At 68.3% G+C, this 53793-nt stretch carries 68 protein-coding genes (1 of these 68 only partly in view); 57 read left to right on the forward strand and 11 right to left on the reverse strand.

Annotation, left to right across the window (positions count from 1 at the left end; genetic code table 11):
- The first annotated feature begins 441 nt into the window (after positions 1-441).
- The 39 genes from rpsJ to FNM00_RS02430 all read left to right on the forward strand — a co-directional run bounded on the left by rpsJ (position 442) and on the right by FNM00_RS02430 (position 26017).
- Positions 442-750: a 30S ribosomal protein S10 gene (gene rpsJ / locus FNM00_RS02240; protein WP_087624403.1), complete on the forward strand. Its 309-nt coding sequence runs from the start codon at positions 442-444 to the stop codon at positions 748-750.
- 17 nt (positions 751-767) lie between these two features.
- Entirely contained in the window at positions 768-1418 is a 651-nt protein-coding gene (gene rplC, locus FNM00_RS02245; RefSeq protein ID WP_143911377.1) for a 50S ribosomal protein L3, read from the forward strand.
- Entirely contained in the window at positions 1415-2344 is a 930-nt protein-coding gene (gene rplD / locus FNM00_RS02250; protein ID WP_425456792.1) for a 50S ribosomal protein L4, sunset domain variant, read from the forward strand. The genes rplC and rplD overlap by 4 nt, the downstream gene beginning before the upstream one ends.
- The gene (rplW, locus tag FNM00_RS02255) at positions 2344-2646 is read left to right on the forward strand and encodes a 50S ribosomal protein L23 (RefSeq protein WP_087624400.1); all 303 of its coding nucleotides are present in this window, start codon (positions 2344-2346) and stop codon (positions 2644-2646) included. Before rplD ends, rplW begins: the two co-directional genes overlap by 1 nt.
- Before the next feature lie 13 nt (positions 2647-2659).
- Positions 2660-3490 carry a 50S ribosomal protein L2 gene (gene rplB / locus FNM00_RS02260; protein ID WP_143911379.1) on the forward strand — a complete coding sequence of 277 codons (831 nt, stop codon included), beginning with the start codon at positions 2660-2662 and terminating at the stop codon, positions 3488-3490.
- A 27-nt stretch (positions 3491-3517) separates the two neighbouring features.
- The gene (gene rpsS, locus FNM00_RS02265) at positions 3518-3799 is read left to right on the forward strand and encodes a 30S ribosomal protein S19 (RefSeq protein WP_143911380.1); all 282 of its coding nucleotides are present in this window, start codon (positions 3518-3520) and stop codon (positions 3797-3799) included.
- A complete protein-coding gene (gene rplV / locus FNM00_RS02270; RefSeq protein ID WP_143911381.1) occupies positions 3796-4215 on the forward strand; it encodes a 50S ribosomal protein L22 in 420 nt (139 codons plus the stop codon). The genes rpsS and rplV overlap by 4 nt, the downstream gene beginning before the upstream one ends.
- A gap of 3 nt (positions 4216-4218) precedes the next feature.
- Positions 4219-5013, forward strand: a complete 795-nt coding sequence (gene rpsC / locus FNM00_RS02275; RefSeq protein WP_143911382.1) for a 30S ribosomal protein S3 — start codon at positions 4219-4221, stop codon at positions 5011-5013.
- Positions 5013-5432, forward strand: coding sequence for a 50S ribosomal protein L16 (gene rplP, locus FNM00_RS02280; RefSeq protein WP_087624395.1), 420 nt, complete (start codon positions 5013-5015; stop codon positions 5430-5432). The genes rpsC and rplP overlap by 1 nt, the downstream gene beginning before the upstream one ends.
- The gene (gene rpmC, locus FNM00_RS02285; RefSeq protein WP_087624394.1) at positions 5432-5653 is read left to right on the forward strand and encodes a 50S ribosomal protein L29; all 222 of its coding nucleotides are present in this window, start codon (positions 5432-5434) and stop codon (positions 5651-5653) included. The genes rplP and rpmC overlap by 1 nt, the downstream gene beginning before the upstream one ends.
- On the forward strand, positions 5650-5937 hold the full coding sequence (gene rpsQ / locus FNM00_RS02290; protein ID WP_143911383.1) for a 30S ribosomal protein S17: 288 nt from the start codon (positions 5650-5652) through the stop codon (positions 5935-5937). The genes rpmC and rpsQ overlap by 4 nt, the downstream gene beginning before the upstream one ends.
- Before the next feature lie 10 nt (positions 5938-5947).
- Positions 5948-6316 (forward strand): 50S ribosomal protein L14, encoded by a 369-nt coding sequence (rplN, locus tag FNM00_RS02295; protein WP_143911384.1) that lies wholly within the window; start codon positions 5948-5950, stop codon positions 6314-6316.
- A gap of 1 nt (position 6317) precedes the next feature.
- Complete coding sequence (rplX, locus tag FNM00_RS02300) at positions 6318-6671, forward strand: 50S ribosomal protein L24 (protein ID WP_143911385.1); 354 nt, start codon at positions 6318-6320, stop codon at positions 6669-6671.
- A gap of 5 nt (positions 6672-6676) precedes the next feature.
- Complete coding sequence (gene rplE, locus FNM00_RS02305) at positions 6677-7240, forward strand: 50S ribosomal protein L5 (RefSeq protein WP_143911386.1); 564 nt, start codon at positions 6677-6679, stop codon at positions 7238-7240.
- A gap of 1 nt (position 7241) precedes the next feature.
- A complete protein-coding gene (locus FNM00_RS02310) occupies positions 7242-7427 on the forward strand; it encodes a type Z 30S ribosomal protein S14 (protein WP_087624390.1) in 186 nt (61 codons plus the stop codon).
- Positions 7428-7519: 92 nt separating this feature from the next.
- On the forward strand, positions 7520-7927 hold the full coding sequence (gene rpsH, locus FNM00_RS02315; protein ID WP_143911387.1) for a 30S ribosomal protein S8: 408 nt from the start codon (positions 7520-7522) through the stop codon (positions 7925-7927).
- A 16-nt stretch (positions 7928-7943) separates the two neighbouring features.
- The gene (gene rplF / locus FNM00_RS02320) at positions 7944-8486 is read left to right on the forward strand and encodes a 50S ribosomal protein L6 (protein ID WP_143911388.1); all 543 of its coding nucleotides are present in this window, start codon (positions 7944-7946) and stop codon (positions 8484-8486) included.
- Positions 8487-8489: 3 nt separating this feature from the next.
- Positions 8490-8873 (forward strand): 50S ribosomal protein L18, encoded by a 384-nt coding sequence (rplR, locus tag FNM00_RS02325; RefSeq protein ID WP_143911389.1) that lies wholly within the window; start codon positions 8490-8492, stop codon positions 8871-8873.
- A gap of 31 nt (positions 8874-8904) precedes the next feature.
- A complete protein-coding gene (rpsE, locus tag FNM00_RS02330) occupies positions 8905-9510 on the forward strand; it encodes a 30S ribosomal protein S5 (RefSeq protein WP_143911390.1) in 606 nt (201 codons plus the stop codon).
- The gene (gene rpmD, locus FNM00_RS02335) at positions 9510-9692 is read left to right on the forward strand and encodes a 50S ribosomal protein L30 (RefSeq protein WP_143911391.1); all 183 of its coding nucleotides are present in this window, start codon (positions 9510-9512) and stop codon (positions 9690-9692) included. Before rpsE ends, rpmD begins: the two co-directional genes overlap by 1 nt.
- Positions 9693-10136, forward strand: coding sequence for a 50S ribosomal protein L15 (gene rplO, locus FNM00_RS02340; protein ID WP_143911392.1), 444 nt, complete (start codon positions 9693-9695; stop codon positions 10134-10136). It abuts the gene before it with no gap.
- A 149-nt stretch (positions 10137-10285) separates the two neighbouring features.
- Entirely contained in the window at positions 10286-11590 is a 1305-nt protein-coding gene (gene secY / locus FNM00_RS02345; RefSeq protein ID WP_143911393.1) for a preprotein translocase subunit SecY, read from the forward strand.
- Complete coding sequence (locus tag FNM00_RS02350) at positions 11590-12156, forward strand: adenylate kinase (RefSeq protein ID WP_143911394.1); 567 nt, start codon at positions 11590-11592, stop codon at positions 12154-12156. The genes secY and FNM00_RS02350 overlap by 1 nt, the downstream gene beginning before the upstream one ends.
- A 41-nt stretch (positions 12157-12197) precedes the next feature.
- The gene (gene map / locus FNM00_RS02355) at positions 12198-13013 is read left to right on the forward strand and encodes a type I methionyl aminopeptidase (RefSeq protein WP_143911395.1); all 816 of its coding nucleotides are present in this window, start codon (positions 12198-12200) and stop codon (positions 13011-13013) included.
- Positions 13014-13090: 77 nt separating this feature from the next.
- Positions 13091-14530 carry an MFS transporter gene (locus tag FNM00_RS02360; protein ID WP_143911396.1) on the forward strand — a complete coding sequence of 480 codons (1440 nt, stop codon included), beginning with the start codon at positions 13091-13093 and terminating at the stop codon, positions 14528-14530.
- Complete coding sequence (locus tag FNM00_RS02365) at positions 14527-15837, forward strand: M20/M25/M40 family metallo-hydrolase (RefSeq protein WP_143911397.1); 1311 nt, start codon at positions 14527-14529, stop codon at positions 15835-15837. Before FNM00_RS02360 ends, FNM00_RS02365 begins: the two co-directional genes overlap by 4 nt.
- A 175-nt stretch (positions 15838-16012) precedes the next feature.
- Positions 16013-16234: a translation initiation factor IF-1 gene (gene infA / locus FNM00_RS02370; RefSeq protein WP_087624380.1), complete on the forward strand. Its 222-nt coding sequence runs from the start codon at positions 16013-16015 to the stop codon at positions 16232-16234.
- 35 nt (positions 16235-16269) lie between these two features.
- Positions 16270-16383, forward strand: a complete 114-nt coding sequence (gene rpmJ / locus FNM00_RS02375; RefSeq protein ID WP_087624379.1) for a 50S ribosomal protein L36 — start codon at positions 16270-16272, stop codon at positions 16381-16383.
- A 165-nt stretch (positions 16384-16548) separates the two neighbouring features.
- Positions 16549-16917, forward strand: a complete 369-nt coding sequence (gene rpsM, locus FNM00_RS02380) for a 30S ribosomal protein S13 (protein WP_143911398.1) — start codon at positions 16549-16551, stop codon at positions 16915-16917.
- Positions 16918-16924: 7 nt separating this feature from the next.
- Entirely contained in the window at positions 16925-17326 is a 402-nt protein-coding gene (rpsK, locus tag FNM00_RS02385; RefSeq protein WP_087624377.1) for a 30S ribosomal protein S11, read from the forward strand.
- A 27-nt stretch (positions 17327-17353) separates the two neighbouring features.
- Positions 17354-17962 (forward strand): 30S ribosomal protein S4, encoded by a 609-nt coding sequence (gene rpsD, locus FNM00_RS02390; protein ID WP_143911399.1) that lies wholly within the window; start codon positions 17354-17356, stop codon positions 17960-17962.
- 61 nt (positions 17963-18023) lie between these two features.
- Entirely contained in the window at positions 18024-19034 is a 1011-nt protein-coding gene (locus FNM00_RS02395; RefSeq protein WP_143911400.1) for a DNA-directed RNA polymerase subunit alpha, read from the forward strand.
- A 42-nt stretch (positions 19035-19076) separates the two neighbouring features.
- The gene (gene rplQ / locus FNM00_RS02400; RefSeq protein ID WP_143911401.1) at positions 19077-19622 is read left to right on the forward strand and encodes a 50S ribosomal protein L17; all 546 of its coding nucleotides are present in this window, start codon (positions 19077-19079) and stop codon (positions 19620-19622) included.
- A 220-nt stretch (positions 19623-19842) separates the two neighbouring features.
- The gene (locus FNM00_RS02405; RefSeq protein ID WP_143911402.1) at positions 19843-22164 is read left to right on the forward strand and encodes an arylsulfatase; all 2322 of its coding nucleotides are present in this window, start codon (positions 19843-19845) and stop codon (positions 22162-22164) included.
- 75 nt (positions 22165-22239) lie between these two features.
- Positions 22240-23751: a long-chain-fatty-acid--CoA ligase gene (locus FNM00_RS02410; protein ID WP_221933541.1), complete on the forward strand. Its 1512-nt coding sequence runs from the start codon at positions 22240-22242 to the stop codon at positions 23749-23751.
- A gap of 3 nt (positions 23752-23754) precedes the next feature.
- Positions 23755-24429: a TetR/AcrR family transcriptional regulator gene (locus tag FNM00_RS02415; RefSeq protein ID WP_143911403.1), complete on the forward strand. Its 675-nt coding sequence runs from the start codon at positions 23755-23757 to the stop codon at positions 24427-24429.
- Positions 24426-25364, forward strand: a complete 939-nt coding sequence (locus tag FNM00_RS02420; RefSeq protein ID WP_143911404.1) for a formylglycine-generating enzyme family protein — start codon at positions 24426-24428, stop codon at positions 25362-25364. Before FNM00_RS02415 ends, FNM00_RS02420 begins: the two co-directional genes overlap by 4 nt.
- 22 nt (positions 25365-25386) lie before the next feature.
- Positions 25387-25647: a type II toxin-antitoxin system Phd/YefM family antitoxin gene (locus FNM00_RS02425; RefSeq protein ID WP_143911405.1), complete on the forward strand. Its 261-nt coding sequence runs from the start codon at positions 25387-25389 to the stop codon at positions 25645-25647.
- Positions 25634-26017, forward strand: coding sequence for a type II toxin-antitoxin system VapC family toxin (locus FNM00_RS02430; protein WP_185972934.1), 384 nt, complete (start codon positions 25634-25636; stop codon positions 26015-26017). The genes FNM00_RS02425 and FNM00_RS02430 overlap by 14 nt, the downstream gene beginning before the upstream one ends.
- Positions 26018-26064: 47 nt before the next feature.
- On the opposite strand, the gene FNM00_RS02435 is transcribed toward FNM00_RS02430, so the two are convergent.
- Entirely contained in the window at positions 26065-26586 is a 522-nt protein-coding gene (locus tag FNM00_RS02435) for a GNAT family N-acetyltransferase (protein WP_246065031.1), read from the reverse strand.
- Between the two features lie 116 nt (positions 26587-26702).
- Here FNM00_RS02435 and FNM00_RS02440 point away from each other — a divergent pair, with 116 nt between their 5' ends.
- Together FNM00_RS02440 and FNM00_RS02445 are read left to right on the forward strand one after the other, a co-directional pair.
- On the forward strand, positions 26703-26903 hold the full coding sequence (locus FNM00_RS02440; RefSeq protein WP_143911407.1) for a hypothetical protein: 201 nt from the start codon (positions 26703-26705) through the stop codon (positions 26901-26903).
- A gap of 2 nt (positions 26904-26905) precedes the next feature.
- Entirely contained in the window at positions 26906-28339 is a 1434-nt protein-coding gene (locus tag FNM00_RS02445; protein ID WP_221933542.1) for a sodium:solute symporter family protein, read from the forward strand.
- 381 nt (positions 28340-28720) lie between these two features.
- Here FNM00_RS02445 and FNM00_RS02450 read toward each other — a convergent pair whose 3' ends face one another.
- Both FNM00_RS02450 and FNM00_RS02455 read right to left on the reverse strand, forming a co-directional pair.
- Positions 28721-30376 carry an AMP-binding protein gene (locus FNM00_RS02450; RefSeq protein ID WP_143911409.1) on the reverse strand — a complete coding sequence of 552 codons (1656 nt, stop codon included), beginning with the start codon at positions 30374-30376 and terminating at the stop codon, positions 28721-28723.
- Between the two features lie 14 nt (positions 30377-30390).
- Entirely contained in the window at positions 30391-33564 is a 3174-nt protein-coding gene (locus FNM00_RS02455; RefSeq protein ID WP_143911410.1) for an acetyl-CoA carboxylase family protein, read from the reverse strand.
- 80 nt (positions 33565-33644) lie between these two features.
- Here FNM00_RS02455 and FNM00_RS02460 point away from each other — a divergent pair, with 80 nt between their 5' ends.
- Entirely contained in the window at positions 33645-34262 is a 618-nt protein-coding gene (locus tag FNM00_RS02460; RefSeq protein ID WP_143911411.1) for a TetR/AcrR family transcriptional regulator, read from the forward strand.
- 3 nt (positions 34263-34265) lie between these two features.
- Here the strand turns inward: FNM00_RS02460 and FNM00_RS02465 are convergent, their stop codons facing one another.
- Complete coding sequence (locus FNM00_RS02465) at positions 34266-34739, reverse strand: MaoC family dehydratase (RefSeq protein ID WP_143911412.1); 474 nt, start codon at positions 34737-34739, stop codon at positions 34266-34268.
- Positions 34740-34860: 121 nt separating this feature from the next.
- On the opposite strand from FNM00_RS02465, the gene FNM00_RS02470 reads away from it, so the two are divergent.
- From FNM00_RS02470 to FNM00_RS02485, 4 genes are all read left to right on the forward strand, one after another.
- The gene (locus FNM00_RS02470; protein ID WP_143911413.1) at positions 34861-36039 is read left to right on the forward strand and encodes an acyl-CoA dehydrogenase family protein; all 1179 of its coding nucleotides are present in this window, start codon (positions 34861-34863) and stop codon (positions 36037-36039) included.
- Positions 36040-36055: 16 nt separating this feature from the next.
- Entirely contained in the window at positions 36056-37126 is a 1071-nt protein-coding gene (locus FNM00_RS02475) for an acyl-CoA dehydrogenase family protein (protein WP_143911414.1), read from the forward strand.
- A gap of 16 nt (positions 37127-37142) precedes the next feature.
- Positions 37143-37913 carry an SDR family oxidoreductase gene (locus FNM00_RS02480; protein WP_143911415.1) on the forward strand — a complete coding sequence of 257 codons (771 nt, stop codon included), beginning with the start codon at positions 37143-37145 and terminating at the stop codon, positions 37911-37913.
- Positions 37914-37987: 74 nt separating this feature from the next.
- Positions 37988-38599: a TetR/AcrR family transcriptional regulator gene (locus FNM00_RS02485; protein ID WP_143911416.1), complete on the forward strand. Its 612-nt coding sequence runs from the start codon at positions 37988-37990 to the stop codon at positions 38597-38599.
- 66 nt (positions 38600-38665) lie between these two features.
- Here the strand turns inward: FNM00_RS02485 and FNM00_RS02490 are convergent, their stop codons facing one another.
- The 6 genes from FNM00_RS02490 to truA all read right to left on the reverse strand — a co-directional run bounded on the left by FNM00_RS02490 (position 38666) and on the right by truA (position 43218).
- Entirely contained in the window at positions 38666-39898 is a 1233-nt protein-coding gene (locus FNM00_RS02490) for an acyl-CoA dehydrogenase family protein (RefSeq protein WP_143911417.1), read from the reverse strand.
- A gap of 41 nt (positions 39899-39939) precedes the next feature.
- Positions 39940-40764 (reverse strand): enoyl-CoA hydratase-related protein, encoded by an 825-nt coding sequence (locus FNM00_RS02495; protein ID WP_143911418.1) that lies wholly within the window; start codon positions 40762-40764, stop codon positions 39940-39942.
- Between the two features lie 93 nt (positions 40765-40857).
- A complete protein-coding gene (locus FNM00_RS02500; protein WP_143911419.1) occupies positions 40858-41445 on the reverse strand; it encodes a class I SAM-dependent methyltransferase in 588 nt (195 codons plus the stop codon).
- Between the two features lie 143 nt (positions 41446-41588).
- On the reverse strand, positions 41589-41951 hold the full coding sequence (locus FNM00_RS02505) for an MmcQ/YjbR family DNA-binding protein (RefSeq protein ID WP_143911420.1): 363 nt from the start codon (positions 41949-41951) through the stop codon (positions 41589-41591).
- A 3-nt stretch (positions 41952-41954) separates the two neighbouring features.
- Positions 41955-42416 carry an NUDIX hydrolase gene (locus FNM00_RS02510; RefSeq protein WP_143911421.1) on the reverse strand — a complete coding sequence of 154 codons (462 nt, stop codon included), beginning with the start codon at positions 42414-42416 and terminating at the stop codon, positions 41955-41957.
- Positions 42417-42423: 7 nt separating this feature from the next.
- Positions 42424-43218, reverse strand: a complete 795-nt coding sequence (truA, locus tag FNM00_RS02515) for a tRNA pseudouridine(38-40) synthase TruA (protein WP_143911499.1) — start codon at positions 43216-43218, stop codon at positions 42424-42426.
- Between the two features lie 290 nt (positions 43219-43508).
- Here truA and FNM00_RS02520 point away from each other — a divergent pair, with 290 nt between their 5' ends.
- From FNM00_RS02520 to FNM00_RS02555, 8 genes are all read left to right on the forward strand, one after another.
- Positions 43509-44504 carry an ABC transporter substrate-binding protein gene (locus FNM00_RS02520; protein ID WP_185972935.1) on the forward strand — a complete coding sequence of 332 codons (996 nt, stop codon included), beginning with the start codon at positions 43509-43511 and terminating at the stop codon, positions 44502-44504.
- Positions 44501-45349 (forward strand): ABC transporter permease, encoded by an 849-nt coding sequence (locus FNM00_RS02525; protein WP_185972936.1) that lies wholly within the window; start codon positions 44501-44503, stop codon positions 45347-45349. The genes FNM00_RS02520 and FNM00_RS02525 overlap by 4 nt, the downstream gene beginning before the upstream one ends.
- Positions 45350-45374: 25 nt before the next feature.
- Entirely contained in the window at positions 45375-46163 is a 789-nt protein-coding gene (locus FNM00_RS02530; RefSeq protein WP_143911424.1) for an ABC transporter ATP-binding protein, read from the forward strand.
- Positions 46160-46942 (forward strand): SDR family NAD(P)-dependent oxidoreductase, encoded by a 783-nt coding sequence (locus FNM00_RS02535; protein ID WP_143911425.1) that lies wholly within the window; start codon positions 46160-46162, stop codon positions 46940-46942. The genes FNM00_RS02530 and FNM00_RS02535 overlap by 4 nt, the downstream gene beginning before the upstream one ends.
- A gap of 39 nt (positions 46943-46981) precedes the next feature.
- Positions 46982-47860, forward strand: a complete 879-nt coding sequence (locus FNM00_RS02540; RefSeq protein WP_143911426.1) for an MBL fold metallo-hydrolase — start codon at positions 46982-46984, stop codon at positions 47858-47860.
- Positions 47857-48825 carry a cyclase family protein gene (locus FNM00_RS02545; protein WP_246065032.1) on the forward strand — a complete coding sequence of 323 codons (969 nt, stop codon included), beginning with the start codon at positions 47857-47859 and terminating at the stop codon, positions 48823-48825. Before FNM00_RS02540 ends, FNM00_RS02545 begins: the two co-directional genes overlap by 4 nt.
- Positions 48826-48831: 6 nt before the next feature.
- The gene (locus FNM00_RS02550) at positions 48832-50340 is read left to right on the forward strand and encodes an AMP-binding protein (RefSeq protein WP_143911427.1); all 1509 of its coding nucleotides are present in this window, start codon (positions 48832-48834) and stop codon (positions 50338-50340) included.
- Between the two features lie 63 nt (positions 50341-50403).
- On the forward strand, positions 50404-51108 hold the full coding sequence (locus tag FNM00_RS02555; RefSeq protein WP_221933544.1) for a TetR/AcrR family transcriptional regulator: 705 nt from the start codon (positions 50404-50406) through the stop codon (positions 51106-51108).
- A 72-nt stretch (positions 51109-51180) separates the two neighbouring features.
- Here the strand turns inward: FNM00_RS02555 and FNM00_RS02560 are convergent, their stop codons facing one another.
- Positions 51181-52476, reverse strand: coding sequence for a citrate synthase (locus tag FNM00_RS02560; protein ID WP_143911428.1), 1296 nt, complete (start codon positions 52474-52476; stop codon positions 51181-51183).
- Positions 52477-52700: 224 nt separating this feature from the next.
- Between FNM00_RS02560 and rplM the strand changes: the two genes are divergently transcribed.
- The 3 genes in view from rplM to glmM are tightly spaced (at most 20 nt apart) and all read left to right on the forward strand, a layout consistent with a single transcriptional unit that may run on beyond the window.
- Entirely contained in the window at positions 52701-53144 is a 444-nt protein-coding gene (gene rplM / locus FNM00_RS02565) for a 50S ribosomal protein L13 (RefSeq protein ID WP_143911429.1), read from the forward strand.
- 20 nt (positions 53145-53164) lie between these two features.
- A complete protein-coding gene (gene rpsI / locus FNM00_RS02570; RefSeq protein ID WP_143911430.1) occupies positions 53165-53662 on the forward strand; it encodes a 30S ribosomal protein S9 in 498 nt (165 codons plus the stop codon).
- Between the two features lie 7 nt (positions 53663-53669).
- On the forward strand, positions 53670-53793 hold the beginning of the coding sequence (gene glmM, locus FNM00_RS02575; protein ID WP_143911431.1) for a phosphoglucosamine mutase. It continues 1223 nt past the right edge of the window; the window shows 124 of its 1347 coding nt (coding positions 1-124); its start codon is at positions 53670-53672; its stop codon lies beyond the right edge, outside the window.

Here is a 53793-nt window from a genome sequence, read left to right on the forward strand (position 1 = left end):
CGCGGGTGTTGGGGGGGGGCCCCCCCCCCCCCGCCCTCCGCTTTCTTGGCCCCCCCCCCCCCGCCCGGGAGGCTGAGAGGTGCGTAACTCACCGCTCCGGGGGGAGGACGTGAGCGAGCCCACCTCGACCCCGATTTGTCTCCCTCATGGCGCCTATGTCAAGATAGACAAGTTGCCTCGGCATGGTCGTGGTGACGTATGCGCTCAGGGATCTCACACCTGGCGACGGCGCATACGTCGGATCCGCGCTCGTGCTCGTCCGGCCAGCCGAACCCTCCGGGGGGCGGAGCCGGTCCAACCACCTAACTCGAGAAGTGTGTGAATCTGCGCGCGGTAGCGCTGCGACACGCCCGACCTCGGGGGACGGAGAAGGAGCGCAACGGTTACTCCTCCCACCCGGGGGCGAGTGAAGCGAAGACGAACGTAAAGGACGAGCAGAGCATGGCGGGACAGAAAATCCGTATCCGGCTCAAGGCCTACGACCACGAGGTCATCGACTCCTCGGCGAAGAAGATCGTCGACACTGTGACCCGCACCGGCGCGAAGGTGGCCGGCCCCGTGCCGCTGCCGACGGAGAAGAACGTGTTCTGCGTGATCCGTTCGCCCCACAAGTACAAGGACAGCCGCGAGCACTTCGAGATGCGCACCCACAAGCGGCTCATCGACATCATCGACCCGACGCCGAAGACCGTCGACTCGCTCATGCGGCTCGACCTCCCGGCCGGTGTCGACATCGAGATCAAGCTCTGAGGAAGGACACGCACGCCATGAGCAGCACCATCAACGCGCGCGGTCTCCTCGGCCGCAAGCTCGGCATGACCCAGGTCTGGGACGCCGACGGCCGCGTCGTGCCCGTCACCGTCCTGGCGGCCGGCACCAATGTCGTCACCCAGATCCGCACCCGTGAGGCGGACGGCTACAGCGCCGTCCAGCTCGGCTTCGGCGAGATCGACGGACGCAAGGTCAACAAGCCGCAGTCCGGTCACTTCGCCAAGGCCGGTGTGACCCCCCGCCGTCACGTGGTCGAGATCCGCACCGAGGCCGTCGCCGACTACACCCTCGGCCAGGAGATCTCGCCGGAGATCTTCGCCACGGGCGACAAGGTCGACGTCACCGCCACCAGCAAGGGCAAGGGCTTCGCCGGCGTCATGAAGCGTCACGGCTTCGCCGGCGTCTCCGCCTCGCACGGCGCCCACCGCAACCACCGCAAGCCCGGCTCGATCGGCGGCTGCGCCACCCCAGGCCGCGTCTTCAAGGGTCTGCGGATGGCCGGCCACATGGGCACCGACACGGTGACCACCCAGAATCTCACCGTCCACTCGGTCGACGTCGAGAAGGGAGTCGTCCTCGTCAAGGGCGCCGTCCCCGGCCCCAAGGGCGCCCTCGTCGTCATCCGCAACGCCGCGAAGGGAGCCTGACCATGGCACAGACGATCGACGTCGACGCTCCCGTCGACATCTTCGACGTGCAGGTGAACATCCCGCTCATCCACCAGGTGGTCACCGCGCAGCTCGCTGCGGCGCGCCAGGGCACGCACGACACCAAGACGCGTGGCGAGGTCGCCGGCGGCGGCAAGAAGCCGTACCGCCAGAAGGGCACCGGCCGCGCCCGCCAGGGCTCGATCCGCGCGCCCCAGTTCGCCGGCGGTGGCATCGTGCACGGCCCGACGCCGCGCAACTACCAGCAGCGCACCAACAAGAAGATGAAGGCCGCCGCTCTGCGCGGGGCCCTCTCCGATCGTGCGCGCGCCGGCCGCGTGCACGTCGTGGAGTCGCTCATCACCGGTGACAAGCCCTCGACCAAGACGGCCCTGGCCACGCTGCGCGCGCTCACCGCTCGCCCCCGTGTGCTCGTGGTCGTCGAGCGCGAGGACCAGCTGACCGCCAAGAGCCTGCGCAACGCCGAGGCGATCGCCTTGCTGTCCTTCGACCAGCTCAACACGTACGACGTGCTGCTGTCCGATGACGTGGTGTTCACCCAGGCCGCCTACCAGGCCTTCGTCGAGGCCCGCTCCGCCGAGGGTGTCGCCACCCTCAAGCTGAGCGAGCTGGCCCAGGCCGCCCCCGCGGCCCCGGCGCCGCAGAAGGCCGCGAAGCCCGTTGCCGACGCGCCGGCAGGGGACGCCCCCGCGGGCGCGACCAAGACCCAGCCGTACGGCCCGGGCTCGAAGGCCCCCCTCGCGAGCGGCAACGCTCCGAAGGGTCACGAGATCAAGGGCGATGCCGCCAAGGCGTACTTCGTGCCGGGTGGCGCGGGCTACGACGCTGCCGAGCCGGAGGTCTGGTTCGACACCGCCGAGTCCGCCGAGGCCGCCGGGTTCGCCCCGGCTCAGGAGGAGAACTGATGAGCAGCCTGCACTCGCACGCGCGCGACATCATCATCGCGCCGATCGTCAGCGAGAAGACCTACATGCTGATCGACGACAACAAGTACACGTTCGATGTCCACCCCGACGCCAACAAGACGCAGATCAAGATCGCCATCGAGGAGATCTTCGACGTCAAGGTCGTCTCGGTGAACACGATCAACCGCAAGGGCAAGGCCCGCCGCACGCGTAACGGCATCGGCAAGCGCAAGGACACCAAGCGCGCGATCGTCAGCGTGGCACCCGGCCAGAGCATCGACATCTTCTCGAGCCCGAGCTGAGACGAGGACCATCATGGCTATTCGCAAGTACAAGCCGACTACGCCGGGCCGTCGTGGCTCCAGCGTCGCGGACTTCGCTGAGATCACCCGCACGACGCCAGAGAAGTCGCTGCTCGAGCCGCTGCCCAAAAAGGGCGGCCGCAACAACCAGGGGCGCATCACCACGCGTCACCAGGGTGGCGGTCACAAGCGCGCTTACCGCATCATCGACTTCCGTCGTTACGACAAGGACGGCGTGCCGGCCAAGGTCGCGCACATCGAGTACGACCCCAACCGCACGGCGCGGATCGCGCTCCTGCACTACGCCGACGGCGAGAAGCGCTACATCATCGCTCCCGACGGTCTGCGTCAGGGCATGAGCGTCGAGGCCGGTGTCGGGGCCGACATCAAGCCCGGCAACAACCTGCCGTTGCGCAACATCCCCGTCGGCACCGTGGTGCACGCCGTGGAGCTGCGCCCCGGTGGCGGCGCCAAGATGGGCCGCTCGGCGGGTGCACGCGTGCAGCTCGTCGCGCGTGAGGGCAATCGGGCGCAGCTGCGCCTGCCCTCGGGCGAGATGCGCTACGTGGACGTCCGCTGCCGCGCCAGCATCGGCGAGGTCGGCAACTCCGAGCAGTCCAACATCAACTGGGGCAAGGCCGGCCGCAAGCGCTGGAAGGGCGTCCGCCCGACCGTCCGCGGCGTCGTCATGAACCCGGTGGACCACCCGCACGGCGGTGGTGAGGGCAAGACCTCCGGTGGCCGTCACCCGGTCAGCCCGTGGGGCAAGCCCGAGGGCCGTACGCGCAAGCGCAAGGCCAGTGACCAGATGATCGTCCGCCGCCGCAAGACCGGCAAGCGCTGAGCCCGGCGTAGGAACTGAGGAAGAGACATGCCCCGTAGTTTGAAGAAGGGTCCCTTCGTCGACGGCCACCTCGAGAAGAAGGTGGACGCGCAGAACGAGGCCGGTACCCACAATGTGATCAAGACGTGGTCGCGTCGCTCGATGATCCTGCCGTCCTTCATCGGACACACGATCGCCGTGCACGACGGCCGTAAGCATGTGCCGGTGTTCGTCACCGACTCGATGGTGGGTCACAAGCTGGGCGAGTTCGCCCCGACCCGCACGTTCCGTGGCCATGAGAAGGACGACCGAAAGGCGAAGAGGCGATGAGTGCAGCTACTCGCGAGAACATCAGCGCTCGCCGTGAGCGTCTGCTGGGCGACGAGCCCGGCGCGTTCGCCGTGGCCCGTTTCGTGCGCGTCACGCCCCTCAAGGCTCGCCGTGTCGCGGACCTGATCCGCGGCGCCCGTGTCGAGGACGCGCTCGCCACGCTCCAGTTCGCGCCGCAGGCCGTGGCCCAGAACTTCTACAAGCTGGTCGAGTCCGCGGTCGCGAACGCCGAGACCACCGAGGGCCTCGACACCGACGATCTGATCGTCAGCGTCGTGACCGTCGACGAGGGTCCGACCATGAAGCGCTGGCGTCCGCGCGCCAAGGGTGCGGCCAACCGCATCCTCAAGCGCACGAGCCACCTGACCGTGGTCGTGCAGCCCGAAGACTCCATTTCGAAGAAGGGTGGGAACTGAGCTATGGGCCAGAAGATCAACCCGCACGGTTTCCGCCTCGGCGTCTCGACCGACCACAAGAGCCGCTGGTACGCCGACAAGCTGTACAGCAGCTACGTCGGCGAGGATGTCAAGATCCGCAAGATGCTCACCAAGGGCATGGACCGGGCCGGCATCAGCAAGGTCGAGATCGAGCGCACCCGCGACCGCGTCCGTGTGGACATCCACACGGCACGTCCGGGCATCGTCATCGGCCGCCGTGGAGCCGAGGCCGACCGCATCCGCGGTGACCTCGAGAAGCTCACCGGCAAGCAGGTGCAGCTGAACATCCTCGAGGTCAAGCAGCCCGAGATGGACGCCCAGCTCGTCGCGCAGGGCGTGGCCGAGCAGCTGAGCGGTCGCGTGCAGTTCCGTCGCGCGATGCGCAAGGCGATGCAGACCACGATGCGCTCGGGTGCCAAGGGCATCCGGATCCAGTGCTCGGGTCGTCTCGGCGGCGCGGAGATGAGCCGCTCGGAGTTCTACCGCGAGGGCCGCGTCCCGCTGCACACGCTGCGCGCCGATGTCGACTACGGCTTCTACGAGGCCAAGACGACCTTCGGCCGTATCGGTGTGAAGGTCTGGATCTACAAGGGCGAGGTCGCCGGCACGCGCGCTGAGCGCGAGGCCGAGGCCGCGAAGCGCGCTGCCGCCCCCGGCAGCCGCCGTCCAGGCCGCGGCAACCGCCGCCCCGCCCGTCAGGACGCCGCTGCTCCGCAGCAGGCGCCCGCTGAGAACGCCGCCTCGGCCGAGGCGGCTCCCCAGGGAGGGACGAACTGATGTTGATGCCCCGCAGGGTCAAGCACCGCAAGCAGCACACGCCCAAGCGGCGTGGCATGGCCAAGGGCGGCACGGAGCTCGCGTTCGGCGACTACGGCATCCAGGCGATCGAGGGACACTTCGTCACCAACCGTCAGATCGAGTCGGCCCGTATCGCGATGACCCGTCACATCAAGCGTGGCGGCAAGGTCTGGATCAACATCTTCCCGGACCGTCCGATCACCAAGAAGCCCGCTGAGACCCGCATGGGCTCGGGCAAGGGCTCGCCGGAGTGGTGGGTCGCCAATGTCAAGCCCGGACGCGTCATGTTCGAGCTGTCGGGCGTCAGCGAGGACGTCGCCCGTGAGGCGATGCGCCGCGCCATCCACAAGCTGCCGATGAAGGCCCGCTTCATCACCCGTGAGACAGGAGACCTGTGATGTCGACAACGACAGCCGCAGAGCTGCGCGGTCTCAGCGCCGACGACCTGGCGAGCAAGCTGAAGGAGGCCAAGGAGGAGCTGTTCAACCTGCGCTTCCAGAACGCCACCGGCCAGCTCGACAACACCGCGCGACTGAAGTCCGTTCGTCGCGAGATCGCCCGCATCTACACGGTCATCCGTGAGCGCGAGCTCGGCATCATCGAAGAGGTTGAAGCATGAGCGATGAGAACAAGAAGGAAACGACCGTGAGCGAGCGTTCGACCCGCAAGGTCCGCGAGGGCCTCGTGGTGAGCGACAAGATGGACAAGACCGTCGTGGTCAGCATCGAGGACCGCATCAAGCACCCGCTGTACGGCAAGGTCATGCGTCGCAACACCAAGCTCAAGGCGCACGACGAGGCCAATGCGGCCGGCGTCGGCGATCGCGTGCTCCTGGCGGAGACGCGACCGCTGTCGGCGACCAAGCGCTGGCGCGTCGTGGAGATCCTCGAGAAGGCGAAGTAGGAGACAAGCGATGATTCAGCAGGAGTCGCGACTCAAGGTCGCCGACAACACCGGTGCCAAGGAGATCTTGTGCATCCGCGTGCTCGGCGGCTCGGGCCGGCGGTACGCCGGCATCGGCGACACGATCGTCGCCACGGTCAAGGACGCCATCCCCGGCGGCAACGTCAAGAAGGGCGATGTCGTCAAGGCGGTCGTCGTGCGCACCGTCAAGGAGCGCCGTCGTCCCGATGGTTCCTACATCAAGTTCGACGAGAACGCCGCGGTGATTCTCAAGAACGACGGCGATCCGCGTGGCACGCGCATCTTCGGCCCGGTGGGCCGCGAGCTGCGTGACAAGAAGTTCATGCGCATCATCTCGCTCGCTCCGGAGGTGCTCTGAGATGGCAAGCATTCGCAAGGGTGACCAGGTTCGCGTCATCGCCGGCAAGGACAAGGGCGTCGAGGGCAAGGTCCTCGAGGTCCTGACCGACCGCGATCGTGTGATCGTCGAGGGCGTCAACCGGGTCAAGAAGCACCGCCGCGCGACGCAGGCCGGTGGCGAGGCGGGGATCATCACCGCCGAGGCCCCGGTCCACGTCTCGAATGTGGCCCTGGTCGTCGAGGTCGACGGCGAGAAGACCACCACGCGCGTGGGCTTCCGCCGCGACACCGTGACCAAGACCCGGCCCGATGGGTCGGAGTACGAGGCGGAGCGCAGCGTGCGCATCGCCACCAAGACCGGAAAGGAGATCTGAGTTCAGTGAGCACTGACACCGTCACGGCGCCGCGCCTCAAGGCGAAGTACCGCGAGGAGATCATTCCGGCGCTGCAGGAGCAGTTCGGGTACGCCAACCGCATGCAGATCCCGGGCCTGACCAAGATCGTCGTCAACATGGGCGTCGGTGAGGCGGCCCGCGACGGCAAGCTGATCGAGGGCGCGATCCGCGACCTGACCGCTATCACCGGTCAGAAGCCGCAGGTCACGCAGGCTCGCAAGTCGATCGCGCAGTTCAAGCTGCGCGAGGGCATGCCGATCGGCGCGCACGTCACGCTGCGCGGTGACCGGATGTGGGAGTTTCTCGACCGCCTGCTGACGCTCGCGCTGCCCCGCATCCGCGACTTCCGCGGTCTGTCGGCCAAGCAGTTCGACGGTCGCGGCAACTACACGTTCGGTCTGACCGAGCAGGTCATGTTCCACGAGATCGATCAGGACAAGATCGACCGTTCGCGGGGCATGGACATCACGGTCGTCACCACGGCGACCACCGACGATGAGGGACGCTCCCTCCTCAAGCTGCTCGGCTTCCCGTACAAGGAGAACTGACATGGCGAAGACTGGCCTGAAGGTCAAGCAGGCACGCAAGCCCAAGTTCGCGGTCCGCGGATACACCCGCTGCCAGCGCTGCGGTCGTCCGCAGTCGGTCTACCGCAAGTTCGGCCTGTGCCGGATCTGCTTGCGGGAGATGGCCCACCGCGGCGAGCTGCCCGGCGTGACCAAGAGCTCCTGGTAACAACCAACCCACGATTCATTCGACGTACCCATCGCCGAAGGTCCTCATCGCGAGTCGATGAGGAAACCACGGCAGAACGGACCCAAGACATCATGACGATGACCGATCCGATCGCGGACATGCTGACGCGTGTGCGCAACGGAAACCAGGCGTTCCACGACTCGGTGACGATGCCGCACTCCAAGCTGAAGGCTGGCGTCGCCCAGATCCTCAAGCAGGAGGGCTACATCACGGACTTCGAGATCGCCGAGCCCGGCGAGGGCGAGGTCAGCAAGCAGCTGACGATCACCCTCAAGTACGGCCCGCACCGCGAGCGCTCGATCGCCGGCATCCGCCGCATCAGCAAGCCCGGCCTGCGGGTCTACGCCAAGTCCACCAACCTGCCCAAGGTCCTCGGCGGACTCGGCGTGGCGATCATCTCGACCAGCCACGGCCTGCTGACGGACCGTCAGGCCACGATCAAGGGCGTCGGCGGCGAAGTCCTCGCCTACGTCTGGTGACGGGAGGAGAACGAATATGTCACGTATCGGCAAGCTTCCCGTTCCGGTGCCTTCGGGCGTCGACGTCACCATCGACGGCCAGACCGTCACGGTGAAGGGCCCCAAGGGTCAGCTCTCGCACACCGTCGCCGAGCCGATCACCGTCTCGCGAGCCGATGACGGCTCGCTCGCGGTGGATCGTCCCGACGAGGAGCGCAAGAGCCGGGCTCTGCACGGCCTCTCCCGCACGCTCGTCAACAACATGGTCATCGGCGTGACCCAGGGCTATGAGAAGAAGCTCGAGATCGTCGGCGTCGGTTACCGCGTGCTCTCCAAGGGCCCGTCGGAGATCGAGCTGAACCTCGGCTTCAGCCACCCGGTGCCGTTCACGGCGCCGGAGGGCATCACCTTCACGGTCGAGTCGCCGACCAAGCTCACGGTGACCGGTATCGACAAGCAGGTCGTCGGCGAGGTCGCGGCGAACATTCGCAAGATCCGCAAGCCCGAGCCGTACAAGGGCAAGGGTGTTCGTTACGCCGGCGAGCACGTCCGCCGCAAGGTCGGAAAGGCTGGTAAGTAAGCCATGGCAATCTCGATCAAGCACAACAAGCACCTCCGGGGTCGTCAGGCCTCGCGGGCTCGTCGTCAGCTCCGTGGCCGCAAGAAGCTGCACGGATCGGCCGAGCGTCCTCGCCTGGTCGTCACCCGTTCGAGCAAGCACCTGGTCGTCCAGGTCGTCAACGATCTCGAGGGCCACACCCTCGCGTCGGCGTCGACCATGGAGGCGGACCTGCGCGGCCTCGAGGGCGACAAGACCGCCAAGGCCCGTCGCGTCGGCGAGATCGTCGCGGACCGCGCCAAGGCCGCGGGCATCGACGCGGTCGTGTTCGACCGCGCCGGCAACAAGTACGCCGGCCGCATCGCGGCGCTCGCCGACGGTGCCCGCGAGGGCGGTCTGGAGTTCTGATGATCATCACCACCAACATGAGGAGTTCGGCATGAGCACGCGCCGTCAGGGCAGCGGACGCGGTCGCGGCGACCGCGGGGCCGACAAGTCCAACTACATCGAGAAGGTCGTCACGATCAACCGTGTCGCCAAGGTCGTCAAGGGTGGTCGGCGCTTCAGCTTCACCGCCCTCGTGATCGTCGGTGACGGTGACGGCATGGTCGGCATCGGCTACGGCAAGGCCAAGGAAGTTCCCACGGCGATCGCCAAGGGGGTCGAGGAGGCGAAGAAGAGCTTCTTCCGCGTCCCCCGCATCCAGGGCACGATCCCGCACCCGGTGACCGGCGAGAAGGCGGCCGGCGTGGTCTTCCTGCGCCCGGCTTCGCCCGGTACCGGCGTCATCGCCGGTGGACCGGTGCGCGCCGTGCTGGAGGCCGCCGGCGTCCAGGACATCCTGTCCAAGTCGCTCGGATCCTCCAATGCGATCAACATCGTCCACGCGACGGTTGAGGCGCTCAAGACCCTCGAGTCCCCCGAGGCGGTCGCCGCCCGCCGTGGCCTCGATGTCGAGCAGGTCGCACCGGCCGCCTTGCTGAAGGCCGAGAAGGGCGAGGACACCAGCGCGTCCGCCGAGGCTGCCGCCGAGGTGGGTGCGTGATGGCCAAGCTCGAAGTCACCCAGGTCCGTTCGGCCATCGGCCGGCAGCAGAACCAGCGCGCCACCCTGCGCTCGCTGGGCCTGCGCAAGATCGGCGACACCTCGACCGTCGAGGATCGCCCCGAGATCCGCGGCATGGTCGAGACCATCCCGCACCTGATCACCGTCAAGGAGGTGGACTGAATGGCGCCGCTGAAGCTGCACCATCTGCGTCCCGCCCCGGGAGCCAAGACCGCCAAGACCCGCGTGGGTCGCGGCGAGGCGTCCAAGGGCAAGACCGCCGGCCGCGGTACCAAGGGCACCAAGGCGCGCTACCAGGTCTCGGCAGCCTTCGAGGGCGGCCAGACCCCGCTCCACATGCGCCTGCCCAAGCTGAAGGGCTTCAAGAACCCCTTCCGTGAGGAGTACCAGGTCGTCAACGCCGGTCGCATCGGCGAGCTGTTCCCCGAGGGCGGCGCCGTCGACGTCGAAGCTCTCGTCGCCAAGGGCGCGGTCCGCAAGGGCCAGCGCGTCAAGGTGCTCGGCGGCGGCGATCTCTCGGTCGCCGTGCAGGTCACGGCGGACAAGTTCTCCGCTTCGGCCAAGAGCAAGATCGAGGGCGCGGGCGGTTCGATCACCGAACGGTGATCGGATGATCGTCTGAATAACGGCGGGATGTGCCATCGGCATGTCCCGCCGTTCTCGTCCCCTGTTAGAGTCAGCGTCTGTGCCCTGATCTACACATCAGGGCACTGCCATCACACGAGTCAGCACCTCGGTGCACGAGGAGGAATCCGGTGCTCAGCGCCTTCGTCAACGCGTTCAAGACACCCGATCTGCGGCGCAAGCTCCTCTTCGTGCTGTTCATCATCGTGCTGTTCCGCTTCGGCTCGATGCTGCCGGCGCCGGGCATCAACGTGCCCAATGTGCAGCAGTGTGTCGACCTCGCGGCCCAGAGCGAGCAGAGCAGCCTGTTCGCCCTCATCAACGTCTTCTCCGGTGGCGCGCTGCTGCAGTTGACGATCTTCGCGCTCGGCATCATGCCGTACATCACCGCGAGCATCATCCTGCAGCTGCTGGTCGTCGTCATCCCGCGGCTGGAGGCCCTCAAGAAGGAGGGGCAGGCCGGGCAGACCAAGATCACCCAGTACACCCGTTACCTCACGGTCGGGCTGGCGATCCTGCAGGCGACCGGCATCGTGGCACTCGCCCGCAGCGGTCAGCTCTTCGGCGGCATCCAGTGCGGTGACCTGCTGTACCGCCCGGACAATGTCGCGGCCTTCCTCCTCATCGTCACGGTGATGGTGGCCGGCACGACCGTCATCATGTGGTTCGGCGAGCTGATCACCGATCGCGGTGTCGGCAACGGCATGTCGATCCTCATCTTCTGCCAGGTCATCGCCACCTTCCCCGGTGCCATGTGGCAGATCCGGCTCCAGAACGGCTGGACCACCTTCACGCTCGTCACGCTGGTCGGTCTCGTCATCGTCGCGGCGGTCATCTTCGTCGAGCAGGCGCAGCGCCGCATTCCCGTCCAGTACGCCAAGCGGATGGTCGGACGACGGATGTTCGGCGGATCCTCGACCTATATCCCGATCAAGGTCAACCAGGCCGGCATCATCCCGGTCATCTTCGCCTCGAGCCTGCTGTACATCCCCGCGCTCGTGGCCAACTTCAACCCAGGCGAGTCGTGGTCGACCTGGATCCAGGACCATTTCGTACGCGGCGACCACCCGTACTACATGATCACGTTCTTCCTGTTGATCGTGTTCTTCACGTACTTCTACGTCTCGATCACATTCAACCCGAACGAGGTCGCGGACAACATGCGCAAGTACGGCGGCTTCATCCCCGGCATCCGTGCGGGCCGGCCGACCGAGGACTACCTCGCCTACGTGCTCAGCCGGATCACCGCACCGGGTGCGACCTATCTCGGGCTCATCGCGCTCATCCCGATGGTCGCGATCGCCCTGCTCGGTGCGAGTCAGAACTTCCCGTTCGGTGGTACCTCGATCCTCATCATCGTCGGCGTCGGTCTCTCGACGGTCCAGCAGATCGAGAGCCAGCTTCAGCAGCGCAACTACGAAGGGTTCTTGAAGTAATGCGTCTTGTCATCATGGGTCCGCCGGGGGCGGGCAAAGGCACGCAGGCCGAGGCGCTGGCGCGCCGTATCGAGGGTGCTCACATCTCGACCGGTGACATCTTCCGCGACAATGTCTCGCGGCAGACCGAGCTCGGCCGGACGGCGCAGCGCTACATGGACGCGGGGGAGTACGTCCCCGACTCGGTCACCAATGCGATGGTGCGCGATCGTCTGGCGCAGCCGGATGCCCGTGACGCCTTCCTACTCGACGGCTACCCGCGTACGCCGGATCAGGTGGCCGAGCTGGACTCGATCCTGTCGGACCTCGGGACACAGCTCGACGCGGCGCTGGCGCTGACCGTCGACCCCGAGGAGCTCATCGCGCGGTTGTTGAAGCGCGCAGAGACGAGCGGGCGCAGCGATGACACCGAGGACGTCATCCGGCACCGCCAGGAGGTGTACGCGGCCGAGACCGCTCCGCTGCTGAACGTCTACCGCGAACGAGGTCTCCTCGTCGAGGTCGACGGCATGGGCAGCGTGGACGAGGTCGCGGCCCGGATCGACGCCGCCCTCCCGAAAGCCTGACCGCGCGGCCTCAGCGGTACTCAACGAGGGCGGGAGCTGAGATGTTCGGGCGGGGACGGATCGAGACCAAGAGCGATGCTGAGCTGGTGCTCATGCGGCAGGCCGGGCTCGTCGTGGCGCGCACGCTGCAGTCACTGCGCGATGCCGCCGCGCCCGGCGTGACCACGGGCGAGCTGAACGATTTCGCCCACGAACGCATCCGCGAACAGGGTGCGACCTCGAACTTCCTCGGGTACCACGGCTTCACCGGCGTCATCTGCACGTCCGTGAACGAGGAGATCGTCCATGGCATCCCCGGTGACCGTGTCCTGCGCGATGGCGACGTGCTGTCCATCGACTGCGGGGCGATCGTCGACGGCTGGCATGGCGACGCGGCGATCACGGTGGAGGTCGGCACCGTCTCCGATGCGGCCGCCGAACTGTCCCGCGTGACCGAAGCGGCGCTGTGGGCCGGTATCGCGGCGATGGCCACTGGCGAGCGGGTCGGCGACATCTCCCACGCCATCGAGTCGAGCGTCGACGCGGCCGGCGACTACGGCATCACCGAGCCGTTCACCGGACACGGGATCGGCCGGGAGATGCACATGGACCCCGACGTGCCCAATAGCGGACGTGCCGGCAGGGGGCCTCGGCTGACCGAGGGCGTGACCCTCGCCATCGAGCCGATGGTGACGCTGGGCTCGGCACAGGCGCGCATCCTGGAGGACGGCTGGACCGCCGTGACCCCTGACAGCGCCCTGGCCGCGCATTGGGAGCACACGGTGGCGCGCACCGGCTGCGGCGTGTGGGTGCTGACCGCCGAGGACGGCGGCGCGGCGCGGCTCGGCGAGCTCGGCGTGCCCTTCGGCGCGCTCTGACCCCGGCGTCGATCAGCGATGATCGACAGGCTCCGGGCCGCGAGTGGCCGTATGCTGACCTCGGCTGAGGAGGTCTCATGGCGCGAGGCGTACGCCGCCGCGCGGCGGTCGGAGCGGGACTCGTCGGCGCACTCGTCTTCGTCGAGTTCGTGAGCGGCGTGCTGCAGGGGTATTACACGCCGCTCCAGACCGACATCGCCCGGCATCTGGGGGTCGGCGATGCCGACCTCAACTGGCTGGAGGCCGCCCAGCTGCTCGTCTCGGCGCTCGCGGTGCCCGCCCTGTCCAAGCTCGGCGATCTGTGGGGCCACCAACGCGTGCTGCTGTGGTCCTCGGTCGTCGTCGCGGTGGCGAACTGGGGGATCGCCTTCTCCTCGGATTTCGTGGTCTATCTGATCTTCTGGGCGATCCAGGGGGTCTTCACCGTCTGGCTGCCCCTCGAGGTCGCCCTGATCTTCCTGCGTAGCCGTGGCCTGGCCGACCGGTCGTCGGCCACGCGCCGGGCCACGGGTGTGATCGTCGCGGCCCTGCAGGCCGGTGCGATCGCCGGTGCGCTCGGCGCGGGTCTCGCCGCGGCGTTCCTCGAGCCGCTGTGGGCCCAGCTCGCGGTGCCGGCCGCGCTGAGTGTCCTCGTCGTCGCGGTGATCCACTGGGGTGTCGAGGCCGAGCACGAGCGAAGGGGCGGTGTCCTCGACGGGCCGGGGCTGCTGTTGGTCAGCGCCGCGCTGCTGTGCGTCGTGGGCGGCCTGTCGTTGGTCCGTATGGTCGGTATCGCCTCCTGGTGGCCCTGGGTCGTGCTCGCCGCCGGGCTCGTGCTGCTCGTCCCGTTCATCCGCTTCGAGCTGCGGGCGCCCGATCCGCTCATCGATGTTCGCGTCATGACCAAGCCGGCGATGTGGCCGGTCCAGGCCACGGCGATGCTGTTCGGTGTCTCGATCCTCGGAGCGCAGATCCCGCTGACCACCTTCGCGCGGACCGATCCCGCAGAGCACGGATTCGGCCTCGGGCTCACCGCGTCGCAGCTGTCGCCCATCGTCGGCGGCTATGTGCTGTCGATGCTGATCGGAGCGCTGCTGTTCGCCCGCGTCACGGCGGTGCTGACGCCGCGTCTGTGCCTCATCGTGGCGGCGGTCGTCGTGGCGATCGGCTACGGCGGCCTCGTGCCGTTCCACGACTCGGTCCTGCAGCTGCTGGCCTGCATGGTCGTCGCGGGCCTCGGCTCCGGCGCGCTCGTCGCCGCGCTGCCGGCGACTGCCGCGTCGGCCGCCCCGGAGAACCGCACCGGCGTGGCGACCGGGCTCACCAACTCGGCCAAGACCATCGGCGGCTCGGTCGCGTCCTGTGTCTTCGGGGTGGCTCTCGCCGCGGGCGCGACCGGGACGGCGGCGTCATTGCGCGGCTACTACACGGTCTGGCTGATCTGCGCAGGTACCGCTGTGATGGCCGCGGTCCTGCTCACCTTCGTGCCGAGACTCGCCTTCGCCGATCCGGCGCGCTTCGAGGAGGTCGCACCATGACATCGCCCGCTGAACGACTGGCCCGCCTGATCGCCTGCCGTACGGTCTCAGCACCCGTCGAACGCGAGGAGGCGGCCTTCGAAGAGTTCCGTGCCGTGCTGGCGGAGCTCTATCCGTTGATCCACGAGCGCCTCGAACGCACCGAGCTCGAGGGCGGCGGGCTGCTGTTCCGGTGGCCGGGTGCGGCCGATGAGCGCCCGGTCGTGCTCATGGCGCACTACGATGTGGTCCCCGCGCCGGCCGAACAGTGGTCCCGTGATCCATTCGCGGGGATCATCGACGGTGGTCGAGTCATCGGTCGTGGAGCACTCGACGACAAGGGGCCGCTCGTCTCGATCGCCGAGGCGGTCGAGACGCTGCTGTCCGAGGGGTTCACGCCGGAGCAGGACGTCTACCTGTCCTTCGGGGCCGACGAGGAGGCGTTCGGCACCGGAGCGGCCCGGGCGGTCGACCACCTCGAGCGTACGGGTGTGCGGCCCTGGCTGGTGTCTGACGAGGGCGGCGCCGTCGTGGAGGACGCATTCCCCGGCGTTCAGGGTCGCCTGGCGATGATCGGGATCGTCGAGAAGGGCACGGTCGATGTCGAACTGCTCGCCCGAGGGGGTGGGGGCCACGCGTCGACTCCGGCCCCGAGAGGCGCGACCGCTCGGCTGGCGCGGGCGATCGTGCGACTGGAACGCCACCCGATGCCACCACGGCTCACCGAGCCCGTCCGGCTGATGCTGCGGACGATGTCCCAGCGGATGCGCGGGCCGCAGGCCGGCCTGTTCGCCCGTGTCGACCGCTTCGCCCGCCCGCTGGCCGAGCTGCTGGCGCGCGTCGGGCCCGAGACGGCCGCGATGGTGCGCACCACCACGGCGGTCACCCGGCTCTCGGGAAGCCCGGCGCGCAACGTGCTCGCCACCGAGGCCCGCGCCACGGTGAACGTCCGACTGCTCGTGGGGGACACGAAGGCCGCTCTGGTCGAGCGACTCGAGAAACTGTTCCGCGGTCTCGACATCGAGATCGCCGGTGTGGACGGCGAGGACCCGCCACCGGTCTCCAGGACCGACAACGATGCCTGGCGCGCCATGGTCGAGGCGCTGGCGGCGACGATGCCCGATGTCCTGGCCGTGCCCTATGCCCAGACCGGGGGTACCGACAGTCGCCATTTCACCCGCATCTGCGACTCGGTCTACCGCTTCGCGCCGCTCACGATGAGCCGTGAGCAGCGCGATTCGATCCACGCCCCGAACGAGTTCGTCGAGATCGAAGCGCTCGACCACGGCATCGCCTTCTTCCGAGCCCTCCTCACGGGGTTGCGCTGACCCCCGGAGCGCGCAGCGGCGCGCCATCTCGGCGGATCGACCCGATTTGAGTCCAGCATGGCGGCCTGCGTATGATAGGGAGTCGGCCTCGTCAGCCGCGTCCCTTCCTGCCCTCAGGCCGGTGGGGCACGTGTGTGCCGGGGTCTGGTCGACGTAGTCAACCGAAGAAGAGGTCATGGCGAAAAAAGAAGGCGTCATCGAGATGGAGGGCGCGGTCATCGAAGCCCTGCCGAACGCGATGTTCCGCGTGGAGCTGGCCAATGGCCACAAGGTCCTCGCGCACATCTCGGGCAAGATGCGTCAGCACTACATCCGTATCCTCCCCGAGGATCGGGTCGTGGTGGAGCTGTCGCCCTATGATCTCAGCCGCGGGCGCATCGTCTACCGCTACAAGTAAACCCGTCACGTTCGTACCGAAGAGAGAGTTTCTCGATGAAGGTCAACCCGAGCGTGAAGAAGATCTGTGACAGCTGCAAGGTGATCCGTCGCCACGGCCGCGTCATGGTGATCTGCTCTAACCCGCGCCATAAGCAGCGCCAGGGCTGATCGCGGCTTCTTCACCGTGAATCACATCGTCTGACGGCTCGTCCGCTCCGCGCGGACGCCACCCCCGGCGCGAAGGCCGGGGCCCGGCTCGAGGGAGGACCCCTCGTAAGGCGGCCGGGATGCCACGGACGTCCATACCTTCGCTGAATGAAAGGAAATGCCACCATGGCACGCCTCATCGGAGTGGATCTCCCGCGCGAGAAGCGCATCGAGATCGCACTCACCTACATCTTCGGCGTCGGCCGCACGCGCGCCGCCGAGACCCTTGCCGCCACCGGCATCGACCCGAGCACCCGTGTGCACGAGCTCGACGACGACCAGCTCGTCGCCCTGCGTGACCACATCGAGGGCAACTACCAGGTCGAGGGTGACCTCCGCCGCGAGATCACCGCCGACATCCGTCGCAAGATGGAGATCGGCAGCTACCAGGGTCGCCGTCACCGGGCCCACCTGCCGGTCCGTGGCCAGCGCACCAAGACCAATGCCCGTACGCGCAAGGGCCCCAAGCGCACCGTCGCCGGAAAGAAGAAGTGATCTGACGATGCCTCCCAAGAGCAATGCAGGCGCCAAGAAGGTGCGCCGCAAGGAGAAGAAGAACGTCGCGCAGGGCCAGGCCCACATCAAGAGCACGTTCAACAACACGCACGTGACGATCACCGACCCGAGCGGTCAGGTGATCTCCTGGGCCTCCGGCGGAACCGTCGGGTTCAAGGGCTCGCGCAAGTCGACGCCCTACGCCGCCGGCATGGCCGCCGAGGCCGCGGGCCGTCAGGCGATGGAGCACGGCATGAAGAAGATCGACGTCTTCGTCAAAGGCCCCGGTTCGGGCCGTGAGACGGCGATCCGGTCGCTCAGTGGCGTCGGCCTGGAGGTCGGCACCATCTCCGATGTGACCCCCACGCCGCACAACGGCTGCCGCCCGCCCAAGCACCGTCGTCTCTGACGCCTCGATTTTCTAGGAGTTTCACCCATGGCCCGTTACACCGGACCTCTCACCAAGAAGTCGCGCCGTCTCGGCGTCGACCTCGTCGGTGGGGACAAGGCCTTCGAGCGCCGTCCGTACGCGCCCGGCCAGCACGGCCGCGCCCGCGTCAAGGAGTCGGAGTACCGCACCCAGCTGCAGGAGAAGCAGAAGGCGCGTTACACCTACGGCGTGCTGGAGAGGCAGTTCCGTAAGTACTACGAGAATGCGCACCGCAAGCCCGGCAAGACCGGTGACAACCTGCTCGCGCTGCTCGAATGCCGTCTCGACAACGTCGTCTACCGCGCCGGCCTGGCGCGCACGCGTCGTCACGCTCGCCAGCTGGTGACCCACGGTCACTTCCTGGTCAACGGCGTCAAGACCAATATCCCGTCCTTCCAGGTCTCGCCGCACGACATCATCGACGTGCGTCCCAAGAGCCTGGAGATGACGCCGTTCATCGTGACGCGCGAGACCCACGACCAGGACACCGTCCCGGGCTGGCTCGATGTCTCGCCGGAGCGGGGCCGGATCCTGGTGCACCAGAAGCCGGTGCGCGAGCAGATCGTCGTCCCGATCCAGGAGCAGTTGATCGTCGAGTTCTACTCGAAGATCTGATTCACCCCTTCCCTCGACCCGAGCCGTCAAATAGTGGGCGGTTCGGAAAGGAACAGTCACCATGCTGATCGCCCAGCGCCCCGTCCTGACCGAAGAGTCCGAAGGCGACTACCGTTCGCGGTTCGTCATCGAGCCCCTCGAGCCCGGATTCGGCTACACCCTCGGCAACTCGCTGCGTCGCACGCTGCTGAGTTCCATCCCGGGTGCGGCCGTCACCTCGATCAAGATCGACGGTGTCCTGCACGAGTTCTCGACCATCCCCGGCGTCACCGAGGATGTCACCGAGATCATCCTCAACCTGAAGAACCTCGTCGTCTCCTCCGAGAACGACGAGCCGGTGGTCATGTACCTGCGCGCCGAGGGCGCCGGAGACGTCACCGCCGCGGCCATCACGCCGCCGGCGGGTGTCGAGGTGCACAACCCCGACCTGCATGTCGCGACCCTCAACGACAAGGGCCGGCTCGAGATCGAGCTGGTCGTCGAGCGGGGCCGTGGCTACGTGTCGGCGGCGCAGAACAAGACCGGCGAGGAAGAGATCGGCCGCATGCCGGTCGACTCCATCTACAGCCCGGTCCTGAAGGTCACCTACAAGGTCGAGGCCACCCGAGTCGAGCAGCGCACCGACTTCGACAAGCTGATCATCGACGTCGAGACCAAGCAGTCCATCCTGCCGCGTGACGCCATCGCGTCGGCCGGATCGACCCTGGTCGAGCTCTTCGGCCTGGCCCGTGAGCTCAACGTCGAAGCGGAGGGCATCGACATCGGCCCGTCGCCGGTCGACGAGGCGATGGCCGCTGATCTGGCCCTGCCGATCGAGGACCTGGACTTCACGGTTCGCTCGTACAACTGCCTCAAGCGCGAGGGCATCCACACCGTGGGTGAGCTCGTCGGGCGCAGCGAGCAGGATCTGCTGGACATCCGCAACTTCGGCTCCAAGTCGATCGACGAGGTCAAGGCCAAGCTGGCCGAGATGGGCCTGTCCCTCAAGGACAGCCCCGCCGGCTTCGACCCCAGCGCGGTCATCGACACCTACGACGACGATGCGAGCTTCGCCGAGGACGAGCAGTACTGATCTGCTCGCCGCGCGCTGATTCTTTGAAACGGAGAACTGACAATGCCCACCCCCACCAAGGGAGCCCGTCTCGGCGGTAGCCCCTCGCACCAGCGTCTGATCCTCGCCAACCTGGCGCAATCGCTGTTCGAGCACGGCAAGATCACCACGACGGAGGCCAAGGCTCGCCGCCTGCGTCCGTACGCCGAGCAGCTCATCACCAAGGCCAAGACCGATTCGCTGGCGAACCGTCGCCAGGTGCTCAAGGTCATCCGCGACAAGGGTGTCGTGCACACCCTCTTCACGGAGATCGGTCCCGACATGGCCAACCGTCCCGGGGGTTACACCCGGATCACGAAGATCGGTCCGCGCAAGGGCGACAACGCCCCCATGGCCGTGATCGAGATCGTCGAGGGCGGCTTCACGCCGACCCCGAAGGCCGAGAAGTCCACCCCCAAGGCCGAGGCCGCCCCGGTGGCCGCCGAGGAGGCTCCTGTCGAGGAGACCGCCGAGGTCGAGGAGGCGCCGGTGTCCGGTGAGGCCGAAGAGGCCGCTGCGGACGAGGCCCCGGTCGAGGACGCTGAGGAGTCCGCTGACGACAAGGCCTGAGGCCGTCTGACGAAGGCCCGGAACCCGTGAGGGTTCCGGGCCTTCGTCGTGTCCCGGTCTTGTCGTCGCTCGCGGGGTCTCGAAGGCCGACTTGAATCCGAATTCGAGTTACATTATGGTGTGATCCCATGCCGACCTCATGCCAAGAAGGGTCCGTGTCCGAGGACATCCACGACAGTGCCGAGGTCCCCTCGAGCATCGTCGAGAACGGATGTGACGGATGAGCTACGAGACCTATCCGGCAGGGAGCTCTTATCCGGGCGCGGTGGAGCCCACGGTGCAGGAATCACGACCGGCCTGGCCCGCGCCTCGCACCGCACCTGACGGCGCCCCGAATGTCGTCACCATCGTGCTCGACGATCTCGGCTACGCCCAGATCGGTTGTTTCGGCGGCCTCGGAGGGCGCATCGAGACACCGCACCTGGATCGTCTCGCCGCCGAGGGACTGCGCTTCCGCAACTTCCACGTGACACCGCTGTGCTCACCCACCCGCGCCGCGCTGCTGACCGGGCGCAATGCCCACGCGGTGGGGGTGGGATCGATCATGGAGTACGCCACCGGCTTCCCCGGCTACAACACGATGATCCCCGATGAGACGGCCATGACGCCGGCGATCCTGCGTGAGCACGGATATTCGACGATGGCGCTCGGAAAGTGGCACCTCACCCCCGATGCCGAGAACGGCCCGTGGGGGCCTTTCGATCGCTGGCCGCTGGCCAAGGGCTTCGATCGCTTCTACGGCTTCCTGCCCGGAGAGACCTCGCAATGGGCCCCGGAACTGTGGCGCGATCACCACCGGGTCGAAGTCCCCGCCGGTCCCGAGGACGGCTATCACCTCAGCGCGGATCTCGTGGACACGGCGTGCTCGTGGATCGACGAGCAGAACGCAGTCACCCCTGACAAGCCCTACTACCTCTATCTGGCCTTCGGGGCGATGCATGCTCCGCACCACGCTCCGCGCGAGTGGATCGAGAAGTACCGCGGGTGCTTCGACGTCGGTTGGGACGTGATCCGCCGCGAGACCCTCGAGCGCCAGATCGAGCTCGGGGTCGTACCGCCCGACACGCGGCTGGCCGATCACAACGACGGAATCCGGTCGTGGGACTCGTTCAGCGCACAGGAGCAGCGGGTGCTCTGCCGCCAGATGGAGACCTTCGCCGGATTCCTCGCGCACACCGATCACCAGATCGGACGCCTCGTGGAGATGCTGCGCGAGCGGGGGGACCTCGACGACACCGTCCTCGCGGTCGTAGCCGACAACGGCGCGAGCGCGGAGGGCGGACCACACGGGCTCTTCCACGAGCTGAGCTACTTCAACCGCTCGCCCGAGGACATCGAGGAGATGGACCGCCGGCTCGACGAGTGGGGCGGCCCGACCAGCCATCCGCACTATGCCGCCGGATGGGCCGAGGCGGGCAACACCCCGAACCGCTGGTACAAGACCACCTGCCACGAAGGCGGCACCCGCGTGCCGCTGATCGTGCACTGGCCGGCGGGTATCACCCAGCCCGGTGCCGTCCGGGAGCAGTACGGTCATGCGATCGACCTGCTGCCTACGCTGCTGGACCTCGCCGACATCCAGGCGCCGCGGACGGTTGCCGGGGTGGAACAGCGTCCCTTCGACGGTGCCAGCCTGCGCACGGCGATCACCGAGGCGAGCGGGGAGCCGAGCCGCAGTGTCCAGCACTTCGAGTGCTTCGGGCACCGAGCGGTGTGGCGCGACGGATGGAAGGCCGTCGCCCTACACGTCTCCTCGACCCACGCGTTCCGCGTCGGCATGGACCCCGCGCTGGCCCACGACGGCGACTATGACCGGGACGTGTGGGAGCTGTACCGCGTCGACGAGGACTTCTCCGAGACCCGCGACCTCGCGGCCGAGGAGCCGGAGCTGCTGCGCGAGCTGGTTGAGCTGTGGTGGTCCGAGGCCGAGCGCAACCAGGTGCTTCCGCTGGACGACCGCGGTTCGGTGCGGTTCAACGAGCCGCGCCCCCAGGCGACACTGCCGCGTGAGGTCTACAGCTACAGCTCGCGCGTCATGCTCGGGCGCAGCTCATCCCCGGATCTGCGCAATCGCACCTTCTCGGTGACGGCGGAGATCGACTGGGAGCCGGGTCAGGAGGGAGCCGTCGTCAGCTACGGCAACTTCGCGGGAGGCTTCAGCCTTTTCGTCCTCGAGGATCGGCTGCACGTCGCCTTCGCCTATTTGGGCAGACGTGAGTTCGCGGCCGGCGATGAGGTGCCGCTGAGCCCGGGACGTCACGTCGTGGGCTTCTCCTTCGAACGGGCCGCGGATCACGTCGGTGTCGTCCGGGTCTTCCTCGACGGTGAGGAGCGGGTGCGGCTGGACCAGGTGCGCACCAATCCGATCCTCTGGTCGGCGGGCCAGGGACTGCAGGTGGGCGGCGACAGCATCTCATCGGTCTCGCGGGCCTATCGGTCCCCCTTCGACTTCCGCGGTGACGTGCGCTCGGTGCGGATCGGGCTCGACGAGCAGGCGACGGTACCCGGCGACGACGGCCGCATCCTCGCCGTCCAGCAATGACATCCCCTCGGTGACAGGAGAGACGATGACCGACATCCGCGGTGCCGAGGTCGAGGAGATCGAGGTGACCATCCGGTGAACGTGACGAGCATCCCCGATGCGCTGTGGACGGGAGCCGCGATGACACCTGAGCAGCCGGCGGTCCGAGGTGTCACCCGGGCGCAGACCTATCGAGAGCTTCGCGATGCCGCGGGCGTCTTCACCTCCGGCCTGCGCGAGCGGGGCGTGGGCCGGGGTGACCGGATCGTGCTGATTGCCCCGACCGTGCCGGAGTTCGCGCAGGCCTATGTCGGCGCGTTGGCCGGCGGGGTCGTCGTCGTTCCGGTCAACACGATGGCGACCGCGCACGAGATCGGCTACATCGTCCGCGACAGCGGTGCCACTCTGCTGCTGGCCTGGCATGGGTGTGACACGTCGGCGAGGACGGCGGGGGAGTGGTCGGACCTTCCCGGGTGGACCTTCGACGAGACCACCGTCGACGGGGCGCGCGACGCCTCCGGGCTCCCACCGGAGGCGATGACGGGCGACGAGACGGCGGTGCTGCTCTACACGTCGGGCACCACGGGCAAGCCGAAGGGCGTCCGGCTGACGGGGGACAATCTGTTGACGGCGGCGCAGATCGTGGTCGAGCGGGTGGAGATCACCCGCGATGACCGCCTCGGGACCGCCCTGCCGCTGTTCCACGTGTTCGGTCAGGCCGTGTGTCTCAACGCGGCCCTCGTCGCGGGTGCGCCGATCTCGCTCCTCAGTCCGTTCACCGGCGAGGCCATGCTGGACCTGATCCGTCGCGATCGGCTGACCGTGGTCAGCGGTGTCCCGACGATGTGGAATGCCATGCTGCACGCGGGTGGGGAGTACGGCCCCGAGGACTTCCGCGAGCTGCGCGTGGCCACCTCGGGTGGCGCGGCGCTCCCGGCCGAGGTGCTCCGCGCCTTCGCCGAGAAGTTCGGGTGCACGATCCTGGAGGGTTACGGTCTCACCGAGACCACGGCGCTCGCGACCTTCAACCAGCTCGACCGCGAGCAGCGCGCCGGCACGGTCGGTGTCCCGATGCCGGGTATCGAGGTGCGGGTGTGCGATGAGCGGGACGTGGACCTTCCGGTGGGCGAGGTCGGTGAGCTGCTGGTCCGCGGCTTCAGCGTCATGGCCGGCTACTGGAACCGTCCCGAGGCCGATGCCAAGGACCTCGCCGGCGGCTGGTTCCACACCGGCGATCTCGGCCGACTGGATGAGGACGGCTATCTGACGATCGTCGACAGGGTCAAGGACCTCATTATCCGCGGCGGCTACAACGTGTACCCGCGGGAGGTCGAGGAGGTGCTCTACGAGCATCCCGATGTCGTCGAGGTCGCGGTGATCGGGATCCCCGATGATCGATATGGTGAGGAGGTCGCCGCGGTGATCGCGCTTCGGCCCGGTTCCGATCTCGACACGACGGAGCTCCGGCTCTGGGCCAAGGAACGGCTCTCGGCCTATAAGGTGCCGCACGAGGTGCGATTCGTCGACAGCCTGCCGAAGGGCGGCACCGGCAAGATCCAGAAGCGAGCACTCGACTGGTCGACGCTTGCCACGAATGTCAGGAGGTGAGCGGTGACCGCGGACCGGACCCCGCTCCCGACCTCCGGTCGTTTCGCGGCTCCCCAGGACCGGGAGATCCCCACGACGTCCCGTGGCCGTCGCACCCGCGAGGCCTTGGTGAAGGGGGCACGCACGGTCTTCGCCCGTGACGGCTTCCTCGACTCGCGCCTGGTGGACATCGCGACCGAGGCCGGTATCGCGGTGGGCTCGTTCTACACCTACTTCGCCAGCAAGGAGGAGGTCCTCCTGGCCGTGCTGGAGAATGTCAACGAGGGCATGCTGCATCCGGTGATGGAGGCGGCCTCGGTGGAGCATGCCAGCCTCGCGGACCGGATCCGGGCCTCCCATCGGGCCTTCCTGCACGGCTATCGGGAGAATGCGGATCTGATGCGCCTGCTGGAGCAGGCCAGCGCGATCGATCCCGAGTTCGCCCAGTGGCGTCTCGCCCGCGATACCGCCTTCGTCGAGGTGAACGCCCGGTGGATCACGAGACTGCAGGAACAGGGGCTCGCCGATGCCGAGCTCGATCCCTGGCTCACCGCGGGCGCGTTCTCGGCCATGATCGGCAGGCTGGCCTACTCCTGCTATGTGCTCGGTCTGCGGCGCGATGACGAGGACATGGTGGAGACCTGCGTGCGGATCTGGATGCGCACGCTGCGTCTCGAGGATGCCGAGGCCCAGCGATGAGCGCCTGCTGCGCTCCGAGCATCGGCGGAGCCGGGCGCGCCGGTCCGGTGGCGGAGGCTCCGGGGCACCGTTCGACCCGGGGGCAGGCGCTCCTTCCCGCCGGCCGCTTCCTGATGGGTGATGCCTTTGACGAGGGCTACAGCGCCGATGGCGAGACACCCGTGCACGAGGTCGAGCTGCCGGCCTTCCACCTGGATGCCACGGCCGTCACGAATGCGCAGTTCGCGACCTTCGTCAAGGCCACCGGATACCGGACCGAGGCTGAGGAGTTGGGGGTGTCGGCGGTCTTCCACCTCGCCTTCGCCGGAGACCCGGCCGATGTGCTGCAGCGCGTCGAGGAAGCGCCGTGGTGGCTGGCCGTCAGGGCAGCGACGTGGCGGGCCCCCGAGGGCCCGGGGTCGGACATCGGGAGCCGGCAGAACCACCCGGTCGTGCACGTGACCTGGAATGACGCGGAGGCGTACTGCGCCTGGGCGGGCAAGCGGCTCCCCACGGAGGCCGAATGGGAGTACGCGGCCCGCGGAGGTCTCGCCCAGGCGCGGTTCGGGTGGGGTGACGAGCTCACGCCCCGTGGCCGGTGGCGCTGCAATATCTGGCAGGGGCGGTTCCCGGTCGAGAACTCCCTGGACGACGGCTTCCTGACGACCGCACCGGTCAAGTCCTATGTGCCGAATGACTACGGACTCTGGCAGATGAGCGGCAATGTCTGGGAGTGGTGTGCCGACTGGTTCTCCGCCGACTACTACGCCCGGTCGCCGGTCCAGAGCCCCCAGGGTCCGGAGGCGGGGGACCGGCGGGTCATGCGCGGCGGATCCTATCTGTGCCACGACTCGTACTGCCATCGCTACCGGGTCGCCGCCCGGTCGGCCAACACGCCGGACTCGGCATCGGCCAATGTCGGATTCCGCTGTGCGAACGACGGTGGACCAGGTTAGTCCACCGGACTAACCTGGTCCTATGACCATCACCGTCAACATCCACGAGGCCAAGACGCAGATGTCGCGGCTCGCGCGTGCCGTCGAGGCCGGGGAGACGGTCATCGTCGCCCGCGCCGGCACGCCGATCATGGAGTGGCGGTCCGTGCGTCCGCGCGCGCCATTGTTCGGTTCGATCCCCGGTTTCGGCGGGCCGGGCTGGGAGGAGGCCTTCACCGAGGAGGCCGATGCCGAGGTCCGTGCCATGTTCGACGAGGATCTCGGGCTCGATGATCCTGCTTGACACGCACGTCCTGCTCTGGGTCCTGCGCGGAGAGGATCGTCTGGGTTCGAACGCGGCCCAGTCGATCGCCACTCGTCACCCCGCGCACTACTCGTCGGTCAGCGTGATGGAGATGACGATCAAGGCGATGCAGGGCCGGCTGGAGATCCCCGGCGGTGTGTGCGTGGTCCTCGATGATGTCGGACTTCGGCAGCTGCCCTGGGTCGGTGAGCATGCCGAGGCGATGGGGGAGTTCCCCGAGCTCGCCGGACACGACCCCTTCGACCGTGCGCTGGTGGCGCAGGCGGCCGCCGAGCAGCTGACCTTCCTGACGGCCGACCGGCGGCTGCTGGCCCTCGATCGGCCGTGGATCCTCGACGCCACCCGCTGAGGATCACGAGCGGAGGTCGAGCCGCATCAGCACCCGGGGGAAGCCGTTCAGCACCGATGTGGTGTCTGCCCCGTGGGCGAAGCCGGCGTGCTCGAACAGTGCCCGTGTGCCCACATAGGCCATCGTGAGATCGACCTTCTCGCCCCCGTTGTCGACCGGGTAGGCCTCGACTGCCGGGCGCCTTGGAACCGGGCGAAGTCCACCGCTCCGGCCACGAGGTCGTGGCTGATGCCCTGCCCGCGGTGGCCGGGGCGGACCCGCACGCACCAGAGCGACCAGACATCGAGATCGTCGACGTGGGGGATCCGGCGGTTCGTGGCGAAGCTCGTATCGGCGCGTGGATGGATGGCCGCCCAGCCGACCACCTCGTCGCCGTCGTAGGCCAGCACCCCGGGTGGTCCGCCGGCCATCAGCTCGCGGACGCGGTCCCCGCGTGCGGGACCGGAGAGCGAGCGGTTGACCCGTCCGGGCACCCGGTAGCTCAGGCACCAGCAGACATTGGCATCGGGCCGTTTGGGCCCGACCATCGTGGCCACGTCATCGAATCGCGTGGCGGGTACGACTCTCACCAGCTCAGCATCGCAGACATCCGGTCCCTGACTTGTGCGTGATGCAGCTCTCATCCTAGGGTGATCTTTGACGGTGGCGTCAACGTCAACGCTCGAGACGAGGAGAAGGAAACGCGATGAAGAGACCGACCATGTCGCGCTGGGAAGCGGGACTGTTGCTGGGAATCGTGGCGTACGCCGTGGTCGCCTATCTGCCGTGGACGCACGAGACGACGCTCGCGCGCGTCAGCGTCTTCGCGTGGATGATGTTCGGGCTGATGATCGTCGCTCCGCTGCTCGGGCTCATCGTGGCGCTGGCCGACAAGGACGGTGAGTGAGCATGGCCATCGCGATCGTCGTCCTCTACTTCATGGTCCTCGTCGTCATCGGGGTCATGGCCCACCGTCGGGTGAAGGGTTCCACCGACGAGTTCTTCGTCGCCGGGCGCAGCCTCGGCACGTTCACCAACTCCTGGGCCTTCCTGGCCTCGCTGGCCAGCGGCGGCTCGGTCCTTGCGACCGTGGGCACCGGACTGGCACTCGGCTGGCCCTATGGGTCGGCCCTCCTCGCCGGCGCGCCGGTCGGCTTCGTCGTCGCGTCGATCCTCGTGGCGCGCCCGTTGCGTCAGCTGGGGCGCTACACCGTGCCGGACTATTTCCGCTGGCGGTACAACAGCAAGATCATCGCCTGGACCGTGCCGATCATCATCGTGCTGGCGAGCTCGGCGTATATCGTCGCCCAGCTCAAGGGCGCCAGCATCGTGGCCACCTATGTGCTTGGCGTGGACTACCGGTGGGGGCTGTGGGGTGCGGGCATCGCCTTCGTCCTCTACGTGGCGATCGGCGGCTTCCTGTCGGTCACCTGGAATGACATCTTCCAGGGCATCCTCATGGTCGCGGCCGTCGCGGGATTCGCGGTCGCGGTGCTGACGGCGATGGACGGCTACGGTGCGAGCTACAACGAGGCGATGGACCGGTTCCCGAACCTGGGCGCCTTCGCCGCGCTGCCCATGGCCTCCTATGTCGGAGCGCTGGTGACCTGGGCGGCGGCCATCTCGGTCACGCCGCACGTCATCATGCGGGTGTACTCGTCCAAGGACGTGCGGTCGGCGCGCATCTCGCTCAATGTGGCGATGCTGATCTTCGGTGCCATGATGCTGATGATCACCTTCGTACTGACACCGGGCGCGGCCGTCCTGATGGGCGATATCGACCTCTCCGATCCGGACGCCGTCTTCTTCGCTCTCTCGGAGACCGTGCTCAATCCGCTGATGCAGGGCATCATCGCCGCCGCGGTCCTCGCCGCGATCATGTCGACGACGGCCGGCCTGCTGATGGCCTGCAACTCGGCCGTGGCGCACGACATCTACGCGACCTTGCTCAAGCCCGATGCCAGCGAGAAGTCGATCGTCCGCGTGGCCGGAGCGACCACATGGGTCATCGGTCTGATCGCGATCGTGCTGGCGATGAACCCGCCGGAGTTCCTGGTGGTGCTCTACACCGCGGCGGTCGGCCTGCTCGCCGCGTCGTGCTTCGCCCCGATGGTGCTCGGCATCTGGTGGTCGAAAGCCACGACCTCCGGAGCGATCGCCGGTCTCCTCGCCGGATCGATCTCCTTCGCCGTCGCCTTCATCGGGTTCGACATGCCGGCCTCGTCCGAGGTGCTCATCGGCCTGCCGCTCTCGATCGTCGCGATGGTCGTCGTGAGCCTCGTGACCAAGCCGGCCGAGCACGAACATGAGTCCGAGGAGGACAGTGCACCCGTCCACGTGTGAGCCGGCCGGAAACACGGGAGGGGTCCGTCACCATGGTGGCGGACCCCTCCCGTGTTGCGTCGGCGCCCCACCCCGCCCTTGGCGGTAGACTCTCAACCTTTCCGCCGCGCCGCCGGTAGCTGATCAACCTTTCGCACGTGATGGCGGTAGTCGGTCAACCTTTCCTGGCCCGAATGGGGTCGCTGCCCTACCGCTGCTCACCGGCGGGTGCGGTGGTGTGGGGTGGCGGGGTGGCGGTAGGGCAGCAACGTTATCCGCGTCTGATGGGGTTGATGATGTACCTCTCGCATGGGGGAGGGGTTGACCAACTACCGCCGGTGCCCGGAAGGGAAAAGGTCGGCCGCCCCTCGTAGAGGGACGGCCGACTCGGAGTTGAGCTGCTCAGCGGTTGAGGGCCGCGGCATCCTCGGCGAGCTCGTGCTTGCGGACCTTGCCGGTCGCGGTCATCGGCAGGGCGCCGATGACCTTGACGAGCGGCACCTTGTACGTCGCCATGTTCTCGCGGCTCCAGGAGACCAGCTCCTCGGCCGTCACCGTCGCCCCCTCAGCCGGCAGCACGAAGGCCACCGGACGCTGGCCGGAGTCCGGATCATCGGTTGGGACCACGGCCACGGACTCCACCAGCGGATGCTGGGCGAGCAGCACCTCGATCTCGGCGGGGAACACGCTCATGCCCTTGACCTTGATCATCTCCTTGCGGCGGCCGAGGTAGTGCAGCAGGCCCTGCTCGTCGATGCGGCCGTTGTCGCCGGTGTGGATCCAACCGTCGACGAGCTGGTCGGCCGTCGCCTCGGGGTTGCGCCAGTAGCCATCGGTCACCGAGGGGCTGCGGACGATGATCTCGCCGACCTCGCCCAGCGGCAGGGGAGTCTGGGTGCCGAACTCGACGACCGCGATATCGGTCCCCGGCACGGGCAGGCCGCAGAATACCGGCTCGGCCAGGAGATCCTCGTCGTCGGCGGCGAAGCCGTAGGGCACGCAGTCGATCGTGTGGGTCTCCGTCATGCCGTAGGACGACTCGCGCAGCGTCCCGCTCGACGGTGCTGCGGCGGCCCAGTCGGCGCGCACCTGCGGGGTCATCTTGCGGACGAAGGACACGGCCTGGGGGTCGACCAGCGACGACAGGTCGCGCTCGCCGATATCGGGGCGTGCCATCAGCTCCAGGTAGTTCTCCACCGTGCCGGTCATGACGCTGACGCCGAAGGCCTCGATCGCGTCCAGCGTCGTCGCCGCGTCCCAGCGCGCCATCAGCACGCTCGTGCCGCCCAGCACGAAGGGCAGCAGGATGCCGAGATCCTCGCCGGCGATCCAGAAGATCGGCAGATAGCACAGGCTGGTGAAGCCGGGCTCGGCGGAGAGCTGGGTCGCCGTGGTCGCCGACGCGGCGGTGTAGAGCATGTGCCGCTGGGTGTGCTGGCAGCCCTTCGGCAGGCCGGTCGTGCCGCCGGTGTAGTTGAGCGCGGCGAGGGCATCGAGGTCGCCGTCGTCCCCGGTGAACGGCTCGTGGGCGATGGCATCGGCCCATCCGTCCTCGACGATCAGCACCGGCACCGGGCTGTCGAGGCGGGGCTGTACCTCCTCCACGGTCGACGCGAGCGCACGGTTGGTGAGGACCAGCCCCGGTTCCGCATCGCGCAGCTCATGGGTGAGCTCGGCCGGTGCGAACATCGGGTTCACGGGGACGTGCACGGCACCGAGGCGCAGGATGGCCAGGAAGGCGATGACGAACTCGGGGCTGTTGCCGAGGTAGACCGCGACACGGTCCCCGCGCGAGATGCCCTGGTCTGCCATCCACCCGGCGAGCCGGCGATGCAGGTCGTCGAGCTCGGGATAGGTGAAGGCGGTGCCCTCGAAGGTCAGCGCCGTGGTAGCGGGACGCTGCGCGGCCCAGTGGCTGACGTGGGCCGGGATGGTGATCTCACCGGCCGGGTAGACGACGTGATCGGGGATCTCGGCGGGACGGCGGCGTGCCTGCAGCTGTCGTAGATCGGCGATGTAAGAGTCGAGATCGGTGGTGCTCACTGGTCGCTCGCTCATGGGGGAGTCCTCTCTCACCAGGTGTCGATATAGCGGGTGCCGCGTTCGGCGGGGGTGTGCTGGCCGAGGGTCGCGAGGATCCACCGCCGTGAGTCGGCGGGATCGATGACCTCGTCGAACTCGTGCTTCATGGCGCCGTTGATGGCCTTGCCGGTCTCATAGTGCTCGTCGATCAGCTGCTGATAGCGGCGCTCACGCTGGCCGGGATCGGTGATCGCGTCCAGCTCCTTGGAGAAGCCGAGGCGCACCGCTCCTTCCAGGCCCATGCCGCCGATCTCTCCGGTGGGCCATGCGATCGTCGCGATGGTGGCCATGAAGCTGCCGGCAGCCATCGCCTGGGCTCCGAGCCCGTAGCCCTTGCGCAGCACGATGGTCATGACCGGCACTCGCAGATGCGAGGAGATGACGAACAGCCGGCTGAAGTGGCGGACCGTGGCGGTCTTCTCCGATTCGGGCCCCACCATGAAGCCCGGGGTGTCGCAGAGCGACACGACCGGGAGGCCGTGCGCATCGCACAGCTGCAGGAAGCGGGCCATCTTGTCGGCGCCATCGGCGTCGATCGCGCCGCCCAGGTGGGCTGGGTTGTTGGCGATCAGGCCGACTGCCCGGCCTTCGATCCGCACCAGGGCGGTGATGGCGCCAGGGGCGAAGCCGGCGCGCAGCTCCAGCACGGAGTCGTCGTCCGCGAGGAGCTCGATGAGCCGGCGGATGTCGTAGACCTGCTTGCGGTTCTCACCGATGGCATGACGCAGCCGGCGCTGGTCGGCGGCGGTCCACTCGGCGGTCCGGCCGGTGAAATAGGAGAGATAGCGCTGTGCGGCCCTGATCGCGGCGGTGTCGTCCTCGACGAGGATATCGACCACGCCGTTGGCGGACTGGACGTCCATCGGACCGATGTCCTCAGGGGAGAACTGGCCGAGGCCGCCGCCCTCGATCATCGCGGGACCGGCCATGCCGAGGTTGGCGTCCTCGGTGCCGATGATGACATCGCAACAGCCCAGTAGGGCGGCGTTGCCGGCGAAACAGCGGCCGGTGACGATGCCGATCGTCGGCACCAGCCCGCTCAGGGAACCCATCGCGGCGAAGGTCGTCACATTGAGTCCGGCCGCGGAGATGTCGGAGGTGTCTGTGTCGCCGGGGCGCCCGCCGCCGCCCTCGGCGAAGAGCACCAGCGGCACCTCGCGCTGTCGGGCGACCTGGATCATCCGGTCGGTCTTCTTGTGGTTGTAGTACCCCTGGGTGCCTGCCAGCACCGTGTAGTCGTAGGCGAGTACGGCGCAGTCGACCTCGTCGATCCGGGCCAGGCCGGTGATGATGCCGTCTGCGGGAGTGTTGGCGATGAGGTCGTCGATATCGCGCCGGCTGCGTTGTGCCGCGACCGGGAAGGTGCCGTATTCCAGGAAGCTCTCGGCGTCGACGAGGGCGTCGATGGACTCGCGGGCGGTGAGGTGGCCCTTGGCGTGCCGTCGTGCCACCGCCTCGGGGCGGGCGGCGTCACGGGTCTGGGCAACGCGGTCGCGCAGCTCGGCCAGATCGGGCCGGACGTGGTCGAGGTCGTGCTCGGCGGCCTCCTCGTCGGCATCGTGCTCGGCGGCCTCGCTGATGTCGAGGCGTGCGATCAGCTGGCCGGCGGCGACCTGCTCGCCGACGTGCACCAGCACCTCCGTCACCGTGCCGGGTGCGCCCGCGGTCACCGGGTGCTCCATCTTCATCGACTCCAGGGTCACGATGCTGCGCCGTGGTCCGACGCTCGTGCCGGGCTCGACGTCGACCGAGAGGACGGTGCCACCGAGGGGAGCGGCCACCTCGCCGGCGGTCGCGGGGGCGTCGGGGGCCTCGAGGGCGAGCCGCTCGTCGAGGTAGGCGGTCGTCATCGTGCCCTCGGTGACCACAGGGTCGATGAGGATCTCGCGCAGCAGCCCGATGTTGGTGCCGACACCGTCGAGGACGAGGCCGTCGAGGGCCTTGACGGCATCCGCGCAGGCGGCCGCGAAGTCCCCCTCGGTGACGGTGACGACCTTGGCGAGGAGGGAGTCGAAGGTGCCGTCGACGACCGTCCCGTTGGTCACATAGGTGTCGACGCGCGCGCCGGTAGGCAGTTCGACATGCTCGATCGTGCCCGTCGTCGCGCTCAGCGTGCCATTCACCACCTGTTCGGCGTTGACCCGCGACTGGATCGCGAAGCGGCCGGCGGGCGGCGCGACCGTGCGGTCGGCGACCCCGAGATCGCCCAGTGTGCGGCCGGTGGCGACCTGGAGCTGGAGGGTGACCAGGTCGGTGCCGAGCAACTCCTCGGTGATCGTGTGTTCGACCTGCAAGCGGGGGTTCACCTCGATGAAGACGTGATCGAGCTCGCCGGTGCGGACGAGCTCGTCGGCATCGACGAGGAATTCGACGGTGGCGAGTCCGCGGTAGTCCAGCGGGTCGAGCAGTGCGAGCGCGTCGGCCATGAGGCGCTCGCGATGCGCATCCGTCAGCGCCGGGCTCGGAGCGATCTCGAGGACCTTCTGGTGGCGACGCTGGACGCTGCAGTCGCGTTCGGCGAGCGCGGCGGTGCGGCCCTGGCCGTCGCCGATCACCTGCACCTCGATGTGCCGGGCGGCCGGCATCAGCCGCTCGGCGTAGACATCGCCACGGCCGAAGGCGCGCTGTGCCTCCGAGGAGCAGCGCGCGACGGCGCTCTCGAGCTCTTCGAGATCGGTCACCGCGCGCATGCCGCGGCCGCCGCCCCCCACGACCGCCTTGACCATGACGCCGGCCGGATGCTTCGCCAGCAGGTCGGCGACCTGTCCGGTGTCGGCGGGGGAGGGGGTCGAGGCCAGCACGGGCACGCCGACCGACCGCGCGTGGTCGCGGCTCGCTCCCTTGTCGCCGAAGAGCTGCAGCGCTCCGGCGTCGGGACCCACGAAGACGAGACCCGCGGACGCGCAGGCCTCGGCCAGCTCAGGGCTCTCGCTGAGGAATCCGTAGCCGGGATGGATGGCCTCGGAGCCGGTCTGGCGGGCAGCCTCGATGATCGCGCCGACGTTCAGGTAGCCGCTCACGCCGGAGTCCGGCAGCCGGTGGGAGGACGGGTCCAGGGAAGGCTCGCCGGCAGCGTGCACGTGCTGCGGGACCCATCCGAGGGAACGGACCGCACGGGCGATACGGACGGCGATCTCGCCTCGGTTGGCGATGAGGACCTTCATTGCGGACTCCTGCTGCTCGTGGTGTCGACCACTGTGAGCATACCGCCGTTGACGTCAACGTCAACGGCTAGTGTGGGTCCATGTCGAGTACCGGGTGGACCACGCGCGAGGCGCATGATCGAGTCGACTCCCCGCGGCGGGCCGAACTGCTGACGGCGGCGCGGTCGGTCTTCGAGCGATTGGGCTACGGCGCGGCGACGATCGCCGACATCACCGCCGAGGCGGGCGTGAGCCGAGCGACCTTCTATGTGTACTTCGCGTCGAAGGCCGAGGTCTTCGCCGTCCTGGCCGAGCAGGTGCGCGATGCCTTCCTCGAAGCGCAGCGCGTCAGCGCGGCGGAGGACGACGACATCCTGGCCGTCCTCCGCCGTACGACCGGCACCACGCTCGAGGTGGTGGTGGAGTATCGCTCGCTGATCGTGGTGCTCGACCACCAGTCGCTGGCCGATGAGGACATCGCGCGAGTCTGGAATCCGATCCGTCGCAGTGCCCGGGAGCGCACCGCCCGTTATCTGCAGCGGGCGGTGGACGATGGTCGTATCGATCCCGTTGCCGATCCGCAGATGCTCGCCTTCATGGGCGCCGGGATGAACGATGAGCTGGCGCCCCTGATCGCTGCCGGCGAACTCACTCCGGACGGGGCCGTCGAGCGGATCATGGGTATTTGGGAAGCGGTGCTGCGTCAGCGGCGCCGGTGATCCTCAGCGCGGATGCTCGGTGAAGCGGCCGATGGACTCGGCGACGCAGATCGGCTTGTCGATGCCCTCGGCCTCGAAGTACTGCGTGGTGACGATCTGCGCGGCGTCATCGCCCGCGCGGTCCACGCGGGTCACGGTCGCCCGCATCCGCACGCGGCTGCCGACCGGGCGCGGGTGGGGGAACCTGACCTTGTCGTATCCGTAGTTGAGGCTGTGCAGGAAGCCGTCGAAGGCCATCAGCTCCTCCATCATCGCTGGTCCGAGGGACAGGGTGAACAGGCCGTGGCCGATGGTCTGACCGAAGGGGCCGGCCGCCGCGCGGTCGGGGTCGACGTGGATCCACTGGTGATCCCCGGTCACATCGGCGAAGCGATCGATGTCGTCCTGGGTGAGGGTGTGCCAGGAGCTCGGGCCGAGCTCGGAGCCGACGAGTTCTTCCAGCTCGGTGATGGTCGTGGGGCGCAGGGGTGCGGTCATGAATCCTCCTGTGTTGAATGTGAGTTCAAGTTTGACATAGGTGGCGAGCCACGTCACACTCGATCGCGGCGGTGCAGTCCGCCGTGATCGGACTGCCGTCGCCCGAGGAGAGGGGTTCTGAGTGGACAACGCGCGCGACCTGAGGGAGCGGGTCGACGACCTGCTGTTCCAGCACGATCCAGGACGGCTGTCCACCGAGGAGTTCCTCGGCGCACGCTTCGATGCCGGACTCGCCTGGGTGCACTTTCCCGAGGGCCTCGGCGGGCTGGGGCTTCCCCGGGAGCTGAACGCCATCGTCGAGGAGCGCCTCGCCGAAGCGGGCGCGCCCGCGCCCGATGCCTCCCGCAACGGGATCGGCCTGGGGATGGCCGCGCCCACGCTGCTCGCCTTCGGCACCGAGGAGCAGCAGCGCCGCTACCTGCGACCGCTGTTCACCTGCGAGGAGATCTGGTGCCAGCTGTTCTCCGAGCCCGGGGCGGGGTCGGATCTCGCCGCTGTCGCCACCCGCGCCGTACCCGACGGCGACACCTGGGTCGTCGACGGCCAGAAGGTCTGGACCTCCGGTGCTCACAACGCGCAGCGCGCGATCCTGGTGGCCCGCACCGATGTGCACGTGCCGAAGCACGCCGGCCTCAGCTACTTCGTCGTCGACATGTCCGATCCCGGCCTGGACGTCCGGCCGCTGCGCCAGATCACCGGCGAGGCCGAGTTCAACGAGGTCTTCCTGAGCGGCGTCCGGGTGCCCGATGCCGACCGGATCGGTGCGGTCGGCGAGGGCTGGAAGGTCGCCACGACGACCCTCAACAACGAACGTGTCGCGATCGGCGCCGGGGCCGATCGGGAGGCCGGCCAGATCGGTCTCGTCGCGCGCCGCTGGCGCGAGGAGCCGGAGCTCCGCACCGCGGCGGCCCACGAGGAGCTCCTGCACTGGTGGGTCGAGTCGGAGGTCACGCGCATCGCCGGTGAGCGGGTGCGGCAGCAGCTCGCGGCCGGTCAGCCCGGACCGGAGAGCTCGGCGATGAAGCTGGCCTTCGCCCAGCAGGCCCAGGCCATCACCGGCTTCGCCCTCGAACTCGACCCCGATGCCGGCCTGCTGTACGACGACTGGACGATGGTCCGCTCGGCCTCCGCGTCCTTCCTCGGGCGCGAGCCGGGCTTCCGCTATCTGCGCGCCAAGGGCAACTCGATCGAAGGCGGCACCAGCGAGATCATGCGCAATGTCATCGCCGAGCGGGTGCTCGGCCTGCCCGCCGAACAGCGCCCTGACAAGGGCGTCCCCTTCAACGAGGTGCCGCGATGAGCAGAGAGGTGTGGGCATGAGCGATCTGTTGTACTCCGATGTCGAGCTGTCGCTGCGCGACAGCGTCCGCGCCGCGCTCAAGCGTCGTGCCCCGCAGGAGGCCACGGCCCGTCTCTACGACGATCCGTCCGCCGATCGGTCGGCGGCCTGGGACGCGCTCGCCCGCGACCTGGGGCTCGCGGGTCTCCTGATCTCCGAGGACCACGGCGGCGCCGGTGCGAGCGCACGGGAGGCCGCGGTGGTCCTCGAGGAGATCGGCCGCGCGGTCGCGCCCGTGCCGTTCCTGACCAGCGCGGTCATCGCCACGACGGCTCTCGCGGTCGCCGGCGATGAGACCGTCCTGTCGCGGCTGGCGGCGGGCGAGGTCACGGCGGTGCTCGTGCTCCCGTGGAGCGCCCGGGCCGGTGCTTGGCAGGCCGGAGAGCCGGGGGCGGACATCGGCCCGGTCGCCGGGGCCCTCGATGCCGATCTCTTCGTGGTGCCCGTGGCGGGCGACGACGAGCTGGAGCTGCGGGTCTACTCCCGCGACGAGGTCGAGACGACCGCGCTGACCTCCCTCGACATGAGCCGTCAGCTGGCGACGGTCCGGACGAAGGGCGACGGCCGTCTCGTCCTCGGCGGGACGAGTGCCGTCCAGGCGGTCGACGAGGCGCTCTCCACCGGACAGGCGTTGCTGGCCAGCGAGCAGTACGGCATCGCGTCCTGCTGCCTCGAGGCGACCGTGGACTACGTCAAGACCCGTATCCAGTTCGCCCGGCCCATCGGCTCCTTCCAGGCGATCAAGCACCGGCTGGCGGATCTCTTCCTCCAGGTCACCCAGGCCGGGGCGGTGGCGCGCTATGCCGCCGACACGCGGGCACGTGGCGACGAGGACGCCGCCACGGCACAGGCGCTCGCGCAGGCCTACTGCTCCGATGTCGCCGTCCATGCCGCCGAGGAGGCCTTGCAGCTGCACGGTGGCATCGGCATGACGTGGGAGCATCCCGTGCACCTCTATCTCAAACGAGCCAAGGCCGATCAGTTGGCGCTGGGCACCCCTGCCGTCCACCGCGCCGATCTCGCCGATCTCGTCGACCTGCCCGCCTGACCGACTAGGAGCATCCATGGACCTCGATACCCTCTTCTCCCTCGACGGGCGCACGGCCATCGTCACCGGTGGCTCGCGCGGCATCGGCAAGATGATCGCCGAGGGCTATGTGCGTAGCGGCGTGCGCGTCTACATCACGGCCCGCAAGGCCGACGAATGCGAGGCCACCGCCCGCGAGCTGTCGGAGCTGGGCCACTGTGTGGCGCTGCCCGGTGATATCTCGACGACCGAGGGCATCGCCGATCTCGTCGCGCGGTACGGCGAGCTCGAGGACTCCCTGGACATCCTCGTCAACAACGCCGGTGCGGCCTGGGGCGCACCCTTCGCGGAATTTCCCGAGTCCGGCTGGGACAAGGTCATGGACTTGAACGTGAAGACGCCGTTCTTCCTCACGCAGGCGCTCGCTCCGTTGTTCGCCCGGCGCAATGGCGATCATCTGGCCAAGGTCATCAACATCGCCTCGATCGACGGCATCTCGCTCAACCCACAGGAGACGTACTCCTATCACGCCTCGAAGTCCGCGGTCATCCAGCTGACGCGGCGGATGGCGGTTCGGCTCGTCGAGGACGGCATCGTGGTCTCGGCGATCGCGCCGGGCGCCTTCGCCTCGCGGATGAACCAGGATGCCCGCGATCGTGCCGACGAGGTCGTGACCGGTGTCCCCTCGGGACGTATCGGCACGCCCGAGGACATGGCGGGTGCCGCCATCTACCTGGCCTCTCGTGCGGGTGACTACGTCGTGGGCTCGACTCTGGTCGTCGACGGCGGTGTCACGCACGCCCGCTGAGCGATGCGGTCGCCCGGCTCGGGCAAGATGGGTGCGGTGCGCCGCCGGACGGCGTGACGAGCAAGGAGGCGCGCGTGGCTGAGGACGACAACCGACGGACACCGGTCACCCCACGGGGTGCCCGGACCCGGCAGGCGCTCATCGACGCCGCCCGGGTCGTGTTCGAGCGCGACGGCTATCTCGACGCGCGGCTGACCGACATCACGGCGGAGGCCCGCTGCTCGACAGGGTCGTTCTACACCTATTTCACCAGCAAGGAGGAGATCTTCGCCGCCGTCATGGAGATGACGAAGAACGAGATGCTCCATCCGGGGGTGTCGAGGGTCAGTGAGGACGACGACCCGGTGGCGGTGATCGCGGCCAGCAACCGGAGCTATTTCGAGAGCTACCGCCGCAATGCCAAGCTGATGCAGCTGCTGGAGCAGGTGGCCAATGTCGATCCGCGGGTGCGGGAGGTGCGCCAGGAGCGCGCGCGGGCCTTCGTGGAGCGCAACGCCCGCAGCATCGCCGACCTGCAGGAGCGCGGGCTCGTCGACCCCGACCTCGACTCGCTGGTGGCCTCGTGGGCGCTGTCGAGCATGGTCAGCCGACTAGCGTTCAGCGCCTTCGTCCTGAAGGAGATCCCCGATGGCGATCACCTCGTCGACACCTGCACCCGGTTGTGGTGCAATGCGCTACGCCTGTGACGGGTGAGACATGAGCGAGGGGCGGCGGGGATGACTCCCCGCCGCCCCTCGTGATCGGGCTGGACGTCAGCCGGCCGCGACGCTCTCGCGCATCCGCTTGAGCTCGCCGCGGGCGATGGTGCGCTTGTGCACCTCGTCGGGTCCGTCGGCGATCCGCAGCGTCCGCTGGTGCGCGTAGAAGCCCGCGAGCGGGACGTCATCGGTGACGCCGGCGCCGCCGTGCACCTGGATCGCCCGATCGATGATCTTGAGGGCCACCTGCGGGCCGGCGACCTTGATGGCCGCGATCTCGGTCCGCGCCTTCTGGTTCCCGACGGTGTCCATCAGCCAGGCGGTCTTGAGGGTCAGCAGTCGGATCATCTCGATATCGATGCGGGCCTCGGCGATCCAGTCCTGGATATTGGAGCGGTTGGCCACCGGCTCGCCGAAGGTGACGCGTTCCTGCGCGCGGCTGATCATCAGGTCCAGTGCGCGCTCGGCCATGCCGATCGAGCGCATGCAGTGGTGGATCCGCCCCGGCCCGAGGCGCGCCTGGCTGATCATGAAGCCGTCGCCCTCGCCGGCCAGCAGCGCCGTTGTCGGCACCCGGACGTCCTCGAAGAGAATCTCGGCATGACCCTCGCGGTCCTGGTAACCGAAGACCGGCAGCCCGCGCACGATGGTCACCCCGGGGGTGTCGAGCGGCACCACCATCATCGACTGCTGGCGGTGGGTCGCCGCCTGCGGATCGGTCTTGCCCATGACGATGAGGACCCGGCAGTTCGCGTGCAGCGCATTCGAGGCGAACCACTTGCGCCCGTTGAGCACGTACTCGTCACCGTCGCGGGTCATCGAGAGCTGGACATTGGTGGCATCGGAGCTGGCGACGGCCGGCTCGGTCATGCAGAAGGCCGAGGCCATCTCGCCCGCCAGGAGGGGCTTGAGGTACTTCTCCTTGTGCTCATCGGTGCCGAAGAGCTGGAGCACCTCCATGTTGCCGGTGTCGGGGGCATTGCAGTTGCAGGCCTCGGGGGCCAGATGCGGGCTCCGGCCCATGATCTCCGCGAGCGGGGCGTAGTCGAGATTGCTGAGACCGGGCGAGCCCCACTCCTCGTTCTGGTGGGGGTGGAAGAGGTTCCACAGGCCACGCGAGCGGGCCTCGGCCTTGAGCTCCTCGAGCACCGGCGGGTGGAAGTTCGGATTGCCCGACTCGGCCATCTGCGTGTGATAGACGCTCTCGGAGGGGTAGACGTGCTCGTCCATGAAGGCGAGCAGCTTGTCCTGATATTCGCGGCTGCGCTCGGAGAAGGTGAATTCCATGGTGTTCCTCTCGGTCGCCGGCGATCTTCGCCGGCTCGGGGTCAGGGGGTGTGCCAGCCTTGGGGGAAGGTCGGCGTCTGCTTGTCGACGAAGGCGCGCACGGCGGCGATGTGATCGGCGGTGAGCCCGGTCTGCTTGTGACGGGGCACCTCGGCGTCCATCGAGGAGTCCAGGTCCACCAGTGGTGCCTCGAGCAGGTTGAGCTTCATGCCCTCCAGCGCGTGCGAGGGGCCTTCGGCGAGCTGCCGCGCGAGCTGTGCGGTCCGTTCGTCGAGGTCGTCCTCCTCGACGAGCCAGTTCAGCAGTCCGAGTCCGACCGCCTCCTCGCCACGTACGCGGGGGGAGAGGAACATCAGCTCACGGGCCTTGGCGGGTCCGACCAGGTGATGCAGCAACCAGGCGGCGCCGAAGTCTCCGGCCAGTCCGACCCCCGCGAAGGCGGTCGCGAAGACGCTGCGCGGTGTGCCGATGCGCAGGTCGGCCGCGAGCGCCAGTCCCAGGCCGGCTCCGGCCGCCGCGCCGCCGATCGAGGCGAGCACCGGCTTGGGAAAGCGGTGGAGGGCACCGACGGTGCGTCGCTGGTGTTCCTGCTGAGCCCGGATCGCGTCGAGGTCGACCTGCTCGGCGCCATTGCCCTCACCGCCGCGCTCATCGAAGTCGCGGACATCGCCGCCGGAGCAGAAGGCTCGCCCCGCGCCCCGGATGACGACGGCGCCGACGTCGGACGAGGTGCTCATCGCGTCGAGCGTCGAGGCGAGGCCCTCGATCATCTCCACGGAGAGGGCATTGCGCCGATCGGCGCGGTTGAGGGTGATCGTCCCGACACCGTCGGCGATCTCGCTGAGGACGTGCGGCTCCTGCTCCATCGGCCTGCCTTCGAAAAATAAGATGAGTTCAAGTTCAACTTGGACGGTAGTCGTCCGGCGCGGGATCGGTCAAGACGGTGTCCGGGTCGCTGCTCAGGGGCGGGTGACCGAGAGGATGCGGAACCCCTTCGCGCTCGCCTCGCGACGGGTAGGGAAGCCCTGCTGCTCCAGCCAACGCTGCAGGGAGTCGGCGCCGAGGTTCTTGCCCACCACCAGTCGCGCCTCACCGGAGCGGGACAATCGCGGCAGCCAGGTCAGCAGCAGCTCGTGCAGCGCCTCCTTGCCGATGCGGATCGGGGGATTGGACCAGATCGCATCGAAGGTCACGTCGGCCGGTACCTCGTCCGGGCGGGCGGCGCGCACCGCGAGCGCGTGGCGCTCAGCATTGCGGCGGGTCAGGTCGAGCGCGCGCTCGTTGACGTCGACGGCCCAGACGTCGAGCCCCTCTCCGGCCAGGGAACAGGCGATCGGGCCCCAGCCGCAGCCGAGGTCGAGGACGGTGGCCGGGGCGAGCGGGGGCGTGCTGTGCTGGAGCAGCAGGGCCGTCGCCTTGTCCAGCGCGCCGTGGGCGAAGACCCCGCCGGAGGTCGTGTACCGGCGCTGGGTGCCCCATACGGTGACCGTCGTCTCGCGCTCGTCGGCCGCCGACGACGGGTCGGCCTCGAAGTACTGCTCACCCACCGTCCCAGACTAGGCCGTGCGCCCCGCGGCCACCTGGGGCGGTGTGTGGTCAACCAGGCGGGCCGGCGCCGGTGGCTGGTGGCTCACCACTCGATCGGCGGGCGGGGGACCGGTGTTGATGGCTCACCGCCCCCGGGTTGGCGTCAGCGAGTTTCGTGCTCGGCGAGCCAGGCCTTGCGGACCCGTGGCTTGGCGACGGCCAGCCACGCCTCGGTCAAGAGCTCGCGCAGTTCGTCGGCGTCGGCCTCTCCCGGGCGGACGAGCACAGCATTCGTGCCGAACTTCCGGAAGTGGTCGATCGTGTAGTACGGCGCATCGGGATCGCCGAGCAGGGCCTCGAGCTCATCCGGGGCGACCTTGAACGCTACCGAGCCGGGACTGTCCGGGGCGTCGCGCCACCAGGCGACCAGCACACCTCCGGCCTTCACCGCCGGCATGTTCCAGGTGGTCGTGAGCTCGGTCGAGGGGAACTCCAGCAGGTAGGCCACGATCTCGTCCCAGGTCATGGCTCAGTGTGGCACCGACTGCGCCCAGCGGTCGAGGAGCTCGCGTTGCCCGGCGACGATGCGCTCGCCGGCCTCGGCAGGGGAGAACCAGGCGACGCGGTCGACCTCGGGGAAGTCCTGTTCCTGTCCGGATCTCGGTGGCCAGACCATCGTGAAGGTGCCGGGGTTGATCGTCGCCGGATCGAGATCGTGCTCGACCGTCCAGGCGTGGACGATCTTGCGGGACTGCCGGATCGTGCCGAGCGAGATGTAGGGTCCGTCCGGTGCCGGCAGGCCCAGCTCCTCGGTGAACTCGCGTAGCGCGCACGCCAGCGGCTCCTCGTCCGACTCGATCTCGCCCTTGGGGATCGACCACGCTCCGGCGTCCTTGCGCGACCAGAAGGGCCCGCCCATGTGCCCGAGGAGGATCTCGGCGATGTCCGCCCGCCGGCGGTACAGCAGCAGCCCGGCGCTCTCGACGGTCATGAGCGGCTCACGGCCGCCCGTCGCGGCGCTGTCGTGCCTCGGTGACCCGCGCGGCGAGGCCGTCGGCATCGGGATACCGCACCTCTTCGAGGACGAGGCCGTGGGCGGGCATGACCTTCACGCGCGGGTCACGTCGCCCCGCAGCCAGGATCTCGGCGGCGAACTCGGGCGGGTACCGGCGCTCGCCGACGGCCACGAGGCAGCCCATGAGCGAGCGCACCATCGAGTGGCAGAAGGCATCGGCGCGGACGGTGGTCGCCAGCGTCTCCCCGCCGCGGACGGTCCGCAGATCCAGCAGCGTGCGGATGGTGGTGGCGCCGTCACGCCGCTTGCAGAAGGCGGCGAAGTCGTGCTCTCCGAGCAGGTGCCGCGCGGCGGCGTTCATCAGCTCGACGTCCAGCGGCCGGGGCTGCGCCACGATCATGCCCCGGGCCAGCGGATCGGGGCCGGCCGGGTGGTCGGTCATGCGGTAGACATAGCGGCGTTCGAGGGCGGCGAAGCGCGCGTCGAAGTGCTCGGGAGCCTGCGTGACGGACTTGATGCGGATGTCCGCGGGGGCGATCCGGCGCAGCCGCCGCTCCACCACGCCCGGATGCGAGTCGACGTCCACGTGGGCCACCTGGCCTCGTGCGTGCACCCCGGCGTCGGTGCGCCCGGCGCAGGTGACGGCGGGCGGTTCGGGCAGTCGCAGCACGGTGCGGAGAGCCTGTTCCAGCTCGCCCTGCACGGTGCGCAGGCCGGGCTGGGCTGCCCACCCCTTGAAGTCGGTTCCGTCGTAGGCCAGGTCGATCCGCATCCGCATCCGCACCGCACCATCCTAGAGGCCGTCCTCGATCCGGTCGTGGCGCTGGCGGGATGGTCGTTCGGGTGGGTTTTCGTCTGGCCTTCTCGGGTGGATCGGTGCGCGGCGCAGGGCCCGTGAGCGCCGTTTCTGCTCTGGTCCCAGGGGAAAAGCGGGCTCTCGAAACTCTACTCGAGAATCTATTGACTTTAAAAAAAATCTATGATGCATAGTTGAAACAAGATTCAGTTATGAGTAGGGTCACACCACCGCTTGACAATGTGATCTACCTCATAGCCCTTGGAGTGGCCATGTCTCTCAAGAAATTCACCGCTGCCGGCGCCGCGCTCGCTCTGTCATTGGGTCTCGCGGCCTGCGGGTCGGACGATCCCGCCGCCGAGGGCGATGCGGCTCCGACGCCGATCAGCGTCTACTACACGTCGCCATTGGCCGGATACTCGATCATCCAGGTGGCGGACGACCAGGATCTCTTCCCCGATGACATCGATGTGTCGGTGGAGGGCGGAGACTCCACCGTCGGCGTCACCCTCGCCTCCAGCGGGCGCGTGCAGATGTACCTCAACACCGCCCCGATGACCGAGAACATCGCGCACGGGGGAGCGGCCCTCGCCTGGGCCGCCACCTGGACCGAGGGCATGAACACGCTCTTCATCGGTCGCAACGGGGTCGAGTCCCTCGAGGACATGAAGGGACGCTCGCTCGGCATCGTGCAGCCGGGGCTCACCCTCTCGGTGATCGCCAACGACGCGCTGATCGACGCTGGTCTCTCCCAGGACGACTACAAGTCGGTCTCCCTCGGCACCGTGCCGGCGCTGGCCGGGGCCTTCGCCGCCGGCACGGTCGACGGGGTCGTGCTCGATCGCATCACCGCCCAGCGACTGCTCTCGGAGGTCGACGGCTCGGTGGAGCTCTTCGACTACTACGACGGAACCCCCTTCGTCGGCAGTGGCGTCAGTGTGAACACCGACTGGCTCGAGGAGAATCCCGAGGCGGCGACCTCCTTCCTCGAAGGCCTCCAGGCCGCCCTCGACTTCATGAGCGAGAACCCTGAGGAAGCCAAGAAGTCGATCAGCGCGATGACGGGTATCACCGATGCCGCTGCACTCGACGCCGCCTATCAGGACTTCATGGATCACTCCACCGACACGCTGATGCCGGTCTCCGAGGAGCAGATGAACGCCTCGATGAGGATGCTCCGCAATGAGGGCAATGACTGGGCCACGGACGAGTTCGGTGCCTCCGTCGTCATCGACCCGTCCTATGTCGAGCAGGCGCTCGAGCGGTGAGCGCGGTGACCATCGAGACGCCCCCGGCGACCGCCGGACCAGCACCGGGAAGGCGGCGGCGCACGCGTAAGCCCGCCTCGCGCTCCGCCCTCTCCACCCGCAGCCGACTGCTCCTCGGCGGAGCCGGACTGGTCGGCGTCATCGCGCTCTGGGAGATCGCCAGCAGGCTCGGGTGGGTCGACCCGCTCGTGGCGAGCTCACCCTCGGGAGTGGCCACCAGTGCGGTCGACCTGATCGAGAACGGCACCCTGCTACCGGCCATGGGATCCACCTTGCGGCTGTTCCTCATCGGCTTCGGCATCTCGCTGGGAGCCGGGCTCATCATCGGCACCCTGTGCGGCTGGTACCAGCGGATCGACGCGGTCCTCGACCCGTGGATCTCGATCCTCTACGCCAGTCCACGCATCGCCTTCCTGCCCCTGATCGCCGTCTGGTTCGGGCCGGGCTTCCTCGGCCAGCTCGTCGTCGTGATCCTGATCGCCGTCTTCCCGATCATCATCAACGTGGCCTCCGGGGTGCGGGCGATCGACCGCGACCACCTCCGGATGGCACAGAGCTTCGGCGCCACCAATCGCGACGTGCTGCTCAAGATCGCGCTTCCCGGCGCGATCCCCGCCGTCGCCTCGGGCATCAAACAGGGCATGATGCAGGGCCTTCTCGGCGTGGTCGTCGCGGAGTACTTCCTCGGTAACACGGGCATCGGCGGACTGATCTTCCAGGCCGGCCTGATGCTGCGCACCGGTGAGGCGCTGCTCGGCGCGGTCATCTTCGCCGCCGCGGCACTCGCCCTGTCCTCCGCGCTGCGCAAGGTCGAGTCCAAGCTCGACCGCTGGCGCACCGCCTGACCCTCCCGACAGAAAGGAGACGACCATGGCTGACCCCATTGTCCGCGTCGACGACCTCGTCGTGTCGTTCCCCAGCCGGACCAGCAAGACCCCGGTGGAGGTGATCTCCGGTGCCGATCTCACGGTCGAACGCGGATCGTGTGTCGTGATCATCGGCCCCTCAGGCTGCGGCAAGAGCACCATCTTGAGCTGCATCGCCGGGCTGACGCCCTATGCGGGCGGCTCCATCACCGTCGACGGCGATCGCGTCGACGGTCCGGACGACCACTCCTCGGTGGTCTTCCAGCACGCCTCGCTGCTGCCCTGGCGGACCGTGCTCGGCAATGTCGAGTTCGGTCTGGAATCGCGGCGGCAGATCCCGAAAAAGGAGATCAGGGCACGAGCGATGGAGGCCATCGAGGCGGTCGGCCTGGCCGGCTACGAGGACCACCATCCGCACCAGATCTCCGGCGGCATGCAACAACGCGTCAACCTCGCCCGTGCCTTCGCGGTGCGCGCGCCGCTGACGCTCATGGACGAACCCTTCGGCGCCCTGGACGCCCTCACCAAGGAGCTCATGCAGGACGAGCTGATCCGGCTCATGTCCATGGTCTCCAGCAGCACCGTGTTCATCACCCACGACATCCGCGAGGCCATCTACCTCGGCGACAAGATCCTCGTGATGTCGGCCCGCCCCGGCACCATCATCGCCGAGTTCGACAGCCCCTTCGGAGCCGATCGCACCCGCGCCATGACCGAGGACCGACGCTTCGACGAGCTCGAGAGCTCGCTGCGCGATCTCCTCGGCCACACCACAGAAGAGGTCCTCACATGAACGACGTCCACGACCGCACCGTCATCGTCACCGGAGCCAGCGGAGGGATCGGCCGCTCGATCGCGGTCGACGCCGCACGGCACGGATGGCATGTGGTCCTCGCCAGCCGCGCGAGGGACGGGCTGGAGGCCACCGCCGAACGCATCCACGCCGACGGGGGAGCGGCCTCGATCCACCCCCTCGACGTCACCGATGCCGACCAGATCGAGGGCCTGCGCCGCCAACTGGCCGATGACGGGCGTACGGTGCACGGCCTGGTCAACAACAGCGGCATCGCCGGGCCCTCGCGTCCGCTGTGGGAGATCGAGGACGGCGAGTGGGATGCGTGCATCGCAGTCAACCTGCGCGGGGTGTTCCTCATGTGCCGGGCCTTCCTGCCCGCGATGATCGAGGCCGGTGCCGGATCGGTGGTCAACATCGGATCGATCTCCGGCAAGAACCCCCTGCTCCATCGGTCTGCGTACACGGCGAGCAAAGCCTCCCTCATCGGGCTGACGAAGACCGCCGCGGCCGATGCGGGCCCGCGGGGCGTCCGGGTCAACCTCGTCTCGCCCGGCGGCGTCGCCGGCGAGCGGCTCGACTGGGTGATGGAGAAGCAGTCCGAGGCCCTCGGCCAACCGCAACAGGCGATCCGCGAACGACTCACCAGCCAGTCGGCGCTCCACCGCTTCGTCGAGCCCGAGGAGGTCGCCGCCGCAGTGACCTTCCTGCTCTCGGACGAGGCCGCCGGCATCACCGGTATCGACGTCACGGTCGCCGCCGGCTTCGTCATGAACTGAATCCCCCATCTCACACCCGCACCGCAGAGGAGAACCACCATGCCGAAGATCACCCAGCTGCTGGACGGCATCCCCGCCGTCTCCGACCAGGGACAGGTCGGATTCTGCGCCGTGGCGCTGATCGAGGGCGAGGACCGCGATGGAGCCCTCCGGCGCATCGTCGTCGACACGGCCCACTGCGGCCGCCGTGTCCTCCTGGTCGACTCGCTGGCCAAGCTCGGTCTGAGCACCCTCGACATCGACTATGTGCTGAGCACCCATGCGCACTGGGATCACATGCAGAACATCGACCTGTTCAGCAACGCCACGATGCTCATGCACGGTGAGGAGCGCAGGTACGCGCACGATCCGGCCGTCGACGACTGGGCGACCCCGTCGTGGACGGGATATGTGCTCGAGCAGCTCCCGATCCAGGAGGTCGGCGAGGGGCACGAGATCATCCCGGGTGTCAGCGTGATGGAGATGGCCGGACACACCGTCGGCAGTATCGGCGCGACCGTCGAGACCGAGGAGGGACTCGCCGTCCTCACCTCCGATGCCTTCCATCTCGCCTCGGTGGCCAAGACCAAGGTCAACCCGCTGGTGTTCTGGGATGAGAAGGCGGCGACGGCCTCCATCGAACGGGTCATCGAGACGGCCGATCTCATCTATCCGGGCCACGACGCACCGTTCCGCGTACTCGCCGGCGGCGAGGTGGAGTATCTCAAGACGCTGTCCTTCGGCATCGCCGGCATGAAACCCGCCGAACTCTCGGTCGAGCAGGCGCTGCCGCCCACGATGATGCCGGGACGACAGGATCCGGCGCGTATCGAGGAGTGGCGCCGGCGGGGTGCGGAGCGCATCGACGAACGGAGCCCCGTCGCCTACGACGCGGGCCTGGCCCCGGTGCCGTCCCACGACTGGGAATTCGTCAAGTGAACGAGCCGGAAGAGGACACCGCCCAGACCGTCCACGCAGCCGCCGAGCGGTATCGCAACTGGGGCCGCTGGGGTCCGGACGATCAACGCGGGACGCTCAACTTCATCACCCCCGACAAGGTGCTCGAGGCCGCGAGCCTCGTGCGCCGCGGCGATGTCGTCTCACTGGCGCTGCCCTTCGACGCCACCGGACCACAGACCGGGGAGCTCGGCCGCGTCAACCCACTGCACACGATGACCTTCACCGGAACGGATGCCGCTGCCGGGGTGCAGGACTTCCTCCCGCACGGCTTCGGCGCCGCCGATGACACGATCACCATGCCGTTGCAGTGCGGCACCCAGTGGGACGGTCTCTCGCACATCTTCGACCGCGGCAGGATGTGGAACGGGTACCCGGCCACGGACGTCACCGGACTCGACGGAGCACGGCGCAACGGTATCGAGCAGGTGGCCGACGGATTCGTCTCGCGCGGCGTGCTGCTCGACCTCGCGCGGCACTGCGGTCTGTCCTCGCTCGACCCCGGTTTCGCGATCACCGAGCGGCTGCTGCTCGAGTGCATCGACGCCCAGGGTGAGAGCGCACGCATCGGCCGGGGAGACATCGTCCTGGTGCGCACCGGCTTCCTCGGGGCACGCCGGCGGGACGGCTGGGGCGACTACGCCGGCGGTGACGCGCCGGGTCTGTCCTTCGACACCGCCGATTGGCTGTATCGCACGGAGATCGCGGCGATCGCCACCGACACCTGGGGCGTGGAGGTGCGGCCCAACGAGCTGGCGGACTCCTTCCAGCCGTTGCATCAGGTGATGGTGCCGAACATGGGGCTCTTCGTGGGGGAGATCTTCGCCCTCGACGACCTGGCCGCGCGCTGCGCGGGGGACGGCGTGTACGACTTCCTCTTCGTGGCTCCTCCCTTGCCCGTGACCGGCGCCGTCGGCAGCCCGGCCAATCCGCAGGCGATCAGGTGAGGCGCCATGGTCAACATCGCTGAACGGGTCTGGGACGTGGCGCGATCGACGCCGCGGCGACTGGCCCTGCGATCCCCCCGGGAGATCTCCTATGGGCAGCTGAGAGCAGCCAACCAACGCGTCGCCGCCACGGTCCTGGCCTCCGGGCGAGGGCCCCACGATCGTGTCCTGTTGATCGCTCCCTCCGTGCCGGAGTTCCCAGAGGTCTACTACGGGCTCCACGCGGCCGGGTGCACCGTCGTCACGATGAACACGATGTCGACGGCCCACGAGATCGGATACGTCCTCGACGACTCGGGGGCCGACCTGGTCATTGTGTGGCACGAACACGTCCGTGCCGCCGCGGAGGCCGCCGGCGGGCGCGACATCGAGGTCTGGGAGCTGGGGGAGGGCACGGAGATGGACGGCGCCCCCGCCGCACCTGGAGGGGCGACGGAGGCCTTCGAACACGATCCACAGGACACGGTCGTCATCCTGTACACGTCGGGAACGACCGGGCAGCCGAAGGGCGCCGAACTGACGGCGGCCAATCTCGTCGACACGGCCGACTCCTTCCGTCCGGTCCTCAACCTCACGAGCGAGGACCGTCTCGGCACCGCGCTGCCGCTCTTCCACGTCTTCGGCCAGGCGGCGTGCATGAACACCTTCCTCGCCGCGGGCGCCTCCCTCTCGCTGGTGCACCCCTTCGATCCCGACGCCCTGCTCCGGCTGATGCGCGATGAGCGGCTGACCGCCCTCGCCGGGGTACCGACGATGTGGAATGCCATGCTGCACGCGCGGACCGCACTGGCTCCCGGTGACGTCGCCTCGATGCGGATCGCGCTGTCCGGCGGGGCGTCGCTGCCGGCCGAGGTGATCGAGCGCTTCGCCGACCGCTTCGGGTGCGCGATCCTCGAGGGCTATGGGCTCACCGAGTCCACGGGTGCGGCGACCTTCAATGACGTCAACCGCGAGCAGCGGGTGGGCACCGTCGGCCCGGCGTTGCCCGGAACGAGCCTGCAGGTGCGCCGTCCGGACGGCGCATGTGCGGACGAGGACGAGGTCGGTGAGATCCTCATGTCGGGTCCGACGGTCATGAAGGGGTACTGGAACAGGCCCGAGGCCACCGCGGAGGCCCTCGACGGCGACTGGCTGCGGACCGGGGACCTCGGATCCCTCGACGCGGACGGCTATCTGCGCATCGTCGACCGCTCGAAGGACCTCATCATCCGCGGCGGATACAACGTGTACCCGCGCGAGGTCGAGGAGGTGCTCTACCGCCACCCGGACATCGTCGAGGTCGCGGTCGTGGGCGTGCCGGACGGCTATTACGGCGAGGAGGTCGCCGCCGTCATCGTCGCCTCCCCGGGGGTCGAGCTCGACGGTGAGGAGATCACCCGCTGGACGAAGGGCTACCTGTCGTCCTACAAGGTCCCGCGTGTGTTCTCCTTCGTCGACCAGCTGCCGAAGGGCGCTACCGGCAAGATCCTCAAGCGGTCCATCGACCGCGAGGCGCTCGTCGCGAGGCGCGAGTGACCGCGCGGACGTCCGCGGCCGGTCTCGGGCGAAGCGACGTGCAGGGCGCGGCACCATGGGAACATGGACGCCATGGGACGCCCCAGCGATGATGACGGAGGTGCTCGTTCGCCGCGCCGGGTGACACCGCGGCCCGCGAACCACCGCTCGCTGTCGGCGCGCGCCCGCCGCACCCGCGCCGATCTCATCGCCGCCGCCCGGATCGTCTTCGAACGGGACGGATACACCGACTCGCGGATCGTGGACATCACCGCGCTGGCCGACAGCTCCGCCGGCACCTTCTACACCTATTTCGAGGACAAGGAGCAGATCCTCAAGGAGGTCCTCAAAGAGGCTCAGGAGGAGATGCTGCACACGGCGGACTTCGGTCTCGGGCAGTTCGACCGGGAGCCGGCGGAGGCGCTGCGCGACGGTCTGCGGGCGTACCTGACCTTCTACCGCGACAACGTCCGCCTGATGCTGCTCATCGAACAGGTGGCCGGTATCGACGCGGAGTTCCGCACCTCGCGCCGCGAACGCGAGATCGCCAATCACCTGCGCAATGCCGAGTCCATCCGCCGGTGGAAGGAACGCGACGGGGAGGTCGATCCGAAGACCATGCTGCTGACGGTCAACGCCCTCTCGGCCATGACCAACAAGATGGCGTACAACAGCTTCGCCGTGGAGGGGCGCGAGGACTTCGACGAGGTGGTCGAGACCGTGCTGAGCCTCTGGGTCATGGCCTTCGGTCTGGGCGCCGGGCAGCTGGCGGTCGACGACCGGCGCTGACCTCGGCTCGCGCGACGACGAGGGGCGCCCCACCGATCGGTGGGGCGCCCCTCGTCGTGGGTCAGGCCGCTGTCACTTCCAGCGCTCGGACGCCGGCACGAAGTCGAGCGTGCGGCCGCCGGTGTAGATCTGCTTGGGACGCGCGATCTTCTGCTCCGGGTCGTCCACCAGCTCGATCCACTGGGCGAGCCAGCCGGCCGTGCGCGGGATCGCGAACAGCACGGTGAACATCTCCGGCGGGAACTGCAGCGCCTCGTAGATGAGGCCCGAGTAGAAGTCGACATTCGGGTAGAGCTTGCGCGAGACGAAGTAGTCGTCCTCCAGCGCGATCTTCTCCAGCTCCTGAGCGACCTCGAGCAGCGGGTTGACGCCGGTGACCTCGAAGACCTCGTCGCAGGCCTTCTTGATGATCTTGGCGCGCGGGTCGTAGTTCTTGTAGACCCGGTGGCCGAAGCCCATGAGGCGCTCGTCGCCGTTCTTGACGCCTTCGATGAAGGCCGGCACCTTCTCCTTGCTGCCGATGCGCTTGAGCATGCGTAGCACGGCCTCGTTGGCGCCACCGTGCAGCGGGCCGAAGAGCGCCGCGATGCCGGCGCTGACCGCCGAGTACGGGTCGACCTGGGTCGAGCCGACCGAGCGCACGGCATTCGCCGAGGCGTTCTGCTCGTGGTCGGCGTGCAGGATGAACAGCACCTCGAGCGCCTTGGTGAGCCGCGGGTCGGGTTCGTACTTGGGCTCGCTCATCCGGAACAGCATCGACAGGAAGTTCTCGGCATACGAGAGATCGTTGTCGGGATAGACATAGGGCTTGCCCTGCGCGTGCCGGAAGGACCAGGCGCCGAGGGTCGGCATCTTGGCGATGAGCCGCACGATCTGCTCGTGGCGGATCTGCTCATCGGTGATGTTGCGGGCCTCGGGGTAGAAGGTCGACAGCGCGCCGACACTCGACAGCAGCATGCCCATCGGGTGGGCGTCGTAGCGGAAGCCGCGCATCACCGTCTTGATGTCCTCGTGCACGAACGTGTGGAAGGTGATCTCGTGCTCCCACCGCTCGTACTGCTCGCGGGTGGGGAGCTCGCCGTAGATGAGGAGGTAGGCGACCTCGAGGAAGTTCGAGGACTCGGCCAGCTGCTCGATCGGGTAACCCCGGTACTCGAGGATGCCCTTGTCGCCATCGATGAAGGTCACGGCGCTGCGCGTGGAGGCCGTGTTGGTGAATCCGGGATCGTAGACGGCCAGGCCGGCCTCGTCCTCGGTCTTGCCGATCTTGCCTACGTCGCTCGCGCGGATGGCGCCGTCGGTGATGTCGAGTTCGTACTCGTCGCCAGTGCGGTTGTCGCGTACGGTCAGCGTCTGCTTCTGGGTCACGTTGGGTCTCCTGTGACGTAAGACGGTTCTGCGGTCTCGTGGTGGGACAGCACCTCTAACGTAGTGGTCGTGCTCACATGGCGCGATTCTGGGTCCGCGACAGGGACCCCGTTTTGACCCAGTTGGGGTCCGACAGTTAGGCTTGGACGTCGTGGTGCCTGCGGCATCAGCCGTGCCGCGCCCACACCGAATCCAGCAACACCGACAAGCGAGAAGGTCACGCCGTGCGCACGTACAGCCCGAAGCCCGCTGACATCGACCGTCAGTGGCATGTCATCGATGCCGAGGACGTCGTTCTCGGCCGTCTCGCCGTCCAGGCGGCGACGCTGCTGCGCGGCAAGCACAAGCCGACCTACGCTCCGCACGTCGATGGTGGCGACTTCGTCATCATCGTCAATGCGGACAAGGTGGCGCTGTCGGGCAAGAAGCGTTCGGACAAGAACGTGTACCGCCACAGCGGCTACCCCGGTGGCCTGAAGCAGACCGCCTACGGAGACCTCCTCGAGAAGGATGCCCGCAAGGCGATCGAGAAGTCGGTCCGCGGCATGCTGCCCAAGAACCGTCTGGGCCGTCAGCTCATCACCAAGCTGAAGGTCTACGCCGGCCCGGAGCACCCGCACGCCGCCCAGAAGCCCCAGTCCTTCGAGATCGCGCAGATCTCCCAGTAAGCGAGAAGAGCAGGTTCACCGTGGCTGAGACCACCACCGAAGACGCCCAGTACACCGCCAACGCCGAGGGTGTCGCCTACACCTCGGAGACCTCCCCGAGCGTCGGCTCGACGGACAAGCCGTCCATCATCGCTCCCGCCAGCGCCACCGGCCGCCGCAAGGAGGCCGTCGCTCGTGTGCGGATCTTCCCGGGCACCGGCACCTGGACGGTCAACGGCAAGCCGCTCGAGGAGTACCTGCCCAACAAGCTGCACCAGCAGATCGCCAAGGAGGCCCTCGCGGCCACCGGTCTGCAGGAGTCCTTCGACGTCATCGCGCGTGTCGACGGCGGCGGCATGACCGGTCAGGCCGGCGCGCTGCGCCTCGGTGTTGCCCGTGCGCTGAACGCGGTCGACCTCGAGGCCAACCGTCCCACGCTCAAGAAGGCCGGACTCCTCACGCGCGATGCGCGCATCAAGGAGCGCAAGAAGGCCGGTCTCAAGAAGGCCCGCAAGGCGCCGCAGTACAGCAAGCGCTGATCCACTGGTGGGCCGTATCTTCGGTACGGACGGAGTTCGGGGTCTGGCCAATCGGGACCTGACTGCCGAGCTCGCCGTGGATCTGTCGGTCGCCGCCGCCCATGTGTTGGGTGAGGCGGGGGCCTTCGCCG

This window comes from Aeromicrobium piscarium, from assembly GCF_007421815.1.
GTDB lineage: Bacteria > Actinomycetota > Actinomycetes > Propionibacteriales > Nocardioidaceae > Aeromicrobium > Aeromicrobium piscarium.

What these genes read in the sequence shown, in the direction of transcription:
- rpsC (WP_143911382.1), top strand. Translation starts at nt 4,219, where the DNA reads ATGGGCCAGAAGATCAACCCGCACGGTTTCCGCCTCGGCGTCTCGACC.
- FNM00_RS02365 (WP_143911397.1), top strand. Translation starts at nt 14,527, where the DNA reads ATGACATCGCCCGCTGAACGACTGGCCCGCCTGATCGCCTGCCGTACG.
- rpsJ (WP_087624403.1), top strand. Translation starts at nt 442, where the DNA reads ATGGCGGGACAGAAAATCCGTATCCGGCTCAAGGCCTACGACCACGAG.
- rpsD (WP_143911399.1), top strand. Translation starts at nt 17,354, where the DNA reads ATGGCCCGTTACACCGGACCTCTCACCAAGAAGTCGCGCCGTCTCGGC.
- rplP (WP_087624395.1), top strand. Translation starts at nt 5,013, where the DNA reads ATGTTGATGCCCCGCAGGGTCAAGCACCGCAAGCAGCACACGCCCAAG.
- FNM00_RS02425 (WP_143911405.1), top strand. Translation starts at nt 25,387, where the DNA reads ATGACCATCACCGTCAACATCCACGAGGCCAAGACGCAGATGTCGCGG.
- FNM00_RS02465 (WP_143911412.1), bottom strand. Translation starts at nt 34,739, where the DNA reads ATGACCGCACCCCTGCGCCCCACGACCATCACCGAGCTGGAAGAACTC.
- rpsE (WP_143911390.1), top strand. Translation starts at nt 8,905, where the DNA reads ATGAGCACGCGCCGTCAGGGCAGCGGACGCGGTCGCGGCGACCGCGGG.
- rpsM (WP_143911398.1), top strand. Translation starts at nt 16,549, where the DNA reads ATGGCACGCCTCATCGGAGTGGATCTCCCGCGCGAGAAGCGCATCGAG.
- FNM00_RS02540 (WP_143911426.1), top strand. Translation starts at nt 46,982, where the DNA reads ATGCCGAAGATCACCCAGCTGCTGGACGGCATCCCCGCCGTCTCCGAC.
- FNM00_RS02475 (WP_143911414.1), top strand. Translation starts at nt 36,056, where the DNA reads ATGAGCGATCTGTTGTACTCCGATGTCGAGCTGTCGCTGCGCGACAGC.
- FNM00_RS02310 (WP_087624390.1), top strand. Translation starts at nt 7,242, where the DNA reads ATGGCGAAGACTGGCCTGAAGGTCAAGCAGGCACGCAAGCCCAAGTTC.
- FNM00_RS02505 (WP_143911420.1), bottom strand. Translation starts at nt 41,951, where the DNA reads ATGACCTGGGACGAGATCGTGGCCTACCTGCTGGAGTTCCCCTCGACC.
- rpmJ (WP_087624379.1), top strand. Translation starts at nt 16,270, where the DNA reads ATGAAGGTCAACCCGAGCGTGAAGAAGATCTGTGACAGCTGCAAGGTG.
- FNM00_RS02420 (WP_143911404.1), top strand. Translation starts at nt 24,426, where the DNA reads ATGAGCGCCTGCTGCGCTCCGAGCATCGGCGGAGCCGGGCGCGCCGGT.
- FNM00_RS02405 (WP_143911402.1), top strand. Translation starts at nt 19,843, where the DNA reads ATGAGCTACGAGACCTATCCGGCAGGGAGCTCTTATCCGGGCGCGGTG.
- rpsS (WP_143911380.1), top strand. Translation starts at nt 3,518, where the DNA reads ATGCCCCGTAGTTTGAAGAAGGGTCCCTTCGTCGACGGCCACCTCGAG.
- FNM00_RS02480 (WP_143911415.1), top strand. Translation starts at nt 37,143, where the DNA reads ATGGACCTCGATACCCTCTTCTCCCTCGACGGGCGCACGGCCATCGTC.
- FNM00_RS02450 (WP_143911409.1), bottom strand. Translation starts at nt 30,376, where the DNA reads ATGAGCGAGCGACCAGTGAGCACCACCGATCTCGACTCTTACATCGCC.
- FNM00_RS02495 (WP_143911418.1), bottom strand. Translation starts at nt 40,764, where the DNA reads ATGGAGCAGGAGCCGCACGTCCTCAGCGAGATCGCCGACGGTGTCGGG.
- truA (WP_143911499.1), bottom strand. Translation starts at nt 43,218, where the DNA reads ATGCGGATGCGGATCGACCTGGCCTACGACGGAACCGACTTCAAGGGG.
- rplV (WP_143911381.1), top strand. Translation starts at nt 3,796, where the DNA reads ATGAGTGCAGCTACTCGCGAGAACATCAGCGCTCGCCGTGAGCGTCTG.
- rpsQ (WP_143911383.1), top strand. Translation starts at nt 5,650, where the DNA reads ATGAGCGATGAGAACAAGAAGGAAACGACCGTGAGCGAGCGTTCGACC.
- FNM00_RS02550 (WP_143911427.1), top strand. Translation starts at nt 48,832, where the DNA reads ATGGTCAACATCGCTGAACGGGTCTGGGACGTGGCGCGATCGACGCCG.
- rplO (WP_143911392.1), top strand. Translation starts at nt 9,693, where the DNA reads ATGGCGCCGCTGAAGCTGCACCATCTGCGTCCCGCCCCGGGAGCCAAG.
- FNM00_RS02555 (WP_221933544.1), top strand. Translation starts at nt 50,404, where the DNA reads ATGGACGCCATGGGACGCCCCAGCGATGATGACGGAGGTGCTCGTTCG.
- map (WP_143911395.1), top strand. Translation starts at nt 12,198, where the DNA reads ATGTTCGGGCGGGGACGGATCGAGACCAAGAGCGATGCTGAGCTGGTG.
- FNM00_RS02460 (WP_143911411.1), top strand. Translation starts at nt 33,645, where the DNA reads ATGTCGAGTACCGGGTGGACCACGCGCGAGGCGCATGATCGAGTCGAC.
- FNM00_RS02360 (WP_143911396.1), top strand. Translation starts at nt 13,091, where the DNA reads ATGGCGCGAGGCGTACGCCGCCGCGCGGCGGTCGGAGCGGGACTCGTC.
- rplC (WP_143911377.1), top strand. Translation starts at nt 768, where the DNA reads ATGAGCAGCACCATCAACGCGCGCGGTCTCCTCGGCCGCAAGCTCGGC.
- FNM00_RS02350 (WP_143911394.1), top strand. Translation starts at nt 11,590, where the DNA reads ATGCGTCTTGTCATCATGGGTCCGCCGGGGGCGGGCAAAGGCACGCAG.
- rplX (WP_143911385.1), top strand. Translation starts at nt 6,318, where the DNA reads ATGGCAAGCATTCGCAAGGGTGACCAGGTTCGCGTCATCGCCGGCAAG.
- rpsH (WP_143911387.1), top strand. Translation starts at nt 7,520, where the DNA reads ATGACGATGACCGATCCGATCGCGGACATGCTGACGCGTGTGCGCAAC.
- FNM00_RS02455 (WP_143911410.1), bottom strand. Translation starts at nt 33,564, where the DNA reads ATGAAGGTCCTCATCGCCAACCGAGGCGAGATCGCCGTCCGTATCGCC.
- infA (WP_087624380.1), top strand. Translation starts at nt 16,013, where the DNA reads ATGGCGAAAAAAGAAGGCGTCATCGAGATGGAGGGCGCGGTCATCGAA.
- rpmD (WP_143911391.1), top strand. Translation starts at nt 9,510, where the DNA reads ATGGCCAAGCTCGAAGTCACCCAGGTCCGTTCGGCCATCGGCCGGCAG.
- FNM00_RS02520 (WP_185972935.1), top strand. Translation starts at nt 43,509, where the DNA reads ATGTCTCTCAAGAAATTCACCGCTGCCGGCGCCGCGCTCGCTCTGTCA.
- FNM00_RS02535 (WP_143911425.1), top strand. Translation starts at nt 46,160, where the DNA reads ATGAACGACGTCCACGACCGCACCGTCATCGTCACCGGAGCCAGCGGA.
- FNM00_RS02490 (WP_143911417.1), bottom strand. Translation starts at nt 39,898, where the DNA reads ATGGAATTCACCTTCTCCGAGCGCAGCCGCGAATATCAGGACAAGCTG.
- FNM00_RS02395 (WP_143911400.1), top strand. Translation starts at nt 18,024, where the DNA reads ATGCTGATCGCCCAGCGCCCCGTCCTGACCGAAGAGTCCGAAGGCGAC.
- rplB (WP_143911379.1), top strand. Translation starts at nt 2,660, where the DNA reads ATGGCTATTCGCAAGTACAAGCCGACTACGCCGGGCCGTCGTGGCTCC.
- FNM00_RS02530 (WP_143911424.1), top strand. Translation starts at nt 45,375, where the DNA reads ATGGCTGACCCCATTGTCCGCGTCGACGACCTCGTCGTGTCGTTCCCC.
- FNM00_RS02430 (WP_185972934.1), top strand. Translation starts at nt 25,634, where the DNA reads ATGATCCTGCTTGACACGCACGTCCTGCTCTGGGTCCTGCGCGGAGAG.
- rpmC (WP_087624394.1), top strand. Translation starts at nt 5,432, where the DNA reads ATGTCGACAACGACAGCCGCAGAGCTGCGCGGTCTCAGCGCCGACGAC.
- rplW (WP_087624400.1), top strand. Translation starts at nt 2,344, where the DNA reads ATGAGCAGCCTGCACTCGCACGCGCGCGACATCATCATCGCGCCGATC.
- FNM00_RS02510 (WP_143911421.1), bottom strand. Translation starts at nt 42,416, where the DNA reads ATGACCGTCGAGAGCGCCGGGCTGCTGCTGTACCGCCGGCGGGCGGAC.
- FNM00_RS02445 (WP_221933542.1), top strand. Translation starts at nt 26,906, where the DNA reads ATGGCCATCGCGATCGTCGTCCTCTACTTCATGGTCCTCGTCGTCATC.
- rplQ (WP_143911401.1), top strand. Translation starts at nt 19,077, where the DNA reads ATGCCCACCCCCACCAAGGGAGCCCGTCTCGGCGGTAGCCCCTCGCAC.
- rplF (WP_143911388.1), top strand. Translation starts at nt 7,944, where the DNA reads ATGTCACGTATCGGCAAGCTTCCCGTTCCGGTGCCTTCGGGCGTCGAC.
- rplR (WP_143911389.1), top strand. Translation starts at nt 8,490, where the DNA reads ATGGCAATCTCGATCAAGCACAACAAGCACCTCCGGGGTCGTCAGGCC.
- rplN (WP_143911384.1), top strand. Translation starts at nt 5,948, where the DNA reads ATGATTCAGCAGGAGTCGCGACTCAAGGTCGCCGACAACACCGGTGCC.
- FNM00_RS02440 (WP_143911407.1), top strand. Translation starts at nt 26,703, where the DNA reads ATGAAGAGACCGACCATGTCGCGCTGGGAAGCGGGACTGTTGCTGGGA.
- rpsK (WP_087624377.1), top strand. Translation starts at nt 16,925, where the DNA reads ATGCCTCCCAAGAGCAATGCAGGCGCCAAGAAGGTGCGCCGCAAGGAG.